The sequence below is a fragment of the Pseudoflavonifractor phocaeensis genome (assembly GCF_021531375.1).
GTDB classification, from domain to species: Bacteria; Bacillota; Clostridia; order Oscillospirales; family Oscillospiraceae; genus Lawsonibacter; species Lawsonibacter phocaeensis_B.
In genome coordinates this window covers 54,541-112,211 of the sequence record NZ_JADYTU010000002.1, presented here as the reverse complement: position 1 = coordinate 112,211, position 57,671 = coordinate 54,541, and the positions used below count along the sequence as shown (strand labels likewise).

Annotated in this window: 54 protein-coding genes (2 of these 54 only partly in view); 21 read left to right on the top strand and 33 right to left on the bottom strand. The window is 54.2% G+C overall.

From position 1 onward, the window contains the following. Positions 1-736, bottom strand: partial view of a leucine--tRNA ligase gene (leuS, locus tag I6E39_RS01905; RefSeq protein WP_235379613.1) — the 5' portion only. It extends 1,694 nt beyond the left edge of the window; only the first 736 of its 2,430 coding nucleotides appear in the window; the start codon lies at positions 734-736; its stop codon lies beyond the left edge, outside the window. A gap of 380 nt (positions 737-1,116) precedes the next feature. Here leuS and I6E39_RS01900 point away from each other — a divergent pair, with 380 nt between their 5' ends. Continuing rightward, positions 1,117-2,595, top strand: a complete 1,479-nt coding sequence (locus tag I6E39_RS01900) for a copper amine oxidase N-terminal domain-containing protein (protein WP_235379612.1) — start codon at positions 1,117-1,119, stop codon at positions 2,593-2,595. Positions 2,596-3,023: 428 nt separating this feature from the next. Here I6E39_RS01900 and I6E39_RS01895 read toward each other — a convergent pair whose 3' ends face one another. Then, positions 3,024-3,719: a hypothetical protein gene (locus tag I6E39_RS01895; RefSeq protein ID WP_235379611.1), complete on the bottom strand. Its 696-nt coding sequence runs from the start codon at positions 3,717-3,719 to the stop codon at positions 3,024-3,026. A 217-nt stretch (positions 3,720-3,936) separates the two neighbouring features. Here I6E39_RS01895 and I6E39_RS01890 point away from each other — a divergent pair, with 217 nt between their 5' ends. From I6E39_RS01890 to I6E39_RS01850, 9 genes are all read left to right on the top strand, one after another. After that, positions 3,937-4,800 carry a class I SAM-dependent methyltransferase gene (locus I6E39_RS01890; RefSeq protein ID WP_235379610.1) on the top strand — a complete coding sequence of 288 codons (864 nt, stop codon included), beginning with the start codon at positions 3,937-3,939 and terminating at the stop codon, positions 4,798-4,800. A 76-nt stretch (positions 4,801-4,876) separates the two neighbouring features. Further along, positions 4,877-5,551, top strand: coding sequence for a class I SAM-dependent methyltransferase (locus I6E39_RS01885; RefSeq protein ID WP_235379609.1), 675 nt, complete (start codon positions 4,877-4,879; stop codon positions 5,549-5,551). 78 nt (positions 5,552-5,629) lie between these two features. Next, complete coding sequence (locus I6E39_RS01880) at positions 5,630-6,478, top strand: energy-coupling factor transporter ATPase (protein ID WP_235379608.1); 849 nt, start codon at positions 5,630-5,632, stop codon at positions 6,476-6,478. A gap of 72 nt (positions 6,479-6,550) precedes the next feature. After that, on the top strand, positions 6,551-7,414 hold the full coding sequence (locus tag I6E39_RS01875) for an energy-coupling factor transporter ATPase (protein ID WP_235379607.1): 864 nt from the start codon (positions 6,551-6,553) through the stop codon (positions 7,412-7,414). Beyond that, positions 7,415-8,224 carry an energy-coupling factor transporter transmembrane component T family protein gene (locus I6E39_RS01870; RefSeq protein ID WP_235379606.1) on the top strand — a complete coding sequence of 270 codons (810 nt, stop codon included), beginning with the start codon at positions 7,415-7,417 and terminating at the stop codon, positions 8,222-8,224. An 8-nt stretch (positions 8,225-8,232) separates the two neighbouring features. Further along, the gene (gene truA, locus I6E39_RS01865; protein WP_235379605.1) at positions 8,233-8,985 is read left to right on the top strand and encodes a tRNA pseudouridine(38-40) synthase TruA; all 753 of its coding nucleotides are present in this window, start codon (positions 8,233-8,235) and stop codon (positions 8,983-8,985) included. Between the two features lie 216 nt (positions 8,986-9,201). After that, positions 9,202-10,371 carry a DUF5711 family protein gene (locus I6E39_RS01860; RefSeq protein ID WP_235379604.1) on the top strand — a complete coding sequence of 390 codons (1,170 nt, stop codon included), beginning with the start codon at positions 9,202-9,204 and terminating at the stop codon, positions 10,369-10,371. A 29-nt stretch (positions 10,372-10,400) separates the two neighbouring features. Further along, the gene (locus I6E39_RS01855) at positions 10,401-11,093 is read left to right on the top strand and encodes a CvpA family protein (protein ID WP_235379603.1); all 693 of its coding nucleotides are present in this window, start codon (positions 10,401-10,403) and stop codon (positions 11,091-11,093) included. An 88-nt stretch (positions 11,094-11,181) separates the two neighbouring features. Beyond that, positions 11,182-13,497, top strand: coding sequence for an ATP-dependent Clp protease ATP-binding subunit (locus I6E39_RS01850; protein ID WP_235379602.1), 2,316 nt, complete (start codon positions 11,182-11,184; stop codon positions 13,495-13,497). A 354-nt stretch (positions 13,498-13,851) separates the two neighbouring features. On the opposite strand, the gene I6E39_RS01845 is transcribed toward I6E39_RS01850, so the two are convergent. From I6E39_RS01845 to I6E39_RS01825, 5 genes are all read right to left on the bottom strand, one after another. Further along, positions 13,852-15,087 (bottom strand): murein hydrolase activator EnvC family protein, encoded by a 1,236-nt coding sequence (locus tag I6E39_RS01845; protein WP_235379601.1) that lies wholly within the window; start codon positions 15,085-15,087, stop codon positions 13,852-13,854. 139 nt (positions 15,088-15,226) lie between these two features. Further along, positions 15,227-16,117 (bottom strand): permease-like cell division protein FtsX, encoded by an 891-nt coding sequence (gene ftsX, locus I6E39_RS01840; RefSeq protein ID WP_235379600.1) that lies wholly within the window; start codon positions 16,115-16,117, stop codon positions 15,227-15,229. After that, on the bottom strand, positions 16,101-16,790 hold the full coding sequence (gene ftsE / locus I6E39_RS01835; RefSeq protein ID WP_235379599.1) for a cell division ATP-binding protein FtsE: 690 nt from the start codon (positions 16,788-16,790) through the stop codon (positions 16,101-16,103). Before ftsE ends, ftsX begins: the two co-directional genes overlap by 17 nt. Positions 16,791-17,114: 324 nt before the next feature. Then, positions 17,115-18,206, bottom strand: a complete 1,092-nt coding sequence (locus I6E39_RS01830) for a PucR family transcriptional regulator (RefSeq protein WP_235379598.1) — start codon at positions 18,204-18,206, stop codon at positions 17,115-17,117. A gap of 106 nt (positions 18,207-18,312) precedes the next feature. Further along, positions 18,313-19,038 (bottom strand): pseudouridine synthase, encoded by a 726-nt coding sequence (locus I6E39_RS01825; RefSeq protein WP_235379597.1) that lies wholly within the window; start codon positions 19,036-19,038, stop codon positions 18,313-18,315. A 127-nt stretch (positions 19,039-19,165) separates the two neighbouring features. Between I6E39_RS01825 and I6E39_RS01820 the strand changes: the two genes are divergently transcribed. Further along, a complete protein-coding gene (locus I6E39_RS01820) occupies positions 19,166-19,642 on the top strand; it encodes a DUF4830 domain-containing protein (protein WP_235379596.1) in 477 nt (158 codons plus the stop codon). 89 nt (positions 19,643-19,731) lie between these two features. Here I6E39_RS01820 and I6E39_RS01815 read toward each other — a convergent pair whose 3' ends face one another. From I6E39_RS01815 to I6E39_RS01765, 11 genes are all read right to left on the bottom strand, one after another. Next, positions 19,732-20,553 (bottom strand): mechanosensitive ion channel family protein, encoded by an 822-nt coding sequence (locus I6E39_RS01815; RefSeq protein WP_235379595.1) that lies wholly within the window; start codon positions 20,551-20,553, stop codon positions 19,732-19,734. A 133-nt stretch (positions 20,554-20,686) separates the two neighbouring features. Next, the gene (locus I6E39_RS01810) at positions 20,687-21,055 is read right to left on the bottom strand and encodes a metal-dependent transcriptional regulator (RefSeq protein WP_235379594.1); all 369 of its coding nucleotides are present in this window, start codon (positions 21,053-21,055) and stop codon (positions 20,687-20,689) included. Between the two features lie 104 nt (positions 21,056-21,159). Continuing rightward, positions 21,160-22,191, bottom strand: coding sequence for a rod shape-determining protein (gene mreB, locus I6E39_RS01805; protein ID WP_164475071.1), 1,032 nt, complete (start codon positions 22,189-22,191; stop codon positions 21,160-21,162). A 126-nt stretch (positions 22,192-22,317) separates the two neighbouring features. Continuing rightward, entirely contained in the window at positions 22,318-22,995 is a 678-nt protein-coding gene (locus I6E39_RS01800; protein WP_235379593.1) for a ComF family protein, read from the bottom strand. A 411-nt stretch (positions 22,996-23,406) separates the two neighbouring features. Then, a complete protein-coding gene (locus I6E39_RS01795) occupies positions 23,407-23,946 on the bottom strand; it encodes a low molecular weight protein-tyrosine-phosphatase (protein ID WP_235379592.1) in 540 nt (179 codons plus the stop codon). Between the two features lie 167 nt (positions 23,947-24,113). Further along, positions 24,114-25,352: a site-specific integrase gene (locus I6E39_RS01790; protein WP_235379591.1), complete on the bottom strand. Its 1,239-nt coding sequence runs from the start codon at positions 25,350-25,352 to the stop codon at positions 24,114-24,116. Positions 25,353-25,448: 96 nt separating this feature from the next. Beyond that, a complete protein-coding gene (locus I6E39_RS01785) occupies positions 25,449-25,673 on the bottom strand; it encodes an excisionase (protein WP_235379590.1) in 225 nt (74 codons plus the stop codon). Beyond that, positions 25,651-25,920 (bottom strand): hypothetical protein, encoded by a 270-nt coding sequence (locus tag I6E39_RS01780; RefSeq protein ID WP_235379589.1) that lies wholly within the window; start codon positions 25,918-25,920, stop codon positions 25,651-25,653. The genes I6E39_RS01785 and I6E39_RS01780 overlap by 23 nt, the downstream gene beginning before the upstream one ends. After that, positions 25,917-27,170 carry a virulence-associated E family protein gene (locus tag I6E39_RS01775; RefSeq protein WP_338127104.1) on the bottom strand — a complete coding sequence of 418 codons (1,254 nt, stop codon included), beginning with the start codon at positions 27,168-27,170 and terminating at the stop codon, positions 25,917-25,919. Before I6E39_RS01775 ends, I6E39_RS01780 begins: the two co-directional genes overlap by 4 nt. Before the next feature lie 19 nt (positions 27,171-27,189). After that, positions 27,190-27,810 (bottom strand): CHC2 zinc finger domain-containing protein, encoded by a 621-nt coding sequence (locus I6E39_RS01770; protein ID WP_235379587.1) that lies wholly within the window; start codon positions 27,808-27,810, stop codon positions 27,190-27,192. A 306-nt stretch (positions 27,811-28,116) separates the two neighbouring features. After that, on the bottom strand, positions 28,117-28,371 hold the full coding sequence (locus I6E39_RS01765; RefSeq protein WP_235379586.1) for a hypothetical protein: 255 nt from the start codon (positions 28,369-28,371) through the stop codon (positions 28,117-28,119). A 567-nt stretch (positions 28,372-28,938) separates the two neighbouring features. Here I6E39_RS01765 and I6E39_RS01760 point away from each other — a divergent pair. The 6 genes from I6E39_RS01760 (at position 28,939) to I6E39_RS01735 (ending at position 37,152) form a co-directional block, all read left to right on the top strand. After that, on the top strand, positions 28,939-29,541 hold the full coding sequence (locus tag I6E39_RS01760) for a type IV toxin-antitoxin system AbiEi family antitoxin domain-containing protein (RefSeq protein ID WP_235379585.1): 603 nt from the start codon (positions 28,939-28,941) through the stop codon (positions 29,539-29,541). After that, on the top strand, positions 29,541-30,458 hold the full coding sequence (locus tag I6E39_RS01755) for a nucleotidyl transferase AbiEii/AbiGii toxin family protein (protein WP_235379666.1): 918 nt from the start codon (positions 29,541-29,543) through the stop codon (positions 30,456-30,458). Before I6E39_RS01760 ends, I6E39_RS01755 begins: the two co-directional genes overlap by 1 nt. A 2-nt stretch (positions 30,459-30,460) precedes the next feature. Next, positions 30,461-31,291 carry a GIY-YIG nuclease family protein gene (locus tag I6E39_RS01750; protein ID WP_235379584.1) on the top strand — a complete coding sequence of 277 codons (831 nt, stop codon included), beginning with the start codon at positions 30,461-30,463 and terminating at the stop codon, positions 31,289-31,291. A gap of 71 nt (positions 31,292-31,362) precedes the next feature. Continuing rightward, positions 31,363-34,119 carry a type I restriction endonuclease subunit R gene (locus I6E39_RS01745; RefSeq protein WP_235379583.1) on the top strand — a complete coding sequence of 919 codons (2,757 nt, stop codon included), beginning with the start codon at positions 31,363-31,365 and terminating at the stop codon, positions 34,117-34,119. Between the two features lie 4 nt (positions 34,120-34,123). Then, positions 34,124-35,548, top strand: coding sequence for a type I restriction-modification system subunit M (locus tag I6E39_RS01740; protein WP_235379582.1), 1,425 nt, complete (start codon positions 34,124-34,126; stop codon positions 35,546-35,548). Then, complete coding sequence (locus tag I6E39_RS01735) at positions 35,545-37,152, top strand: restriction endonuclease subunit S (protein WP_235379581.1); 1,608 nt, start codon at positions 35,545-35,547, stop codon at positions 37,150-37,152. The genes I6E39_RS01740 and I6E39_RS01735 overlap by 4 nt, the downstream gene beginning before the upstream one ends. A gap of 36 nt (positions 37,153-37,188) precedes the next feature. On the opposite strand, the gene I6E39_RS01730 is transcribed toward I6E39_RS01735, so the two are convergent. Then, positions 37,189-37,998 carry a tyrosine-type recombinase/integrase gene (locus tag I6E39_RS01730; RefSeq protein WP_235379580.1) on the bottom strand — a complete coding sequence of 270 codons (810 nt, stop codon included), beginning with the start codon at positions 37,996-37,998 and terminating at the stop codon, positions 37,189-37,191. 62 nt (positions 37,999-38,060) lie between these two features. Between I6E39_RS01730 and I6E39_RS01725 the strand changes: the two genes are divergently transcribed. Continuing rightward, positions 38,061-38,684: a restriction endonuclease subunit S gene (locus tag I6E39_RS01725; protein WP_338127103.1), complete on the top strand. Its 624-nt coding sequence runs from the start codon at positions 38,061-38,063 to the stop codon at positions 38,682-38,684. Here the strand turns inward: I6E39_RS01725 and I6E39_RS01720 are convergent. The 3 genes from I6E39_RS01720 to I6E39_RS01710 all read right to left on the bottom strand — a co-directional run bounded on the left by I6E39_RS01720 (position 38,677) and on the right by I6E39_RS01710 (position 40,796). After that, on the bottom strand, positions 38,677-40,020 hold the full coding sequence (locus tag I6E39_RS01720) for a restriction endonuclease subunit S (protein WP_235379578.1): 1,344 nt from the start codon (positions 40,018-40,020) through the stop codon (positions 38,677-38,679). The two genes, I6E39_RS01725 and I6E39_RS01720, sit on opposite strands and share 8 nt — an antisense overlap. Before the next feature lie 135 nt (positions 40,021-40,155). Next, the gene (locus I6E39_RS01715) at positions 40,156-40,419 is read right to left on the bottom strand and encodes a DUF6809 family protein (RefSeq protein ID WP_235379577.1); all 264 of its coding nucleotides are present in this window, start codon (positions 40,417-40,419) and stop codon (positions 40,156-40,158) included. After that, on the bottom strand, positions 40,416-40,796 hold the full coding sequence (locus I6E39_RS01710) for a TnpV protein (RefSeq protein WP_235379576.1): 381 nt from the start codon (positions 40,794-40,796) through the stop codon (positions 40,416-40,418). The genes I6E39_RS01715 and I6E39_RS01710 overlap by 4 nt, the downstream gene beginning before the upstream one ends. A gap of 464 nt (positions 40,797-41,260) precedes the next feature. Between I6E39_RS01710 and I6E39_RS01705 the strand changes: the two genes are divergently transcribed. Together I6E39_RS01705 and I6E39_RS01700 are read left to right on the top strand one after the other, a co-directional pair. After that, positions 41,261-41,926 (top strand): methyltransferase family protein, encoded by a 666-nt coding sequence (locus tag I6E39_RS01705; protein WP_235379575.1) that lies wholly within the window; start codon positions 41,261-41,263, stop codon positions 41,924-41,926. Positions 41,927-42,153: 227 nt separating this feature from the next. Then, positions 42,154-44,430, top strand: a complete 2,277-nt coding sequence (locus I6E39_RS01700) for an ATP-binding cassette domain-containing protein (protein WP_235379574.1) — start codon at positions 42,154-42,156, stop codon at positions 44,428-44,430. A gap of 147 nt (positions 44,431-44,577) precedes the next feature. Here the strand turns inward: I6E39_RS01700 and I6E39_RS01695 are convergent, their stop codons facing one another. From I6E39_RS01695 to I6E39_RS01650, 10 genes are all read right to left on the bottom strand, one after another. Then, positions 44,578-46,215 carry a recombinase family protein gene (locus I6E39_RS01695; protein ID WP_235379573.1) on the bottom strand — a complete coding sequence of 546 codons (1,638 nt, stop codon included), beginning with the start codon at positions 46,213-46,215 and terminating at the stop codon, positions 44,578-44,580. Positions 46,216-46,292: 77 nt separating this feature from the next. Next, positions 46,293-46,586, bottom strand: coding sequence for a hypothetical protein (locus I6E39_RS01690; protein ID WP_235379572.1), 294 nt, complete (start codon positions 46,584-46,586; stop codon positions 46,293-46,295). A gap of 26 nt (positions 46,587-46,612) precedes the next feature. Continuing rightward, positions 46,613-48,088, bottom strand: a complete 1,476-nt coding sequence (gene mobQ / locus I6E39_RS01685; protein WP_235379663.1) for a MobQ family relaxase — start codon at positions 48,086-48,088, stop codon at positions 46,613-46,615. 2 nt (positions 48,089-48,090) lie between these two features. After that, entirely contained in the window at positions 48,091-48,405 is a 315-nt protein-coding gene (locus tag I6E39_RS01680; RefSeq protein WP_235379571.1) for a DUF3847 domain-containing protein, read from the bottom strand. A gap of 494 nt (positions 48,406-48,899) precedes the next feature. Continuing rightward, positions 48,900-50,165, bottom strand: a complete 1,266-nt coding sequence (locus I6E39_RS01675; protein WP_235379570.1) for a protease inhibitor I42 family protein — start codon at positions 50,163-50,165, stop codon at positions 48,900-48,902. 32 nt (positions 50,166-50,197) lie between these two features. Beyond that, complete coding sequence (locus I6E39_RS01670) at positions 50,198-51,328, bottom strand: hypothetical protein (protein WP_235379569.1); 1,131 nt, start codon at positions 51,326-51,328, stop codon at positions 50,198-50,200. After that, positions 51,325-51,927 carry an RNA polymerase sigma factor gene (locus I6E39_RS01665; protein ID WP_235379568.1) on the bottom strand — a complete coding sequence of 201 codons (603 nt, stop codon included), beginning with the start codon at positions 51,925-51,927 and terminating at the stop codon, positions 51,325-51,327. Before I6E39_RS01665 ends, I6E39_RS01670 begins: the two co-directional genes overlap by 4 nt. A gap of 287 nt (positions 51,928-52,214) precedes the next feature. After that, positions 52,215-52,427 carry a helix-turn-helix domain-containing protein gene (locus I6E39_RS01660; RefSeq protein WP_033120704.1) on the bottom strand — a complete coding sequence of 71 codons (213 nt, stop codon included), beginning with the start codon at positions 52,425-52,427 and terminating at the stop codon, positions 52,215-52,217. Positions 52,428-52,438: 11 nt separating this feature from the next. Then, complete coding sequence (locus I6E39_RS01655) at positions 52,439-53,200, bottom strand: DUF2975 domain-containing protein (protein WP_033120705.1); 762 nt, start codon at positions 53,198-53,200, stop codon at positions 52,439-52,441. A 244-nt stretch (positions 53,201-53,444) separates the two neighbouring features. Continuing rightward, complete coding sequence (locus I6E39_RS01650; protein ID WP_033120706.1) at positions 53,445-53,681, bottom strand: hypothetical protein; 237 nt, start codon at positions 53,679-53,681, stop codon at positions 53,445-53,447. A gap of 583 nt (positions 53,682-54,264) precedes the next feature. Here I6E39_RS01650 and I6E39_RS01645 point away from each other — a divergent pair. Next, positions 54,265-55,110 carry a helix-turn-helix domain-containing protein gene (locus I6E39_RS01645; protein ID WP_235379567.1) on the top strand — a complete coding sequence of 282 codons (846 nt, stop codon included), beginning with the start codon at positions 54,265-54,267 and terminating at the stop codon, positions 55,108-55,110. A gap of 292 nt (positions 55,111-55,402) precedes the next feature. Here I6E39_RS01645 and I6E39_RS01640 read toward each other — a convergent pair whose 3' ends face one another. After that, positions 55,403-57,671 carry the 3' portion of an S-layer homology domain-containing protein gene (locus I6E39_RS01640; protein ID WP_235379566.1) on the bottom strand. Its footprint extends 929 nt past the window's final position, so 2,269 of the gene's 3,198 nt are visible here — the last part of the coding sequence; its start codon lies off the right edge, out of view; the stop codon is at positions 55,403-55,405.

Below are 57,671 nucleotides of genomic sequence, written 5' to 3'. Positions count from 1 at the left end.
TGGTGTACACCACGATGTCCTCGCCGGTGGTGGCCTTGAAGGTGACCTCGGCGCCGGTGGAGCGGCCGATCCAGTTCTTCTGCTGGATCTTGACCCGCTCGATAAAGTCCAGATCGTCCAGATCGTCGATGAGGCGCTGGGCATAGGCGGTGATCTTCAGCATCCACTGGCTCTTCTCCTTGCGGATGACAGGGGCGCCGCAGCGCTCGCACACGCCCTCCACCACTTCCTCGTTGGCCAGGACGCACTTGCAGGAGGTACACCAGTTGACGGGCATGGTGGTCTTATAGGCCAGACCCTTCTTCCACAGCTGGAGGAAGATCCACTGGGTCCACTTGTAGTAACTGGGGTCGGTGGTATTGACTACGCGGTCCCAATCGAAGGAGTAGCCCAGCATCTCCAGCTGCTTGGTGAAGTTGGCGATGTTGTCATGAGTCACCTTGGCAGGGTGGATGTGGTTCTTGATGGCAAAGTTCTCGGTGGGCAGACCGAAGGCGTCGAAGCCGATGGGGAACAGCACGTTATAGCCGTCCATCCGCTTCTTCCGGGCCACCACATCCATGGCGGTATAGGGCCGGGCGTGGCCCACATGCAGGCCGTTTCCGGAGGGATAGGGGAACTCCACCAGACCGTAAAACTTGGGCTTGCTGGTGTCGCCGGTCTTACAGGCAAAGGTCTTCTCTTCCTTCCACTTGGTCTGCCATTTTTTCTCAATGGCGGTGAAATCGTACTTCAAAATTCATCACGCTTTCTGTATTGTTTGGCCGGGAACCGGCTCATATCTGAAATGATTCCGTAATATTATACCGGAAGGGTCTTCTGATTGCAAGGGCTGGGACAGAAAATGAGGCCGTTTTTCAAAAAAGAGCCTCATTTTTCCGTATCTCAAATCAGGTTCCCTGTTTGAAAAGCGCCTTCCTCCTGGGTATATCACCATGCATCTATCAGCCAGACGCCGCCGCGCCTGCACACTCGAACAATTTTTAAAATTTCGATTAAACTTCTTGTGAAATGATTGACCCCTATTTCCGCCCGCCTTATAATGAATTTACCAAATCACTGGTCGATACGCAGTTGGATTTTGAGAATTTTGAAAAATGAAAAGGAGTTGTATGTATGAAAAAGCTGTTTCGCACTCTGCTCTGCGGCGCCGTGCTGGCTCTGTCTCTGAGCGTTTCTGCCTTCGCCGCCGAGGGCGACCTGGTCATCAGCCCGGCCCCCACCGCCGTTCCCGAAAAGCAAGGCGACTTCTATGTGATGGTCAATCACGACTACGTTACCTTCACCGACGCTACCCCCAAGATCAAGAACGACCGCTCCTGCCTGCCCTTTGTGGCTGTCTTTGAGCAGCTGGGCTTTGCTGAGAAGGACATGACCTGGGATGGCGATACCTCCACTGTCACCGCCACCAAGGGCGATCTGACCATCTCCCTCACCATCGGCAAGAACCAGATCATTCTGATCCAGGACGGCCAGACCAAGGTCATTGACACCGATGTAGCCCCCTACATTGAGTCCTCTCTCTCCCGCACCTACATCCCCTTCGGTCTGGTAGCCGACGCACTGGGCTACACCGTGGGATGGGACGCCCAGCAGGGCACCGTCATCATTGACGACGTGGATGCCATCATGGCCGCCAACAAAGAGACCTACACTCTGATGGACAAATACTTGGCTTACAGCAAGAGCTTCAGCGAGAAGAACCAGCAGGTTTCCGGCAGCTACACCGCAAACGTTGGCATGAACACGGCTGTCGAAGGTTCTTCCATGGATATGAGCTTTACCGTGGACGGCGATTATAATATGGTGACCGCCGGCGCCAGCGCTCTCCAGTTTAACACCGACATGGTCATGGATATGAGCATGACTGTGGACGGTCAGGACGTTACCTCCTCCATGACCGGCGTTGCTGGCGCTCCCCAGTTCCCCATGGACATCGACTTTGAGATGCGCGGTGACATGGCCGACGGCGTTTTCTACTTCCAGTCCGCCGCCCTGGCCGATCTGATGGGGCAGCCAGACCTGGCCAATGCCTGGTTCAAGATGGACCTGGCCGCCATGTTCGACCAAATGAGCGATATGCTGGGCATGGATTATACCGCCTTGATGGAGCTGTCCATGGCCTCTCTTGACACCAGCTTTGAGGAGTCCCTGACCTCCATGCTGAAGATCATGCCCCTGACCAGCGCCGAGCTTACTACCTCCGACTATCTGGCCTTGATCAACGCCGTATGCGCCGACAGCGCTTTCGAAAAGTCCGGTTCTTCCTATGTGAATACGCTGGAAATGGACGGCGCCGCCATGATCTTCACCCTGTACACCAACGGCTCCAAGATCACCGGCTATGAGATCGAGATGACTGCTCTTGACCCCTCTTTCGGCTCCATGGAGTTGACTGCCACCATGAAGGGCAGCAAGATGCAGATGGGCATGAGCGTCGAGATGAGCCTGGAGGATGCCAGCGACATGACGATGGTCATGACTATGGACGGCACTTACCAGTCCACCAGCGCCAAGCCTGTCACCGCGCCCCCCGCCGGTGCCGTTGTCATCGACCTGAACCAGATGATGGGTGCGCTGCCCGGTCTGGAGTAAGCCATTACCGAGCATTATACAAGTTTTATAGACAATGCGCCAATGCGCCGCCGCCCGAACTGGGCGGCGGCGCGTTCATTTGAAAGAGTAAACCTTGCTTCTCATAAAATAAATGTTAGTTTATGGATGTATTATGGGGCGTTGAGGACGCCGCCCCCTACGCACGGTTTACAATATGGCTTCGTAGGGGGCGGCCTCTGGACGCCCCGCCCGTAGGGCGGCCCCTTGGGGCCGCCGCCAAAATGGCAGCCGTCGGACGGCGGGGGACGATCCCCCCCGTCGGGGGGAAATGGCCTAAGGCCAAAAGGGGGAGGGATAAGCCCCAGCCCTACTAAGCCCTCACCCTACTTGAAACGATAAACTAAAATTTACAATTCAAAACTTAAAAAAGCCCCCTGTCCTTTTACGGACAAGGGGCTGTATATTGGTCACTCCTTCTCCGGGATAGGCATGGGCGCGGTCACTTTGGCCGGGTCGGTGTCGGCATAAGCCTGGGCCAGGGACTCCAGGGTCACCTCCCGCTCCTCCATCAGCGCGGTGACCTGTTCCAGGCTCTTTTCCGCCTTAGTCAGCTGGTCAGCGGCGTGGGAGACGGTGGACTCCACCTGGGAGCGCAGGGCGTCGTACTCCCTTTCCACCCTCTGGATCCACTGCTCCATCTGCCGGCGCAGCTGGCGGGCCTGCCCCTCTGCCTCCTCCTGGATGGCCTGGGCACGGCGGTGGGCCTCCAGTTCTACCCCGGCGGTCCGCTCCTTGACGGCGGCATAGGCGGCGGCGTCCGGCTCCAAGGCGGCGACCCGGGCCTTCAGCTCACTGATCTCCCACCGTGCTGTCTCCAGCTCTTCCGTCTTCTGACTGCACTCCGTCCGGCAGGAGGACAGGGCGATATTGGCTTGCTCCAGCTGGGCGCGCAAGCCCTCGCTCTCCTGACCCAGCCGGTTCAGCCGCTCCTGCCGCTCCGTCAGTTCTGCATTCTGCCGGTCCGCCGTTTCCCGGGCCGCGTCCAGCTGCTGCCGGAGTTCCTCCTGCTGCTTTGCCGCCTCCTGGGCGGTGGTCTCCAGATACGTCAAAACATCCTGGCGGTTGAAGCCGCCGAACATTGCGCTGCGGAAGGGATGATCCATGGGTATGCACCTCTCTGAAAATGCCTGTGGCATCTGATTTTGTCGGATTTTTTAGTATTTTATCACATGCTTCCGCCAATTACAATCTTTTCCCGCAGGATCTCCGAAAACCCCGGTTTTTCCCAGGAAGTTCCCCCAAATTCATTGACGGAAATGCCCCAAAATGATATACTATCTTAGTTTTAATTTGTATTATGATGGATGAGGTGTGCCTTTTATGTGGCTTTCCGATCAATGGAAGGACTATGAGCTGATTGATTGCGGACGGGGAGAAAAGCTGGAGCGCTGGGGAGACCAGCTGCTGGTCCGGCCCGACCCCCAGGCGATTTGGAATACCCCCCGGACCCACCGGGGCTGGAAGGTGAATTCCGGCCGGTACGCCCGCTCCTCCACCGGGGGCGGACAGTGGCGGAACAAGTCCATGCCCGAGCGCTGGACCGTCTCCTACCGGGATCTGACCTTTAACATCAAGCCTATGAATTTCAAGCACACCGGCCTGTTCCCTGAGCAGGCCTCCAACTGGGACTTCGCCCGGGATCAGATCAAAAACGCGGGCCGCCCCGTCAGCGTGCTGAATCTGTTTGCCTATACCGGCGGGGCCACGGTGGCCTGCGCCGCCGCGGGGGCCTCCGTGTGCCATGTGGACGCGGCAAGAGGCATGGTCCAGTGGGCCCGGGAAAACGCCAAGTCCTCCGGGTTAGAGGACGCCCCCATCCGCTGGATTGTGGATGACTGCGCCAAATTTGTGGAGCGGGAGATCCGCCGGGGCCGGAAGTACGACGCCATTATCATGGACCCCCCCTCCTACGGCCGGGGACCCACCGGCGAGGTGTGGAAGCTGGAGGAGAACCTTTATCCCTTTGTGGAGCTGGTCTCCGGCGTGTTGTCCGACGATCCCCTGTTTATCATTCTCAACTCCTACACCACCGGTCTGGCCCCCAGCGTGGTCACCTATATTTTGGAAACTCTGATCTCCAAACGATTCGGCGGGCACACCGTCAGCGACGAACTGGGCCTACCCGTCACCGAGAGCGGTCTGGCCCTCCCCTGTGGAGCCACAGGCCGCTGGACCCGGACATGATCTTTTATGAAATCAGAGGTCGGGCGTCCTCTTTTCTTCATAATCCATGGGCTACCAATCAGAAAGGATGATAGCAGTGAGCAATTACTACGCGGAAAGCCTCAATTCCCAGAAGCTCTTCCAGGTGTACGACACTGCCCTTCCCCGCATCAAGCAGTACTTCGAGGCCGAGATCGACTTTGTCCGGCAGCACCTCACGGGAACGGAGCGGGTGCTGGAGCTGGGCGCCGGCTACGGACGCATCGTCCGGGAGCTGGCCCCCAACTGCGCCGAGATCGTGGGCATGGACATCTCCGAGGACAGCGTAAAGCTGGGTACGGAATATCTGAAGGACTTCCCCAATGCCAGCATGGTGGCCATGGACGTCCACCAGATGGCCTTTGACCGGCCCTTCGACGTGATCCTGTGCCTGCAGAACGGCCTGTCCGCCATGCGGGCCGACGACCAGGTGATCGCCAAGATCCTGGACGTCCTGGCTCCCGGCGGCACCGCCTACTTCAGCACCTACAGCGCTAGATTCTGGGACCACCGCATCGCCTGGTTCCAGGAGCAGGCCGACAAGGGCCTGCTGGGCGAACTGGACATGGAGCAGACCAAGGACGGCGTCATCATCTGCAAGGACGGCTTCCGGGCCACCACCCAGACGCCCGAGGACTACGATGCCATCGGCCGGAAGTTCGGCTACCCCTACGAAGTGACCGAAGTGGATGGGTCCAGCTTGTATCTGGTCATCCACAAGCCCGCGCGGTAACAACATTGTCTCCCCGCCGGGGTGCGGCGCCCGACTTCTGATTTTTCACTGAATCGAAACAATATGAGGGAAACTGATATGAGCAACGAGATCATCCAGACACAGGACCTCCATTTCTCTTACACCACAGTTGAGGGGACGGCCCCCACCGTCCTCAACGGCGTGGACATTGCCATTGAGGAGGGGGCCTTTGTGGCTATTCTGGGCCACAACGGCAGCGGCAAGTCCACCCTGGCCAAGCATATGAACGCCATTCTGCTGCCCTCCGGCGGCACGGTATATGTGGACGGCATGGACACCGCCGAGGAAGAAAAGCTGCTGAACATCCGCCGCACCGTAGGCATGGTGTTCCAAAACCCCGACAACCAGATCGTGGCCAACGTGGTGGAGGAAGACGTGGCCTTCGCCCCGGAGAATCTGGGCGTTCCCCCTGCGGAGATCCGCCAGCGGGTGGACGACGCGCTGAAGGCCGTGGGCATGTACGAGTTCCGGGAGCACGCCCCTCACCTTCTGTCCGGCGGCCAGAAGCAGCGCATCGCCATCGCCGGCGTCATTGCCATGCAGCCCCGGTGCATCGTCCTGGACGAGCCCACCGCCATGCTGGACCCCATCGGCCGCTTCGACGTACTGCGTACCATCAAGACTCTGAACCGGGAGCGCGGCGTCACCGTGGTCCTTATCACCCACCACATGGACGAGGCCGCCCAGGCCGACCGGCTCATCGTCATGGCCAAGGGCAAGGTGGTGGCCGACGGCGCCCCCAAGGAGGTCTTTTCCCGGGTGGAGGAGCTGAAGGCCGTAGGCCTCACTGTTCCCCACACTACCCAACTGCTGTGGGAGCTGCGCCAGGAAGGCTGCGACGTGCCCCTGGACGCCCTCAGCGACGAGGAGTGCGCCCACGCTCTGTATACCCTGCTGAAGCAATAAGGCACCCCATTCTCCTATTCTTCGGGTATGACCCTCTGCGGCATACACCATTTTGAACAAGGACGGTCTGCAATGGAAGCGATCATTGAAACCAAACAGCTCTCCCACATTTATTCCGCCGGCACCCCCTTCGAGCGGGGGGCCCTGCTGGACGTGGACTTCACCGCCTACAAGGGCGAGTATCTGGGCATCATCGGCCACACCGGCTCAGGCAAGTCCACGTTGATCCAGCACCTCAACGGCCTGCTTAAGCCCACCTCCGGCCAGGTACTGTTCCAAGGACAGGACATCTGGTCCGACCCCAAGCTGACCCGCCTCACCCGGTTCCAGGTGGGGCTGGTGTTCCAGTACCCCGAGTACCAGCTCTTTGAGGAGACCGTATATAAGGACATCGCCTTCGGCCCCCGGAACATGGGGTTGGACGAAAAGGAAATCGACCGCCGGGTCCGGGAAGCCGCCTATTTCGTGGGTCTCCGGGACGACCAGCTGGACAATTCCCCCTTCGAGCTGTCCGGCGGCCAGAAGCGCCGGGTGGCCATCGCCGGCGTCATCGCCATGGAGCCCAAGGTACTGATCCTGGACGAGCCCACCGCCGGTCTGGACCCGGTGGGGGTGGAGTCCATTCTGGGCAACATCCGGGACTATCACCAGGTCCACAACGCCACCATCATCCTGGTCTCCCACTCCATGGAGGAGGTGGCCCGGACGGTGGACCGTCTGGTGGTAGTCAACGACGGCCGCATTCCCTTCCGGGGCACCCCCCGTGAGGTATTCCAGCACGGGGACGAGCTGGAGCGGATGGGGCTGGGCGTCCCCCAGATGACCCGGGTGTTCCACCGCCTGCGGGCCATGGGGGTGGACATCGACCCCTCGGTATACACCATTGACCAGGCCAAGGCGGTCATCCTCTCGAAATTGGGAAAGGGGGCGGTGTAAATGGCGCTGAAAGACATCACCCTGGGCCAGTATTTCCCGGGAAATTCCATGGTCCACCGGCTGGACCCCCGTACCAAGATCATCGCCGTGGTGCTGTATATTGTAGCCCTGTTCCTGGCCAAATATTTCCTCACCTACGCCATCATGTTCGGCGTGCTGGCTCTGGCCATCGCCATCTCCAAGGTTCCGCTGAAGTCCATTCTCCACGGGCTGAAGCCGGTGCTCTTCATCGCCATCTTTACGGCGGTGCTCAACCTGTTCTACACCCCCGGCACCCATGTGCTAGTGAAGCTTTGGATCTTTACCCTCACCCTTGAGGGCGTGTTCCAGGCCTTCTTTATGGTGATCCGCATCATGATGCTCATCGCCGGCACCTTCCTGCTGACCTACACCACCTCCCCCATCCTGCTCACCGACGGACTGGAATCCTTGCTGAACCCCTTGAAAAAGATCAAGGTCCCCGTCCATGAGCTGGCTATGATGATGTCCATCGCCCTGCGGTTCATCCCCACCCTGATTGAGGAGACCGACAAGATCATGTCCGCTCAGCGGGCCCGGGGCGCTGATTTTGAAAGCGGCAATCTGATCCAGCGGGCCAAGGCTCTGATCCCTCTGCTGGTGCCCCTGTTCATCTCCGCCTTCCGCCGGGCCGACGAGCTGGCGGTGGCCATGGAGTGCCGCTGCTACCATGGCGGCGAGGGACGCACCCGCCTGCGGCAGCTGAAGTACCGGGGGATCGACTATCTGACCCTGGTCTTCTTCCTGGTCGTGACTGCGGCGGTGGGAGTTCTGGCTCATTTCGGTCTCTGAGGTGCCCCATGGAACGGAACATTGCCTTAAAATTGATGTATAACGGCTCGGCCTACCACGGCTGGCAGGTGCAGAAAAATGCCGTCTCCGTGGCGGAGACTCTGGAAAAGGCCCTGTCCACCGTGGTATGTCATCCGGTGAAATGTACCGGCGCCGGCCGCACCGACGCCGGGGTCCACGCAGAGACCTACATCGCCAATTTCCGCACCACCTCCACCATCCCCTGCGACCGCATTCCCCTGGCCGTCAATACCCGTCTGCCCAACGACGTGGTGGTGGTCAAGGCCACCCAGGTGCCCATGGAGTTCAACGCCATCGGCTCCTGCCACAAAAAGGAGTACACCTACCGCATCTACAACTCCCGGCTGGGCAACCCCTTCTATGTGGACCGGGCGTGGTTCTATCCCAAACACCTGGATGAGACGGTGATGCAGCGGGCGGCAGACCAGTTCGTGGGCACCCACGATTTCCGGGCCGTCCGCTCCGTGGGCACTGAGACCCGCACCACTGTGCGCACCGTCTATTATTTCGACGTATCCCGTCAGGGAGATCTGATAGAGTGTAAGGTGTGCGCCAACGGCTTTTTGTACAACATGGTCCGGGCCATGGTGGGCACCATCGTCTATGCCGCCGAGGGCAAGCTGGCCCCGGAGGATATCCCCGCCATCCTGGAATCCGGCAACCGGACCCTGGCCGGACCCACAGTTCCCCCCGGAGGACTGTATATGACCCGGCTGTGGTATAACGAGGATGTGCTGTAAATTTTAGTCCTTTTGTTCAATAAATTTTAGTTTATCGTTTTATGTAGGGTGAGGGCTTGGTAGGGCGGGGCGTCCAGAGGACGCCCCCTACAAAGTCATATTGTAAACCGTGCGTAGGGGGCGGCGTCCCCGACGCCCCATAATACATCCATAAACTAAAATTTATTTCACAAAAAATCTTGCGTTTTTTCAAATCCTCCCACAGAGGTATCCCATATGAGCAACGAAACTTCGGCCAAAAAGCCGAAAAAACCGAATATCTTTTTCCGCCTGCTGGCGCTGCTGGTGACGGCGGCCCTGGTCCTTGGTGCGTTGACCCTGGTGGTCTACCGGGACCGGTTCAATCTGGACGCGTTGAAGCGCTGGCTGTCCTACCGGAACCTGGAGACAGGCGAAACCGGCGAAGCCGCCCCCTTTACCCATGCCGGCGGCGACAAGCTGTCGGTGGCCTATCTGGAAAACGGCATTCTCCTGTCCTCCGCCGCCGGAGCCCACTACTACTCCTTTTCCGGGGAGCAGTACGCCGAGGAGGTGCTGGCCATGGAGAATCCCGTCATGTCCGCCTCCGCCAAAACGGGGGTGGTATACGATGCGGGAGGCCAGTCCCTGTTCCTGTTCCGGGGCACTGAGGAAGTCTTTGACCTGACTCTGGAGGGCGAGGCGGATCTGCTATCCGCCCGGGTCAACGACAGCGGCTGGCTGGCGGTCACCGCCCAGCAGAGCGGCTACAAGGGGGCCGTCACCGTCTATGACAGCCACGGGGAAAAGGTCATCCAGGTCAGCCTGTCCTCCACCTTTGTGGTGGACGCCGCACTCTCCCCTGACTGCAAGACCGTGGCTGTGGTCACCATGGACCAGTCCAACGGCTCCTTCCGCAGCCGGGTTCTCCTCTACCCCGTCAATCAGAAGGAGCCAAAGGCCACGCTGGAGCTGGGCAGCTGCGCGGTTTTGGACCTTGACTATGAGAATGGCGCCCTGTGGGTTTTGGGAGAGGACCGCTTGCTGGTAGCCGACCCGGATACCGGCGCTCTCCAGACCTATTCCTTCGGCCGTTCCTATCTGAAGGGCTGCAGCTTCGGGGGAGACGGCTTTGCCCTGCTGCTCCTGGGCCGCTACCGGGCGGGCTCCGCCACCCAGGCTCTGACCATCCTGCCCGACGGCACGGAGGAGGCTGCTTTGGACCTGTCCGGTCAGGTTCTCTCCTTCGACTCCGCAGGTAATTACTGCGCCCTGCTGACGGGAAGCGAGCTCACCATCCGCACCCGGGACCTGACGCCCTATGCGGTCCTGGCCGACACCCAGGGGGCGCGGCACACCGCCCTGTCCCCCAACGGCTCCGCCCTGCTGGCCGACGCCCAGCAGGCCTGGCTCTATATCCCTGATTGACCTACCCCTACGCGATTTGGAGGCACTCTATGACATACACTTACCTGGCATTTGACATCGTCATCGCCGCGCTGCTGCTTCTGGCCCTCTGGCGGGGGTATCGGCGTGGCTTCATTCTGACCCTGTGCGGTTTCCTGGCTATCTTCGTGGCCTTCATCGGAGCTAGCGTGGTATCTAACGTGCTGGCGGAACCGGCGGCCCGCTCCATTCGCCCCATCGTGGAGCACCACATCCAGCGGGTATTGGACGAACAGGCCTCTGAAGCCCTCTCCTCCGCCGGCCAGACGGCGGAACACGTCACCCTCCCTCTCCAGGAAGCTCTGGACATGCTGAAAGACACCAAGCTGTACAGGGGCTTCGCCGACGCCGTTCAGAAATCGGTGAACGACGGCATGGTGGCCGCCACCGCCAACGCCGCCCGGATCATTGCCGACTATATTGCCAGGCAGCTGGCCCAGATGGTCCTGTTTCTGATTTCCTTCCTGCTGATCCTGATCCTGTGGTTCTTCATCAGTCACGCCCTGGATCTGGCCTTCCGCCTGCCTGTCCTGTCCACCCTGAACCGGTGGAGCGGCGCCGTCTTGGGCCTGCTCCGGGGCGGGCTGCTCCTGTTCATCGCCTGCTGGCTGCTGAAAGGGAGTTTTCTCCCCCAAGACGCTATCCAGAACAGCTACCTGCTGAACTTTTTCTGCACTGCCAGTCCCATGACCCTTCTCTCCTAAAAATTCACAGTTCCAATTCATGACCAGTTCATAATTGGGGTGTATCATCTTCCCAAAATGGAATTCTCCCGGAAAGGAGCGTAAGCTTATGCAGCCTACCATGTGCAGCCGCTGCGGAAAGAATGTGGCTGTCATCTTTATTACCAAGCTTGAAAACGGCGTCTCGAAAAACGAGGGGTTGTGTCTGAAATGTGCCAGAGAATTGGGCATCAAGCCCATTGATGATATGATGAAGAAAATGGGCATCACGGACGAGGACCTGGACAACCTGACCAACGAAATGATGTCCGCCTTCGGCGGCGCCGAAGGCATGGAGGGGCTGATGAACCAGCCCGGCGGCGACGGCGACGAAGAGGATGACGGCCGCACCGCCACCTTCCCCTTCCTGAATCAGCTGTTCGGCGGGGGCAACACCCCCGCGCCCCAGCAGCCCTCCTCCGGCGACGGGGCCACGCCGCCCCGGTCGGAGAAAAACGGCTCCTCCAAGCAGCCCAAACGTAAATTTCTGGACAGCTACTGCATCTCCCTGACCCGAAAGGCCAAGGAGGGCAAGCTGGATAAGCTGGTTGGCCGGGACCGCGAGGTGCTGCGGGTCATCCAGATCCTGAACCGCCGCCAGAAAAACAATCCCTGTCTGATTGGCGAGCCCGGCGTGGGCAAGACCGCTATCGCCGAGGGCCTGGCCCAGAAGATCGCCTTGGGCGAGGTGCCCTACAAGCTGCTGGACAAGGAGGTCTATCTGCTGGATCTGACCGCCCTGGTGGCGGGCACCCAGTTCCGCGGCCAGTTTGAGAGCCGGATGAAGGGCCTCATTGAGGAGATCCGGAAGCTGGGCAACATCATCCTGGTCATCGACGAGGTCCACAACATCGTGGGAGCCGGCGACGCCGAGGGCTCCATGAACGCCGCCAACATCCTAAAGCCCGCCCTCAGCCGGGGCGAGCTCCAGGTCATCGGCGCTACCACCCTGAACGAATACCGCAAGCACATTGAAAAGGACACCGCTCTGGAGCGGCGGTTCCAGCCCGTCATCGTGGAGGAGCCCTCCATTGAGGACAGCGTGAAGATCCTGGAGGGCATCGCCCCCTATTACGAGGCCTACCATCAGGTGACCATTTCCCAGGAGATGTGCCGCCAGGCCGTGGTCATGAGCGAGCGATATATCACCGACCGCTACCTCCCGGACAAGGCCATCGACCTCATTGATGAGGCCTGCTCCAACGTGAATCTGAATAACAAGTACCTGGCCCGTCTGGCCGAGGTGAAGAAGGAGCTAGCCGATCTGGCCAAGGAGAAAGAAGTCATGATGGCCGCCGCCACCGACGAGTCCTATCAGCGGCTGGCCTCGATCCGGAGCATGGAGCTGCGGCTGGAGGCGGAACAACAGGGCCTTGAGGAGAAGGAACAACCTGCTCTGACCCAGGAGCATCTGGCCAACGTCATCGAGCTGTGGACCAACATCCCTGCCAGCCGCATCCAGGAGCAGGAGTTCCAGCGGCTGGCCCAGCTGGAGGACCGCCTGAAGAGCCACATCATCGGCCAGGACGAGGCCGTGGCCGCCGTGGCTGCCGCCGTCCGCCGTGGCCGGGTGGGCATCTCTCCCAAGCACAAACCTGTTTCTTTCATTTTTGTGGGCTCCACCGGCGTGGGCAAGACCGAGCTGGTGAAGCAGCTGGCCGCCGACCTGTTCGACACCCCCGAGTCCCTCATCCGCCTAGATATGTCCGAGTTCATGGAAAAGCACGCCGTCTCCCGGATCATCGGCTCTCCCCCGGGCTATGTGGGCTATGACGAGGCAGGCCAGCTGACCGAAAAGATCCGCCGGAAGCCCTACTCCGTGGTCCTCTTCGACGAGATTGAAAAGGCCCACCCCGATGTGCTGAACATTCTGCTCCAGATCCTGGACGACGGCCGGATTACCGACGCCCATGGCCGGACGGTGAACTTTGAGAACACCGTTATTGTCATGACCACCAACGCCGGCAGCAACACCAAGGTTGGCTCCGTGGGCTTTGGCCGCACCGCCAATGAACAGGGAAAGGACCGGGCCCTGAAAGCCCTCAACGATTTCCTCCGCCCCGAGTTCATCAACCGTGTGGATGAACTCGTCTACTTCAACCAGCTTACTGAGGACAACTTCAAGGGTATTGCTGTTCTGATGCTGAAGGAACTGGCCGGGGCGCTGGCCGACAAGGGCATCGCTTTCTCTTGGGACGACTCCCTGCTGGAATATCTGGTGAAAAAGTCCTATTCCGCCGCCTACGGCGCCCGGAACCTGCGCCGGCTCATCCAAAAGGAGCTGGAGGACTCCATTGCCGTCCGGCTCATCGAGGGCTATGCCCACCCCATCTCCCAGCTGAAGGCTATCGCTCAGGAGGATAAGATTCAGCTGCTGGCGATGTAACTGTTTTGATATGGAATCCGGCGGCACTGATGTGCCGCCGGATTTTTTATGTATAAGCATAAATTTTAGTTTATGGATGTATTATGGGGCGTCGGGGACGCCGCCCCCTACGCACGGTTTACAATATGGCATCGTAGGGGGCGGCCTCTGGACGCCCGCCTGTAGGGCGGCCCCTTGGGGCCGCCGCCAAAATGGCAGCCGTCGGACGGCGGGGGACGATTCCCCCCGTCGGGGGGAAATGGCCGAAGGCCAAAAGGGGGAGGGATAAGCCCCCGCCCTACATGAAACGATAAACTAAAATTTATTCCTTCCTAAAAAGGGCGGCCCCATTCTGGGGCCGCCCCTTCCACAAATTCAGAGTTTTAGCCGCTGTTTTTGCCCCTTATAGGTGACGTAAAGGGTCTTGTCCTTAAAATACTTCAGCGGGTCAACCCGGCTCCCGTTCACTCGAACCTCAAAGTGGAGGTGGTTGCCAGTGGAGGAGCCGGTGGTACCCACCTCCCCCAGCTTCTGGCCCTGCTTGACGGTCTGGCCCTCCTTGACGCTCCGCACGCTCATATGGGCGTAAAGAGTGCTGGTGCCGTCGCTGTGGGACACCACCACATAGTTGCCGTAGGAGCCCTTCTTCACCGAAGTGACCACCACGCCACTTTTTGCGGCCAGGATAGGCGTCCCCTTGGGTGCGGGGATGTCGATACCGGTGTGGTTATTGGCCTTTCCGGTGATGGGGTGGATACGGCTTCCGTACAGGGAGGACAGGGTGTTATAGTTGGTCAGGGGCCAGAGGAAGCCCGATTCACTGGGCACATTTTTGATCTGAGCCGCCAGTTCTTTCTCTTTCTTCTTGATCTCCGCGTCCGCGGCGGCGGCGGCGGCCTTCAGGTTGGCCTCGATGGCCTCCAGCTGGTCCTCCTTGGCGCTGATCTCGCCGATCAGCTTGTCCACCTCGGCCTCCTGGGATTTCAGCTCTTGCCGGGCCGTCACCTGGGCCTGTTTGGCGGTCTCCTGCTCGGCCTTGGCCGTCTCCAGTTCCGCTTTCTCCTCCTCGATCTGCTTTTGGAGGGCCAGCAGGTTCTCCATGATGCCGTTGTCGTACTCGATAAACTCCTCGATCATCATGAAGTTGTCCAGCAGATCGGAAAAGTCGCTGGAGTCAAACAGAATGGACCAATAAGAGGTCTGGCCATCCTCCTCCATCACCCGGACTCGCCGGCAGAACAGCTCATACTGCTCCTGACGCTTCTCCTCGTTTTCCGCCAGCTCCGTCTCTTTCTGGCCGATCAACTCGCTGTACTTGGTGATCTGAGCGTTCAGGTTACTGATCTCATTCTGGATGACGTCGATCTGCTCCTCCAGCAGTTCCTTCTTTCCTAATGCGTCATTTTTATCCGCCCGGACGGATTTCAGCTGATTCTGAATGTCCTTCTTCTGCTGGTTCAGCTGATTGGCGTCCGATTTCAGGGCGTCGATCTCCTGCTGGGTAACGGCGCCGGACTCCATCACCACAGTGGGACCCGACAGCGGAATCACCAGCGCCAGAGCCAGCACCAGGGTCAGAACCCGCCGCACCCTATTTTGTCTTTCTTTCATTTGCATACCTCTTGGTCGTCGTCATCGGATCACGATATTGGCTACGATGGGCAGCAGCAGGGCAATGACCATCACCCCAGCCAAAACCGCCATCATAATGCGCTGTCTTTTCTGACGTTTCATGCGCTCGTCCCTCCTTTTATACCTGAAGGAATTTCCGGATGGCCAGCAGGGAGCCGCCCACGCCGATCAGGGCGCCCGTCCCGCAGAAGGTGGCCAGGATGTTCCTCACCATGGAACGGTAACTGATCATGGTCACCAGGGACAAGCCGTTGCCCTGGATGATCAGCTTGCCTACCAGCTGGTACAACCCCCACTGGGCGAAGAACGCCACCAGAGCCCCGGTAAGGCCTAAGATCATGCCCTCTACCACGAAGGGCCACTGGATAAAGGCGTTGGTGGCGCCGCACATCTTCATGATGGCGATCTCCTCCCGCCGGTAGAAGGTGGCAAGCTTGATGGTATTGGCGATGATGAACAAGGAGACCACCGCCAAAATGGCGATGAGGACCAGGGCTACGCCGGTGGCGATGTTGCGGACCAGAACGAAACCCTGGGCGATCTCCACAGCCGCCCGCACGTTAGCCACGCCGGTCACCTGCCGCACCGCCTCCGAAGTCTCTTTCAGCCGCTCAATATCTTCGACATGGATGCGGTAGCGGTCCCGCAGTACCTCTGCGGGGAGAGAATCCAACAGATCGTTGCTCTCACGGCCCTCCAAAAAATCGTCCAGCGCCTCCTGCCGGGTGACGAAGGTCACTTGGGACACATTGGGCACAGCCTCAATTTTGGACTGTAAGGCTCTGGCCTGCTCCTCGGTGTAATCCTCTTCTATGTAAGCCAGGAATTCATTTTCCGCCTCCAGATCCCCCAGCATGTGGTCCAGGTTTACCGCCAGCAGGCTGAACGATCCCATGATCAGCAGACAGGCCACGATCATACACACAGCGGCAAAGGACATAAAGCCATGTGTAAAAATGGAGTGGAATCCCTCGCTGATATAATATCCCGCGTCAAACTTTCTCGCCATTGTAGTACCCACCTGTCTCGTCGCTGATGATCCGTCCGTTCTGGATGGCTACCACCCGCTTGGTAAATTTGTTGACCAGTTCCTCCTCGTGGGTGACCACCAAGACGGTGGTGCCCAGCTCGTTGATGCGCTCCAACAGCATCATAATTTCCAAGGACCGCTGGGGGTCCAGGTTGCCCGTAGGCTCGTCGGCGATGATCATGCTGGGGTTGTTGACCAGCGCCCGGGCAATCGCCACGCGCTGCTGCTCGCCGCCGGAGAGCTGGCCGGGATAGCGGTCCGCCTTCTGGTCCAGACCCACCAGCTGGAGCACATAAGGGATGCGACGGCGCAGCTCCCGGTTGGAGGCTCCGATGGCCCGCATGACGAAGGCCAGGTTCTCGTACACTGTTTTCTTTTCGATGAGCCGAAAGTCCTGGAAGATAATGCCCAGGGTCCGACGCATATAGGGGATCTGCCTGGGGGCAATGTTGTTCAGATTGTAGCCGTTGACCATCAGCCGCCCCTCAGTGGCGGCGATCTCGCCGGTGATCAGCTTGATAACGGTGGATTTGCCTGAGCCGGAAGGGCCCACTAAAAAGACAAATTCCCCGTCGTCGATCCGCATATTGACCCCTTTCAGGGCCTTGGTACCGTTGTCGTACTCTTTATATACATCAATGAGCCGTATCATGTGCTCCTCCGAATTATGTTCTCTTTTAATCAGACGTTTTTTCCCGGGAAATGTTGCGGCGAAAAGCCGGTTTGAATCAAGTTTATCACAGTTCCTGCGTTATGTAAATGACAATTTATCCGGCGCTCCGTTTTCTCTTGTCAATTTTGCAGCACCGTCTCTCCCTTACAATTTGTAATTATTTTGTTTCTTTTGTAACTATTTTGTAATTATTTCCTCCGCAAATTCTCCGCTCCCACAGAGGAGCCAAGTCTGAAATTCTCCGTTTCGCTCAAAAAAACACGCCGCCCATACAATCATGGACGGCGTGTAGCAAACCAAGGTTCAGGATTCGATTCCCCGGGAAATCAGATACTTCTTGACCATCAGAGCCACCTTGAAGGTAATGGCATCGTCAAACTCCCGCAGGTCAAGTCCGGTCAGCTTCTTGATCTTCTCCAGCCGGTACACCAAAGTATTCCGGTGGACAAAGAGCTTACGGGCGGTCTCGGACACATTCAGGTTATTTTCAAAGAACTTGTTGATGGTGAGCAGGGTCTCCTGATCCAGAGCGTCAATGGGGTTCTTCTTAAAGACCTCCTGGAGGAACATCTGGCACAGGATGGTGGGCAGCTGATAGATCAGACGGCCGATACCCAGATTCTCATAGTTGATGACGGTCTTCTCCGTCTCAAACACCTTGCCCACGTCGATGGCCACGCCGGCCTCCTTATAGGCCCGGGCCAGGTCCCGGATATGGTTGACCACGGTGCCGATGCCGATGACCACCTTGATCCCCAGCTCCTGGGTGACGGCAGTGGAGATCTGCTTGGCAATTTTCTGCAGTTCCTTGGCGTCCGCGCCCTCGGGCAGCTGCTTGATCAAAGCCACGTCGGTTTCGTTGATGGAGATGACGAAGTCCGTCTGCTTATCGGGGAACAGGTTCTGGATAACGTCGATGGTGGTCACGTCGGCAGGACCCAGCTGGCGCACCAGGAAGGCGGCCCGGGGAGCCTCAGACACGAAATGGAGCTCCTTGGCCTGGGTATAGATATCTCCCAGAAGGATATTATCGGAAATGATATTCTTAACAAAAGTAGCTTTGTCGTGCTTCTCCTCATAGTAGGTCTTGGCTCCGTTGAAGGCCACCACGGCCATGGCGCACAGGGACGAGGCCATATCGTCCTCACCCTTGACGAAGGCGGCATAGTCAAACTGGGCCCCCCAGCCAGCCAGAGGCTTGAAGGTCTTTCCCTCAAAATAAGCAGTTCCGTTATCCGCGGCGTTGACCGCGGCCACGGCGCCGGACCAGTGCTCTCCAATGCAGGTCAACTCGCTGCAAGCCACCACGATCCCGTCAGAATCAATGACACCCACCATACGGCTGACGCTTTCCTTCATCTGAAGGACGACTCCTTGGAACATCCTGCTTGACACGTCCATCCCTCCTAATACACTTTTAAACGCTGTGTCTATTATAACGGCTTCTCCCCCCCTTTGGCAAGGGGTTTTCGCTAATTTTTTGTGGAAAACGCCCAAACTCTCACTGTGCGCCCACAGCCCTTTTTAAAGCCTCAAGCTCCTCCGGCGCCAGCATTCTCCACTCGCCGGCTTCCAGCTCCCGGTCCAGCTCCAACGGCCCCATGGACAGCCGTTTCAGCGCCAGGACCGGCTTGCCCCGGGCCGCCAGCATCCGCTTGACCTGGTGGTATTTTCCCTCCCGCAGGGTGACCAGACAAGAGGAACCGTCGCCCAACGGCTCCAGACCGGCGGGCAGACAGTGCAGGCCGTCCCCCAGCACCATGCCCGCCCCAAGTGCAGCCGTATCGGAGGCGTCCACTCTGCCCTCCACCCGGGCCAGATACACCTTGTCCACATGCTTTTTGGGGGAGAGAAGCTCATGGGCCAGGGAGCCGTCGTCGGTGAGCAGGAGCAGTCCGGTGGTATCCTTGTCCAGCCGCCCCACCGGGAACAGGCCCCGGCGGCGCAGATGCTGAGGCAGCAGGTCCAGCACCGTCTTCTGGTTTTTGTCCTCAGTGGCGGACAGCAGCCCCGCCGGCTTATTCATCATGACATAGACGAAGGGGGCGCAGTCCACCGTCTCTCCATCCACCTGGATCCGGTCCGTCATGGGGTCATATTTTTCCTCCGGTCTACGGACCGGGACGCCCTCCGCCAGGACCCGGCCCTGGCGGACCAGATCCTTCACCTCTTTCCGGGACCAGAGTCCGGTGGAGGACAGCAGCTTGTCCAGTCGTTCCCGCGCCATATGGGATGCCTCCTTGTGGGGATGGATTCTCCGTTTTCCCGGCAGCCGCCGGAAAACTTCTCTTCATAAATCATTCCGCCGGCGCATACCTTGAAGGGAAAACAGCCGACGGAAGGAGAAATGTGCTGTGTTGATCATAACCGCGAAAGTCCCCCGGCGGAAGCTGGCTCTGGGGGTAGCCCTGGCCTCGCTGGCCTGCTGCTGTGCCCTGGCGCTGAATCTGAACGGCACCGCCGCCCGGGAGACGGCCGCTTCCGCCGCCCCCGACGCCAAGGGGGTCCGCTCCAATGCAGACCGGGTAGAGTACCTGCGCGCTTACGGCTGGGAGGTGGCGGAGGAGCCTGTCGCCACCCAGGAGCTGCTCATCCCCGAGGAGATGGACGAGAGCTACGACGAATATCTGGCACTTCAAAAGGAGCAGGGCTTTGATCTGGAGAAATACGCAGGCAAGCGGGCCAAGCGGTACACCTACGAGATCATCAACTACCCCACCGGGGAGGCCGGCGTTCAGGCCAATTTGCTCATCTACAAAAACACCGTCATCGCAGGCGAGGTCCTCTCGCCACAACTGGACGGCTTTCTCCACGGTCTGACCAAACCCTGAAGGCCCCGGGGGCTGGGCGTCAGGCAGGCGCGCAGAGGGCAAAAGCCTCCCCGCCGCCCAAACGCTCCCGTCTCCAAGGGCCTTCCCCTTTACTTCTCCAGGATGTGGACGTTCAGGTGGTCGTAGGTCATCTCTACCCCGTGGCGGGCAAAGGACTCCCGGACCCCCTCCTGAATGGCGAAATAGACCGGCCAATAGTCGGCGGAGGCGGTCCAGGCCCGGACCGTATACTGGATGCTGCTGGTCTGGTACTCGGTCAGCCAGATCTCTGGAGCCGGATCGGCCATGATCTGGGGAATGCCGTCCAGTACCTCCCGGATAGCCCCTTTCACCGCGGCGGTGGGCGCCTCATAGGAGGCGGTAAAGCTCAGATCCACCCGGCGCTTGCCCAGGGCGGTGTAATTGACCACCTTGGCGGCGGACAGCTGGCTATTGGGAACAAAGATTTCCTTGTTGTCCACGGTGACGAAGGTGGTATAGGACAGATCCACGGCGGAGACGGTGCCGCTGACGCCGTCGGCCTCCACATAGTCCCCCACCTGGAAGGGCTTGGCCACCAGCAGCATAATTCCGCCGGCCAGATTGGAAAGGGTGTTCTGGAGGGCCAGGGAGACGGCCAGACCGGCCACGCTCAACAGGGCGATGATGGAGGTGGTCTCCACACCCAAAGACCCCAGCACCATCAGCACCAGCAGGAACCACAGCAGCACCTTGGCCACGGAACGGATATAGACCCGCAGGGAGGCCAGCGCCTTGGACCGCTCCAGCATCCGGTCCACCATCTTCAGCAGGATACGGACCACAATGATCCCCACCAGCACCAGGACCACGATCCGCAGCACGCCCGCCAGAGTCAGGGCGCTGGGGTCCAGCTTGATCTCGGCGCTTTCTAAAACTTCCTGTACGTTCAATGATATTCCCCGTTTCTTTACAATTTTGTTCAAAAAATATAACGCCACATATTATATCAGGTTCTGTTCCGCGGCGCAAGGGCCGGGGGATGGAACAAAAACAGGAGCGGCCCAGCCGCTCCTGTTTTCGTATTTACCGGCTCTTCTCCGCATGCTCCTTCAAACAGCGGAAGGTCTCCGGGCTGATGTGGTGTTCGATCTTACAGGCGTCCTCCGCCGCTGTCTCCGGGGACACTCCCAGCCGGATCAGCCAGTCGGTGAGCAATTGATGCCGCTCGTAGATCTCCCGCGCCACCAGCTCTCCGGCCTGGGTCAGCTCCAGACGGCCATCCTGCTCCATGGTGATATAGCCGCCGGAGCGCAGAATAGCCACAGCCCGGCTGATGGAGGGCTTGGAAAAGCCCAGGTACTGGGCCACGTCGATGGAACGGACGCTGCCCTTCCGCTCCTTGAGCACCAGGATAGCCTCCAAATAGTCCTCGCCTGATTGGTGCAGGGCCATCGCCTCCGCCCCCTTTCCCAAAATCGCTCCAGACAGAGCAAGCAGAACAGCCGGCCAGCGCCTTCAGGGCCGGCCGGCTGTTGTACACGATGGGCCGCCGCGGCTCAGTAGTTCATCTGCTTGCGGCGGGACAGGTTCATGGTGCCGTCCTGCATCTGGTCCAGGCTGTCCAGGCTCTTGCCGGTGCCAAAGGCCACGCAGGAGATGGCGTCGTCGGCCACATGGGTCTCGATGCCGGTATGGGACTCGATCAGCTTGTCGAAGCCCCAGACCAGAGAGCCGCCGCCGGTCATCACGATGCCGTTTGTGGAGATGTCGGCCACCAGCTCGGGGGGCGTACGCTCCAGAACGGCGTGGATGGCCTCCAGGATTCGGCTGGATACCTCTTCGAAAGCCTCGATCATCTCGCTGGAGGAGACGGAGAACACACGGGGCAGTCCGGTCATCAGGCAGCGGCCCTTGATCTCCATGGTGACCTCCTCGGGCCGGGGGAAGACGCAGCCGATGGTCTTCTTCAGCTCCTCGGCAGTGCGGTCGCCGATGAGGACGTTGTGCTTGCGGCGGATATACTTGACCACCGCCTCGTCGAACTTGTCGCCGGCGGTCTTGATGGAGGCGGACTCCACCACGCCGCCCAGAGAGATGACGGCGATGTCGGCAGTACCGCCGCCGATATCCACCACCATATGGCCGTCGGGCTTGGTGATGTCGATGCCGGCGCCGATGGCGGCAGCCACAGGCTCCTCGATCAGGTAGGCCCGGCGGGCACCCGCCTGAATACCGGCATCCACCACGGCGCGCTCCTCCACCTCGGTGATGCCGGAGGGGACGCAGATCAGCAGACGGGGCTTGAAGAGGGAGAAGGTGGTGACCTTCTTGATAAATTCCTTCAGCATCCGCTCTGTCATATCGTAGTCAGAGATGACGCCGTCTCGGAGGGGACGCATGGCCACGATGTTGCCGGGGGTACGGCCCAGCATGGCCTCGGCCTCAGTGCCCACCTTCAGCAGCTTGCCGGTGTTCTTGTCCATGGCCACCACGGAGGGCTCGCGCAGCACCACGCCCTTGCCCTTGATATATACCAAAACAGAAGCGGTACCCAGGTCGATACCGATATCTTTACTGAACAGACTCATATTGCATGCTCCACCTTATATTTTAATTTTGACGGTTAGTATAACCGCTTTCAAAACGTCTCATTGACTGATTGGCATTATGTAATATTATAGCCGTTCATGTCCCGCTTTTCAACCGTTTTTTCCTTAATTTTTCCCCTCTTCTCCGGTCCCGCGGGCCTGGGCCAGGGTGGCGCACCAGATCCGGTCCGCCCCGCCCATCAGCAGGACCTTGGCGCATTCCCCCAGGGTGGCCCCAGTGGTCACCACGTCGTCCACCAGGAGCAGCCGCCGGCCCGCCACCTCCGCTCCCGGCAGCAGGGCATAGGCCCCTTGGACATTAGCCCGCCGCTTCCGCGGGTCTGTCAGATCCGACTGTGCTTTGGTATGCTTGAGCTTCTTCAAGGTGGGGATCACCGGCAGGCCCATCGCCGCGCCTGCCGCCCGGGCCATCAGTTCCGCCTGGTCAAAGCCCCGCTCCCGCAGGCGGCGGTCGCTCAGCGGAGCCCAGGTCAACGCGTCGGGCCGCTGGGGCAGGTGATCCTGGGCGCACTGAGCCGCCAGCAGACCGAAGGGTCTGCCGCAGGCCCGGACCCGGGCGAACTTGTAGCGCCGGACCGCCTCGGGCACCCGGTCCCGGTAGGCCAGTGCCGAGAAGCAGCCGTCGGCAAAATCCACCTTCCGCTCCGCCTCCCGGCCAAGCAGCCAGGGCAGTCTGGTCTGGCACTCCGGGCACAGCGGCGCTTCCGGGTCCTCCAGGATCGTTTGACAGAAGGGGCACTTGACCGGAAAGAGCAGGCCCAAGGCCCCGGTCAACAGCTTCATTTCAGATCATCCTCGGTAATGGGCCCGTGTTCTTTCTCGAACTCCCGGACACATTTTTGGATCAGATAGAGGATCTGTCCGCTCATGGAACGCCCCTCATAAGCTGCAATATGCTGAAATTTATCGTGCAGACTCTCATCCATGCGGATACTCAAATGCTTGCGGCCGCTCATATGCCTCGCCCCGCTTTCTTTCAGATAGACAAAGCATAACCTCATGCCGCTATTTTCAGTTCAATATTAGTGCATTTTTACGGCTTGAAATTGATTCTGTCTGATGGTCCTATTGCCTATCAGAACAAAAAAGGCCGCCCACAAGCGGCCTTTTCGCTTCAAAGTTTTCTCGGAATCAGAAGTCACCGGTGTTTCCCCCGAGGTTGAACACCCTTCCTAAACTCTAGATGGAGCTATATCATTTCTCTCCCATCCTGGGACACGGCATAGGCTTATTTTCAAAAAACTGCATTTTATCCGTCTGCCCGCAAGGCTGCGTCCCTTCCATATGCTCCCTGAGCTGCGTCAACAGGCCCCGGCAGCCGTCATTGACATCCCGCCAGGTGGCTTCAAAGTCCCGGGTATACCACGGGTCGGCCACCTCGCCGGGGCGGTCAGTGTACTCCATCAGGAGATGCAGCTTGTCCCCACGGCCGCCGCAGATGTGGTACATGCTGCGGAGATTGGCCTGATCCATACCGATCAGGAGGTCGTAATGGCCGTAGTCGCTGTTCTTCAGCTGGCGGGCGGTCTTGCCCGAACAGTCGATCCCATGGGCGGCCAGCAGCCGGCGGACCTGAGGGTAGACCGGGTTGCCGATCTCCTCGGTGCTGGTGGCAGCAGATTCGATTTGGAACAACCCCTCCATCCCCGCCTTCTTCACCATATCTTTCATAACATACTCGGCCATAGGGCTTCTGCAAATGTTGCCGTGGCAAACGAAAAGTATCTTTTTCATCGTTTTTCAACCTCAAATATACCAATTTATACAACTTTATACCTGATTATGCGCGATACTTTTGGATGGTTTGCACATCCCCGATCACCGCAATTTTGCTTCATTTGGTATCGTTTGGTATGGATTTTCCATCGAGTGTCGTAAAAGTGTCGTAAATTCGAAAGAGTTTACGACACCCTTTTTTGGTGCGGCAGACGAACATTCTCCTGTGGCAGAGAACCGATCTCCAGCATCTCATTTTGGGCATCTTCGTAGCCGATATGGGTGTAAGTATTCAGCGTGACTCCGATGTCGCTGTGTCCCATAATGTACTGCAGCGTCTTGGGATTCATGCCGGATTTCGCCATATTGGAGCAGAAGGTGTGTCTGCACACATGGGGCGTGATTTTGGGCATTTGCACCCTGTAAATGCTGTTATACTTGTCGCAAATGTGCTGAAAGTACTTCTCCCAATGCAGTGCCACCATGGGCATCCCATTCTTGTCCAGATAGAGGAAACGGCTTTTTCCGCCGATGAAGGGCTCTTTTTTCTGCTTCTTTCGGTTTGCAATAATGGTCGCAAAGCAGTCCCGCACCTCCGGTGTCATGGGCACCATTCGGGTGCCGCAGCTGGTCTTTGTGGGCTCAATGACATACTTCATATCCCGTGTGCGCTGCAGCTGATGATCGACAATAATTCGGTTGTTTTCGAAGTCAATGTCGTCAACTGTCAGCCCAACGAACTCCGAAATGCGAAGTCCCGTCTTGAAGAGAATGAAGATCCCCTCATAGTATTTGCAGAAATGGGGATCATTTTTGACGAACTCCAGAAAGGCCCGTTCCTGCTGACGGCTGATGGCCTCTCTGGTCACGCTGTCGTTGACCACCACCGTATTCAGCTGAAAATCGAAAGGGTTCCTCAGCAGCAGGTCATTCTCCACCGCCATCTGGAAGGCCGGTCGCACTACGCCGCGAATGGAGTGGATACTGCTGTAGCCCCGTCCGTCCTCCTGCAGCTTGATGAGCCATGCTTTGGCATCATAGGTCTTGATCTTGTCGATTCTCCTCTGCCCGAAGGGCTCCTTCTTGAGGATGTTCACCACAAAGTTGTAGTTGGCCTGCGTGTTGTGACGCACACCTTTTTTCAAACTGAGGTATCGCTGCACAAGTTCCAGCACCGTCAGATCTCCGCCGCCGGGGATAAGATTGCTGTTCAGCTCCTTCTGGATCAGCTGTTCCTTTTCTCTGAGAGAAAGATCGTTCCGCCTGCCTTTTGGCATCGTATCGGATGGCGTCAGCTTCCAACTGTAAACTGTTTTCCGCTTTCCACAAGCATCCTGATACTTGTATTCATATTTACCATCTTTGCGCTGGCTCTCTCCGTTCCAGAGTTTCCGACCTTTGTGGTCTTTTCTTGTTTCGGACATATCGTCTCCTTTCTTGGAATACGGTAACCGTCGAAAAGAGCCGGGCTATGATAAATTAACTATACCATATGCCCGGCGCATTTTCCACCGTGGGTTTTAGACGGCAGTCATATATTCATCCAGATACTGCTCGAAAAGTCTGCGCTTGATCTGGGGCCGAGTGCCGTTCCAGAGAATGTAGTTGGCACCGGGATTTTCTTCAATGAGCTTTCTCATCTTCTTATCACCGATGCGGAAGTATCTGGCGGCTTCCTGCACGCTGAGGGTGTACTTTCTCCAAACGGGGATCTCGCAGCAGTCAAAATTCTGTTCCTGCATCATAGGCAATTACCTCCTTGCTATCTGTCCTTATCACCTGAAGGGCGAACCGGCAACGGAAACCGGAAACTGCCTCCCACAAACCGCGGTTCTGCCCCTTGTTACGTGTCTTCATCGTCTTTGCTTTTCTCATCATTTTTCGTTTCTTTCGTTTCCAGAGAGGGAATAGGATTTGAAAATCGGCCTTTTCTTCGGAAACAACATCGGCAACAGATCGGATGCAGAGCCGGAAACCATGCACCGTTCTCAAAACGGGATCTCCTCCTGCCGGCATTCATCTTCCGTCAACTCATGAAAACCGGTGACGGAGTCTGTACCCGTTTCCGGTATCTTGTTTCCGCGCATCCAGCCCCGCTGCTTTCCGTACTTGCGGTAGCTTCTGGGATTGGGGTAAGGTGTCCAGCCCGTCACGGACTGATTCATGATTTCATTGATCTCCCGGATCTCCCACGCCTTCGGCTCGTCAAAGCGGCCCAAAGCTTCGTGATGGAGCAGTTTGGAACAGACCATGTTTCCATCAAAGTCATCCAGAAACGCCTGTATCACGCCCATCTTGGTGTCCTCCGGCATGAACTGCTTTTGCAGCTGCACCAACTGCGTATCCATGTCCTTTGTCAGCTTCAGCTGCACCTTGCCTTGCCGGTAAATGGTCATGGCTTCCGCCCACAGCTGATCCATATACTGCCGGGATGCTGCTTCATCTTCCAGAATGTGAACCTCTGCCTGTTCGGGATGTACCATCACCGGCAGGAAGCGGCGGTTGCCGCTGCGGTCAAGGGGAAGAAAGTCCAGTGCGTTGGAAGTACCGCCGAACACACATTGCCGCAGCCTGTCCTCCGGCTCCGTAGCGTAGGGAACTTTGTAGGTCTCCTTCTGGCGGCTTAGAAAGGATTTGATATCCTCGATGCTCTTGGCGTTTGCGGTTGCGATCATCTCCGACATTTCGATGATCCAGTGCCCCTGCATTTTGCGAAACACATTCTCATCGTCGATGCGCTTGAGATCATCGGAGAACCACTCATCCCTGCAGGCCAGCAAACGGAAGAAGGAGGACTTGCCCACGCCCTGTCCGCCCACCAGGCAGAGCATCAGCTCAAATTTGCAGCCCGGTCGGAACACCCGGCTGACGGCTCCCATGAGAAATAGCCGCATGACCTCGTGGGTGTATTCGCTGATCTCCGCGCCGAGGAAGTGATGCAGTACATAGGGGATGCGCGGTCTGCCGTCCCATTGCAGACTGTTCAGATAGTCGCGGATCGGGTGGTACTGATTCTGGTGCGCCGCCACCGTCAGTGCCTTGCGGATGCGATTTTCGTTGTTCAGCCCATACCGGTTTTCCAAATACAGCATGAGGTAATTGAAGTCCGTATCGTTCATGGCGGACGCCGTCCGATCCCACCAAAGGGGCTTACAGATGTCGATGCGCCCGGTGAGAATGTTGTAGCCGATGGCTCCATGCAGCACCGGGTCACAGGCAAAGACTGTGTATACATTCTGCATGGTGTTTTTTACCTGCCCTTTATCGTTCACTTCCAAAAGCGTCTTGACTTCCTCCGCTGTCTGACAGGGCTGGAGCTTCAGCGCTAAGCTCTGATAATCGTCTTTCAAGTTTCGTCACTTCCTCTCCGATGTCTTTGATCAGCGCTGTCCGTTCCGCTGCAGTACCGCAGAGCAGCACGTCCAGCAAATATTCGATGTAGTCTTTTTTCTGTAAGGCTTCCACGAACTGTGGAGGCCACTTTTCATCTTCCGGCTTTGGAGCGTATACCCGTTCCCAATCCCGAAGCAACCGTTGGTAATCCAGCAGCACCCGAAAATACTTTTCCTCTTGCTCAAGGGCGTTCTGCGTTTTGATGAGTCGCGATGTTGGCTCTGACTGGTCGCTGGATATTTGAAAATTCATCGCCAGCTTTTCTGCCGCCGCCTTTGCGTCCAGGCCATAGAGCCGGGCGACAAAATCGATCACGTCCCCGTCAGCTCCGCAGCCGAAGCAGTGGAACCGCTTGTCCACTTTCATGCTGGGCGTCCGGTCGTCATGAAAAGGACAGGCGATCTTACCGGCACGATTGACCGGGAAACCGTAATATTCCGCCGCATGCCTTGTGGTGACAGAGCTTTTCACGATTTCAAATAACGTCATTCATAAACTTGCTCCTTTCTTTTTTCAGCGGTATCTGCTTTAGAAAAATCGTCGAGCTTGTCCGCTTGCAAGCAGTCAAAACATACTTGGCAAGCGGTGTATCGGGGTGCCCCGGTCACTTGCCAAGACATACTTGGCAAGCTGGGCATCAAGGTACCCTCATCGCATTTTTGCCTTCGATGATAAAACATACTTGGCAAGCAATGCATCGAGGTCCCCACGATACAAAATCTCCGATTTTCTTGTTGGGAAGCGTCCCAAGCCCTCCCAACAATTTTTCAAATTGGCTGCGCAACGTTCCGTCGCTTATTTCTGATTATCGGTGACATCGATGACCTTAAAAACGTCTCCGTGTCCTGCTTTGAGCAGATAATCAATATGCTTGTTCACCATCTCTTCGCTGCAGTTCAGATAGTCTGCAACTTCGGCGACGGTACAGCCGCGATGATCGAAAACGCAGATGGCGGTTGCGACTGCTATTGTTTCGGCATACAGCCTGTTGTCCCAGAGAACTTTGTTCGGGACGATGACCTGATGACTGTCGTAGTAGATTTTCCTCATGTGAATTTCCTCCTAAATGTTTTTTGAGTGTAGTTCCTTTCACTTTACAACGGACAATTTTTTGCCAAAACGCAGGTGTCGGCGAAGAAAAAGTTGCGAGGTTTTGCGTTGAATTCAGTTGGTTGAAAATATCTTCAATTTACGACGGACATTTTTTTGGCCTTTGGGGGGGACCCAAATAAAAAAGCACCTGTCGAATCGACAAGTGCAAAATAGAAATATTCTTTTGATGCGAGTAAAGGCTTCCGGCGCAGTTCGAATACAGCAACCCAGACTCGAAATGTGTCGGGATGAAATGACACGTGGGTTCGAATCACACGTTGCAGGATCGTTGACGCACATGTGTGCAGCTTCGCTTGGAATTCACCATATTTCCAATAAAAGTGTGATGCAGCTCACACTTTTATTGGAAATTGCGTGTCAAAATTGGAAAGCGTGTTTTACATATTTTCCGCACGCACATTGAACGAGCGGAAAATATCTCATTGACATTTGGGCCTTCTCGCAGTATCCTATATTTAGGAAATTACCTCTCGAATTCGATTTGTGCGGAGAGTTGGTGAATATATGACCCATCAGGAAACGATCAGTAAAATGGCACAAGCCAACGGCGGTGTGTTCAGAACCTCAGACCTTACGGCTCTGGGGTACAACACCTATGCCATTCGTAAACTAATCAATGAAAATGTGATAGAACGCATCAAGCCCAGCTACTACCGGCTGTGCGAAGCAGCAGAGGAACTGTCCGAGGCGGCTCAGATCGCCCAACTGTTCCCGGACGGAGTGCTGTGCATGTACACTGCGCTATTTTATTACAGATACTCCGATCGTACGCCGCTAGAGTGGAACATCGCCGTGGATCGCGATACTTCCAAGTCCCGCTTCAAGCTTGACTATCCCTTTGTGCAGCCTTATTACATGAAAAAGGAACTTCTTTCCTTTGGTGTCACCACAGCGGATTACGGTGACTGCACCATGCAGATTTTTGATCGGGATCGTCTGATCTGCGAATGCATTTTCTGTGAAAACAAAATGGATCGGGAGACCTATAACAAGGCTATCCAGGGCTATGTAGCGGATACCAAAAAGAATGTCCCCAAGCTGCTGGAATATGCAGAAAAGAGACGGATCCTGAAAAAAGTCAAGGATCGGATTGGAGTGTGGCTCTGATGGATATGGGCGCATCGGTCATTGCAAGACTGAAAAACAAAGCAAAAGAAACCGGTAAGCCGTTTCAGCTTCACCTGCAGCTCTTCTGCCAGGAGGAGTTTCTGCGGCGATTGGCAGCTTCCCGTTATGCGGAGAATCTGGTGTTGAAGGGCGGTCTGTTCATCTACACTCTGACCAACTTTGAAAGCAGGGCTACAGTGGACATCGACTTCCTGCTGCGGCAGTTCCACGGAACCGTTGAAGATATCAAGCGGATGGTGGACGAGATCATCGCCGTAGATAGCGGAAATGATTTCATCACCTTCACCTCACGGGGCTTTGAAACCATCTCTCCCCAGCGGAAATATAAAGGCGTCAGCTTCCAGCTGGTGGGGCATATCAAAAATACCCGCACACCCTTTGACGTTGACTTCGGCGTGGGTGATGTGATTGTGCCAACCTCCCATAAGCGCCTAATTCCCGTTCAACTGGATGGCTTCGATGTACCGGAAGTACTGACCTATTCTCTGGAGAGTACCATCGCAGAGAAATATGACGCCCTCATCCAGCGTCTGGAGCTGACCAGCCGCATGAAGGATATTTACGATATTTACTACCTGTCCTCCATGTTTGACTTTGATGGTTGCGCACTCCAGCAGGCTGTGTATGAAACGCTGCAGAATCGCGGAACGGCCTATGAGAAGGACAGCTTCGACCGGGTGGTCGCGCTGGCCGAGAATAAGGACATCCAGATCCGTTGGCGTCAGTACCTGCGCCGGTTGAAGATGGATGACTTGGCACTTGAGGATGTCGTAGCATCCCTCGACCGCTTCCTACGACCTGTATGGGATGCGATTGTCAGGGAAGAAGAATTATTTGATACCTGGTCATCTGCGGTTTCGCAGTGGATAGACCATCACACGACAGGAGGTAATTAGGTATGGCTATCAGCAAGAAGCTTGAAATCATATACCACAATGGGCAACCGGATGGTATTCGTTCAATCCGTCGTCACCTGTCCACCATGACTACTTACGTCATACCTCGTCCACTGCTCTCTGAGGCCAAGAAGTTGACCGGCATCAATCGTCCCGGAATTTACTATCTTATCAGCGAAAATGACGACAACAAGATTGCTCAAATCTATATCGGTCAGACGCGGAATGGTGTCACCCGTCTGGATGATCACAATCGGTCCAAAGACTTTTGGAACAAAGCAATCATGTTTCTGGCAGACAGCAAAACCTTTTCGTTGGATATGATCAGTGGGCTTGAGGCTTATGCCATAAATAAGGCTACTGAATCCAAACGGTACAAGGTGGAAAACACAGTCAATCCTAAATATGAAATTGATGAATACGATTTGCCGCTGATTGAAGAAGTGTATGAAGAAATCAAATTCATCATGGCTACGCAGGGATATAAAATGGATAACTCCAAATTGACGCTGAACGAAGCCAACACGTTGCATACAACCAGAAATGGTGTCCAGGCATTTGGCGTTTACGACGGCGATAAGTTTGAAGTATTAGAAGGCTCAGAAATTGATATGAGCCGCAAATGTCATTCCGATAATATTGAGAAGCAGCGGCAAACCGCCATTCAAAATGGTAATATTGCTGGCATCGGCGGCAAGTATAAGTTGAATGTCTCTGTTTCCTTTACTTCTCCCAGTTCTGCTGCCATGTTCGTTCTTGGCGGCAGCACAAACGGATGGGTTGAGTGGAAAAATAAAGACGGAAAAACCTTGGATGAATTATTCCGCAAATAACACAAAAGCATCTCATTTTACAACCGAACTTCCGATAATTCTTATTATCAGGAAACAGGAGGTCAACACTTATGTTACCCGAAGAAAAGGCGAGAGTAAAAATTGACAAGCAATTATCCGATGCAGGATGGGACATTGTTGCTCGTGATGAGTATGTTCCGTTCAATGCTTCTGCGGTCAAAGAAGCACTGATGCAGGGTAATAAAGAGAGCGACTATCTCCTGTTCGTTGACGACAAGGCGATTGCCGTTGTAGAAGCTAAAGCCGAGGATAATTCGCTCGGTGATGTTGTTGCACGCCAGGCTGAATGGTATTCACAAAACCCTCAAGGATGGGTAGGCTTGTGGTTCCCCAGTCAAATTCCTTTTGTTTATCTTGCAAACGGAAATAAAATATATTTCAAAAATATGCTTGAACCGGATAGTGAGTATCTTGAGCTTTCTGAAATGCACTCTCCAAAGAAAATGCTTCAGTTGCTCGGCAAAAAATCGGAGTATGGTGCCTTGCCTAAAATTGAGAGAAAAGGGCTTCGCGACTGTCAGTATAATGCAGAGGTAAATCTCGAAGCATCATTAAAAGCAGGGAAAAAGAAAGCACTTGCTATTCTTGCAACAGGATCGGGTAAAACATATCTTGCCTGCCTTGCTACATATCGGCTTTTGAATTATACCCCTACAAGGCGTGTTCTTTTCCTTGTTGACCGAAATAACCTCGCTCGCCAAACCGAAACTGAGTTCAGCCTATTTGATCGAACAGAAAAACAAAAGCCGATGAACGAGCTTTATCAAATCAATCGCCTCAAAAAGCCTGAAGACATTCAGGGGGATATTATCATTTCCACCATTCAGAAATTGTTTGCCGTACTCACAGGTCAAACCATTATTGACGATGATGAAGATAAAGAAGATGAACGCATTGGATTAAAAGATGCTGTTAAAAACGAACCCGCTATCATGCTTGATGGTGATTTGAAGCTACCGCCTGATTATTTTCAATTCATCATTGTTGATGAGTGCCACCGTTCTATCTATGGAAAATGGAAAGCGGTTCTTGATTACTTCAAAGATGCTAAAATCCTCGGATTAACTGCTACCCCAATTCCCGAAGCACAGGCTTATTTCAATAATAATGAAATAGCAAAATACACCTATGATGATTCCATTGTTGATGGCGTCAATGTTCCCGCACGTGTTTATAGGATCATTACAGAAGCAACTGTTCACGGTGGAACGATTGCTGTGGGAGAAACCGTAACCGATGTTAATCGTGCCGGCGAAGTAGTTGACACTTATACCGCACAAAATCGTATTGATTATGCGCCCAATCAATTAGATCGTTCTGTTATTAACCCCAATCAGATAGAGGCCGTATTAAAGTCTTATATGGATGCAATTTATACCGACCTTTATCCCGAAAGAGAAGAAAAATGGCAGTACATCCCTAAAACTCTCATTTTCGCAAAAGACGATAACCACGCAACAAAAATAGTAGGGGCAGCCAAAAATGTTTTCGCAGAAAAATTCGCAAATGGTGAGGTACCCGAAAACTTTGTTCAAAAAATCACTTATTCAGCAGGCGACTCCAATGCCCTTATTCGTGATTTGAGAACGGAAAAAGATTTTCGCATTGCAGTCACAGTTACTCTTGTTGCAACAGGCACAGATGTGAAACCGCTTGAAGTTGTTCTGTTTATGAACGACGTCAAATCTGATGTTTTATATACTCAGATGAAAGGCAGAGGCTGCCGAACCTTGGGCGAAGACAAACTTAGGGAAGTGACCCCAAATGCAGACAACAAAAGTTGTTTTTATATTGTTGATGCTGTTGGTGTTACAGAATCCGATAAAACTATACCTCAGCCCGGTAAGGGTAGCGAAGGAGGTAATCCTAAGCCTTTACGCTTAGATCAACTTCTCGAGCACCTGTCCCACGGTGAAGTTTCGGATGATAATCTTGCTTTACTGCGTGATTATTGTGCCACCATTCAAAAGCGCTATGAATTCCATCCGCTTTTTGAAAGACATTTGAATATGTTCATTTCGGATTACGGCTTCTCCCCGAGAGAACTGGCTAACAATATCAATCAAGCGCTTGCTCAAAATACGTTGCCCCCTTATACCGATATTTCGGACGATAATACAGCCCGAAAAAACTTGATTTTCTGCTTGATGGGAAATCTTCAGGCACGAAAGAAGTTGCTTGAACTCCATCGGGGCTATTATGCCGTAACGCCGGAAAAAGAAGACAAGGTTATTTATAAAGGCTTTTCCAAAGAAACCGCAAAAAGCTTTATTATGAACTTCGAGCAGTATTTGAATGACAATGCCGATAAGATTGAAGCTCTCAGAATTATCTATAATTCCGAAGATACCGTTATCACTTATTCAATGCTTACGGAGTTGCAGGATAAACTGATTGCTGAAAACGGACAGTTTACGCCATATTACATTTGGAAAAACTATAAAATCCTCGATGTCGATGGAAATGTTGAAGAGCTTGATAAAAAGCAAAATATCAAGGCTCTGACGCATCTTATTCAGCTTGTGCGTTATGCTTATCACAAAAACGACCAGCTTGTCAGCCTTATTAAAGGTTATTCGCAGAGGTTCAGTCTTTATTGTGGACAGGCTCAGCGTGAACTGACTGAAGAACAAAGAGATATTATGAAGCAAATTGCGGATTATATCGTAGAGGAAGGCTCAATCAGCACCAATGAGCTGAATTCGTTTGATACAGACCTGTGGCGCAGAGCAATGAAAAGTTTTGGCGCACCTGCTCTTGCACTGGAGATCATTACACTTTCAAAATTCATATTAAAGGCGGCGTAAAATCATGGCAGAGATTCAAAAAAGTGAAGCAACGTTAGTTAAAAAGGTATGGGACATCGCAAATGTTCTTGCCGCCGCTGGCGTTGGATTTACCGACTATATCACTCAGCTTACATATATTCTTTTCCTAAAAATGGACGCTGAAAAAGAGGAATTGGGCCTTGGAAGCTCCATACCCGAAGGCTATAAGTGGAAAGATATTGCTGAGTTGAATGGTGATGACCTTATCGATAAATACGAGGATGTTTTGAAGGAGCTTTCAAAAGATGACGGCTTGATCGGAACGATTTTCACGAAGGCTTCAAACAAAATCAACAGCCCTGTCCATCTTGCCAAAGTGTTGCAAATGGTTGGCAACGAGAATTGGTATATGATGGAGGGCGATTTCAAGGGCGCAATCTATGAGTCCATCCTCGAAAAGAACGGCCAGGATAAAAAGAGTGGCGCAGGACAGTATTTCACCCCTCGTTCTCTTATCAAGGCCATGGTCGAAGTTACCGATCCTAAGATCACAGAAACGGTTGCAGATCCTGCCTGTGGTACGGGTGGCTTCCTCCTTGCGGCATATGAACACATGAGGCCTCAGAGCAGGGAAATCGCAAAGCAAAATTTCCTTAAAAGCAACGCTCTGTTCGGTGCAGATAATACCGCCCTTGTTGTTACGCTTGCATCAATGAACTTGTATTTGCACGACATCGGCACTGAAAAGAGTCCGATCATCTGCCAAGACTCCTTGCTGGACACATCTGAAAGAATGTTTGATGTTATCCTTGCAAATCCTCCGTTCGGCACAAGACCGCAGGGAAGCGTTGCTGTTGATAGTGCAAGACCTGAATTTATTAAAACGTCCGATAATCAGGTCAATTTCTTACAGCACATAATGTCAATCGTTAAAACGGGTGGTCGAGTTGCTGTTGTTTTGCCCGACAATGTTCTTACTGACGGAAATGCAACCGCAAAAGTGCGAGAGAAATTATTGGCTGATTTCAACCTCCACACAATCCTCAGATTGCCTACTGGTATTTTCTATGCCGGTGGCGTCAAAACCAATGTCCTTTTCTTTGAAAAGGGTTCAAAGACAAAAGACATTTGGGTTTACGATTACAGAACGGGTGTAAAGCATACTATGGCCACAAAGCCAATGACTCGTGCAGATCTTGACGATTTTGTAAATTGCTACTGTTCCGGTCATTTGGAAGATCGCAAGGAAACTTATTCTGCGGAAAATCCCAATGGCAGATGGAGAAAATACAGTGAAGAGGAAGTATATTCCCGTGACCAATTAAAACTGGATTTCAAGTGGATGGATTTAACCGAAAAGGATGACCGCAGCATCAGTGAGCTTCTTGATGAAATGCAGGATAAGGCAGCAGCAATCAGTAATGCAGTATCTAAACTTCAGGAAATCCTTGGAGGCATTAACTTATGATGGATACAAAGGCATTAAGAGAAAAGGTGCTTGATCTTGCTATCCGTGGTAAGCTGGTTCCCCAAGACCCCAATGATGAACCGGCTTCCATTCTGCTGGAGCGTATTCGCCAGCAGAAACAGCAGATGGTCAAGGACGGCAAGCTCAAAGCCAAGGATATTAAAAACGATACCGTCATCTTTGTCGGTGAGGATAATTTGCATTATGAGAAGTTCGCCGACGGCAGCGTAAAATGTATTGAGGATGAGATACCATTTGAGCTGCCGGAGGGGTGGCAATGGGTACGGCTTGGATGCTTGGCTCAATATAAAAAAGGGCCTTTCGGAAGTAGTATCACTAAAGCAATGTTTGTCCCAGACAATCCAGACGCAGTTAAAGTCTATGAGCAGAAAAACGCAATCAACAAAGATGCGTCACTGGGTAATTACTTCATTTCTGCCGAAAAATATGAAACGCTAAAAGGATTTGAGGTTTTCCCTAACGACATCATCGTTAGCTGTGCTGGTACCATCGGAGAAACTTATGTATTACCAACCAGCATGAGAAAAGGCATCATTAATCAAGCGTTAATGAAAATTTCCTTATACGACTTGGGGATTTTAGATTTTTATTTGATGTACTTTGACTTCCAACTCAAGAGAGCTGCACAAGAGCAAGGATACGGTGTTGCACTTAAAAACATTCCTCCGTTTGATATGCTGAAAAGATACCTGGTTCCGATACCTCCTATTCAAGAGCAGAAACGAATTATCGCAGTTGTAAACAATTTGCTTTTCGAGGTAGATTCTATTGATGCAGATTGTAAAGCTATTTTCGCCCTAATTGCACAGACCAAAGCCAAAATTCTCGATCTCGCTATCCGTGGCCAACTTGTTCCGCAAGACCCTGCCGATGAACCCGCCTCTGTCCTCCTAGAACGCATCAAAGCTGAGAAGGAAAAACTCATCAAGCAGGGCAAAATCAAGCAGGATAAGAAGGAATCCGTCATCTTCCGTGGTGAGGATAACTCTTATTATCTAAATGATGGCCAGATGACGGTAGATATCAGCGATGATCTCCCCTTTGATATTCCGGATTCTTGGTGCTGGGTTCACCTCAAAGACGTATTCATCATTAATCCTCGAAACAAGTTGGATGATGATCTGGATGTATCTTTCATTCCTATGCCGCTGATAGATGACGGATATAACGGCAAGCACACCTCAGAGGTGCGCAGTTGGAAAGAGGTAAAAACCGGGTTTACCCATTTCGCAGAGGGCGATATCGGCGTTGCCAAGATTACCCCTTGCTTTGAAAACCGAAAGTCTACAGTTTTTGAGAATCTGACCAACGGATACGGTGTAGGAACAACCGAACTTCATGTGTTGCGATCGTTTGGAAATAATATCCTCGCACAGTATTTGCTTGCATATGTTAAATCCGATTACTTTGTCGAAAAGGGGAAGCAGACCTTTACAGGAGATGTCGGCCAACAGCGCATCAGCAAGGCATATGTTGAGAACGCCTATTTCCCGCTTCCACCTATCAAAGAACAGGAACGAATTGTTCAACAGATTGGTATCATATTTGAACACCTGAATATGATTACGGACGCATTATCTTGACCAACAGCCGCCCTCGGAAGAAGGCGGCTGTTTCCTTTACCATGTAACAATTTTATCCACCAGCGCCTGTTGTTCGCTGGCAGTTCTGCGGAGATATATTCGAGTGGTCTCGATGCTCTCGTGTCCCATTAGGTCAGCCAACAGAGCAATATCATTGTACTTCTCCAAAAAGTTCTTGGCGTATCGGTGTCGGAAAGAATGTGGATACACAACCTTTTTGTCCAGGCCATATTTATCTGCATAGTTTTTAAGCTGCTGCGAAATGCCACGGGTGGTAATACGTTCGTCATAACGATTCAAAAACAAATAGCCGGAGGAACGGTTTGTTTCCTCCAGCCATTCAATGGTCTCCGTTCTTAATTTTTTCGGTATGTACAGCCTGCGCAGCTTTCCTCCTTTGGTGTACAGGTCGAAGTAGCCCAGTTCAACATGTTCAATTTTGATCTGAATGAGCTCACTGACACGGGCACCGGTTGCGGCCAGATACCAGACCACAAAGTACCATTCCATATTGCCGTCCTTTTTGAGTTGCTTCTTCAAAAAAATGTAGTCGGCATTACTGATGACATTTTCAAGGAAGTTTTTCTGTTGAACCTTTACAGCTTTGAGCTGCAGCTTGTCCTTGCCCAGATAGACCAGATACTTGTTGATAGCCTGAATGCGGAGATTTACTGTCTTGGGCTTGTAAAACTCCATCAGATACCCTTTGTATGCCAATAGGTTTTCTTTGCTGATCGTATCGTAATGGGCGTGGTAGTATTCCACCGTCCACAAATACGATGTGATCGTGTTTTCGGAAAGATTACTCTTTCGTAGATGTTCTTCAAATGTGCCTTGCTGTTTCATAATAAGCGGCCTCCTTATAATATTTTCTGCGGTTTTCCGCACAAATATTATAAAGGAAATCTGTGACTTCCTCTTATTATGAGAAGATTGGGAATGATGTGTGTTGCATTGACGAAGAAATCCCATTTGATATCCCTGACGCATGGGAGTGGGTACGGTTGGAGAACTGCTGCAGCAAGGAGATCCGTCGTGGAAAATCGCCTAAGTATGTCGATGAAAGTGGAACTCTTGTTTTTGCTCAGAAATGCAACACAAAGTATAACGGTATCGACATTGGTTTAGCATTATATTTGGACGAGAGCACGCTGGGTAAATATCCGACAGACGAATTTATGCAGGATGGAGATGTCGTAGTTAACTCTACGGGAACTGGTACATTGGGGCGTGTAGGTTTCTACCGCACATCAGATAACCACATTGGGCTTCCAATAGTTCCTGATTCTCATGTAACAGTCATTCGTGGGGGTAACAGGATTCAAGCCTTTTATTTGTATGTTTTTATGAAAGCAAATCAGAGCAAGATTGAAAAGGAAGGCGAAGGTTCAACTAATCAAAAGGAACTAAAGCCTCTTATGCTTAAAGAAATGCTTGTACCCATTCCACCACTTTCCGAACAGAAACGAATTGAAACTGCTGTTTCCGCAGCATTTTCCCTCATTGCTTCAATAGAAAAGAGCCTCAGCTGAGGCTCTTTTCCACATTCTCAATTAACGCAAATATAACCTGCAGCTTGTCACATATCTTTTTCTGCTCCTCGACCGGCGGTATGGGATATAACCAGCCTTCAATATTATCTTTGCTTATGGACGGAGAATTGTCACCCTTCATATACTGGTTCAGACTGCCTACCACATAACCGGAAATCATCAAATAGAACATAAACTTCGGCAAAAATGCTCCGTTTGAATTACAGATATAAAAGCCGGTAGAAGCTATGCAATGGCTATGTTTTTCTTCAATCAGAGCAATATTTTCAAGGTATGGTCTAACCAAAGAAAACAAAACACTTCCGTTCTTTACCGCTCTGCTGGCTCGGCTCGGGGCATCGGATACAGGTAGGTGTTTTGCCTCCTTAATTTGGTGAAGTCGATTATCAATGGCATCAATATCGATGTAATCGAAAAACTCACCTTTGGGCTTTGTGCTTTCCATGCCTTCAAAACACGAATAGCCCCTGCTCCAAGCCCAATTATTAGGTAATTCAAAGGTGATCTCATCATCGATATTCACAACCTTGCTGCCAATCTTCTCATAATAAGAGTTATCCTCACCACGGAAGATGACGGATTCCTTCTTATCCCGCTTGATTTTTCCCTGTTTGATGAGTTCTTCTTTCTCAGCCCGAATACGTTCCAGAAGAACGGAAGCAGGCTCATCAGCAGGATCCTGCGGGACAAGCTGACCTCTGATAGCGAGGTCAAGGATTTTGGCTTTTGCATTATTTATTGTTTTTAGTAAATCTTCTCTATCAGAGGATATTCCATCAACAACACACAAAGCCGACTGCGCCTGCTCGTAAATCTTTATTTGCTGACTAAGCGGTGCTATAGGAACGAGCAGCTCTCTGAGTGTTGAGAGACCAACAGTTTTTTGTGCAATGCCAGTGGCCTTATTATCACAGATAGATTTAACATATGATGATCCAAGCATGATATAAAGGTAGCGGTTAGAAATAATACACGGTCGAACCATTGCGATATGTCGCTGGAAACAGAAATTATCATCTGTATCTACCAACACCGGAATCCCATAGGAGCCAGTAACAGTAAAAAGCAAATCACCGTTTCGAGGTTTACGTGTCTCAGGTAGTTGATTGAAATATTCAACGCTTACAAAACGTGTGTTTTCAAAAGACAGTACGCCCCCAGATACATTTGAAATCACCAGAAATGGAATACCTGAAGATGTTTGGGGTGGAGGTTGGTGGTCGCCGTCACTAATCGCTTCCGCAACTGCACCAAGTCTCGCCCACGCCCAGCCTTCCGGCAGCTCAAACGGTATCTTATCCTCGATACATTTCACGCTGCCGTCGGCGAACTTCTCATAATGCAAATTATAAAATACTAAGATCGCATTTTCGGGTTTTTGATTTCGTTTGTATCGCTACTCTTATCGTCACTTTTTCTCGGATAAAACAAAAAAGCGCTATATGTTCAGTTATTCATCCATGACTTCCAGCATCATTCTGACCCCCAGCTTGAAGCTGTTCTGGAAGATCAAACAGTCGGTGATGGTTTGTGACTCATGTACACAATCCGTGTACTTCTCAAACAACTCTTTCTGCTCATCCGTCATGGTGGCGCAGAGCTTTTCTTCGTTCCTGCAGATCAGCTCCTGCAGTTTCTGATATTCCTTGCAGGAAGAGGTATCGTACTCTGTCGGCTCGATATTGCCGTACCAAAACTCTTCAAGGATTCTCATGCCGCAACCTCCTCGTAGATCAGTTCGTGGAGGACAATTTCCTCCGCACGGTTACGGATGCTGTTCATGGCTCCAACCCAAGCCATCGGGTCAGATGCTTTCAAATCCTCTGTTACGCCCTCAGATGCCTTCATCTGCTCTGTGATCAGGAGTATACGCTCCTGTGCCTGCTCGTTCAGGTCCGCCAGATATGTCCAGAGTCGACCATTGAGGATCAATCTTTCAAACAGGATCGGGTGCTCCTGTTTCAGATACTCCCGGTGCAGTCTGCCCCATTTCCCGATGGGCCGATGCTCTTCGGGCAGAGCCAGATTGGGCAGAAAATAGTCCCCGACGAGAGTGTATTCCAAGCCGTTTTCAATCATTATTTTTCGCATGCTTTTTGCTCCTTTTACGACAAATTCCATCATAGCCCGGCTTTTGTGTCGTAAAAGTGTCGTAAAATCAGGTGGTCAAAATCGAAAAAAGCTTGATATATCAAGGGTTTCCGGGCTCAGGTTAATACCATGCCGTGGCAAATAAAAAGTATCTTCTTCATGCGGCTTCTCCGTTACTGTAGTAGTTTTACCAGTATAGCACGGAATGGTAAAGTCGTCGAGGACCTCCGGATGTTTTTTGCAGACGCGGCAAAATTCGCATCCGGCGCGGATCGCCCAATGCCGGACATTCGGGCCCGGGCACCAATCGCCGCTCAAAAAAACAGGTCGGTTCTGCCTCTTTCAACGTACCGCACCGTATCACATCTATAAAATTGACACCTTTCCCTGCAAAATCTGCCTATCGGCCAAAGGGAACCTGAACTATAATATGATATATACTGAGAAATGGAGGGCACACGGCCATGAAACTGATGCTGAATGCTTTGACCAAATATCTTGCCGGCGTGGTGCTGGTGGGCCTGCTGTTGTTCCCGGCGGCCGGAACGATCTTTTATCCAAATGGATGGCGATTAATGGTTCATCTTTTTCTCCCCATGGCGGTCTTCGGGATCATTCTTTTCTGCAAAGCGCCGGAACTGCTGAAGAAGCGGCTCAACAGCAGGGAAAAGCAGCCTGAACAGAAACGCGTCGTCGCCCTTTCCGCGTTTTTATTTGTGGCGGCCTTCCTTGCGGCCGGACTGGATTTTCGGTTCGGCTGGACGACGGTGCCTCATTCCCTGGTCGTCGCATCCTCGGGACTGCTGCTGGTCTCCTATGGCCTGTACGCCGAGGTCATGCGGGAAAACGCTTACCTCTCCCGTACGGTGGAGATTCAGGAGGGGCAGAAGGTCATTGACACCGGGCTGTACGGCATCGTCCGCCACCCCATGTACACCGCCGCCATCCTGCTGTACCTGTCGATGCCGCTGGTGCTGGGCTCGTGGATCTCCTTCGCCGTGCTCCTGCCCTACCCGGCAGTCATCGTCCTGCGCATCCGAAACGAAGAGGCGATCCTCAAAGAAGGACTCGCGGGTTACCGGGCGTATCAGCAAAAAGTAAAATACCGGCTGATCCCCTGTCTCTGGTGAGTACTTATTACAAACTGCAGCAATACAGGACTGCACGCAATGCCGGGCACAACGCGCTCAGACTAGGTATACGCCCCGGCAGGTAGTGCGCCCTTTCCCACGGAGGAGCGGCGTGGTATTTTTTGCGGCGCGTCACCGTCTGAGGATACACGGCAAGGAAAGTCGAGAAATCCATTCCCCGCGCCGGTATAATCAGTAAGAGAAAACGGATTCAGGAGGAGAGCTTGATGGCAGGACAGGACAAAATCATCATTCAGGGTCTGAAGCAGAACAACCTGAAAAATGTATCTCTCGAGATCCCCAAAGGAAAGATTGTGGTATTCACCGGTGTCTCCGGCTCAGGCAAATCCAGCATCGTATTCGACACCATCGCCGCCGAGAGCCAGCGGCAGATGAACGAGACCTACACCGCCTTCATGCGGGGGCGGCTGCCCAAGTACGAAAAGCCTAGGGTGGAGCGCATCGACAACCTGTCCGCCTCGGTCATCGTGGACCAGAGCCGCCTGGGAGGCAACGCCCGGTCCACGGTTGGCACCATCAGCGACCTGTACGCCGCCCTGCGGCTGCTCTATTCCCGCATTGGAACGCCCTATGTGGGCACCGCCTCCTACTTCTCCTTCAATGACCCCAACGGCATGTGCCCGGAGTGCTCCGGTATTGGCAAGGTAATGACCATCGACATTGAGGGCCGCATTGATCCCGAAAAGACATGGAACGAGGGGATGGCGGATCTACCCGCCTTCCATGTGGGCAATTGGTACTGGAAACAGTACGCCGAGGCGGGCATTTTCCCCCTAGATAAGAAGTGGAAGGATTTCACCGAGACGGAGCGGAACCGCCTGCTCTACGGCGCGGACACCCCTGACGGTCCCCGGCTCCACAAAAAGGTGGACGGCGTGTCCCACTACCTCCACCGGATGCTCATCAACCGGGACACGTCCAACCTGAAGGAAGCCTCGGTGAAGCGGCTGATGTATCTGGTGGAGGAGCGGCCCTGCCCCGTCTGCAAGGGCAAGCGGCTGAACGCCGCCGCCCTGTCTTGCAAGGTGGCGGGATACAGCATCGACCAGATGTGCGAAATGGAGTTTACCCAGCTGGTCAGCGTTCTGAAAACCATCGACGACCCCCGGGCGCAAACCATCGTGGACGCTCTGGTGGCATCTCTGACCCGGATGATCGACATCGGTCTGCCCTATCTCTCCATGAACCGGGAGTCCGCCTCTCTTTCCGGCGGCGAGGCCCAGCGGCTGAAGCTGGTGCGCTATATGGGCAGTTCCCTCACCGGGATGACTTACATCTTTGATGAACCCAGCACCGGTATGCATCCCAGAGATGTTTTCCGCATGACCAAACTGCTGCGGGACCTCCGGGACAGGGGCAACACCGTCTTGGTGGTGGAGCACGACAAGGACGTGATCTCCATTGCCGACGAGGTGATTGACGTAGGCCCTCTGGCGGGTAAAAACGGCGGACAAATACTGTTCCAGGGCAGCTACCAGGCGCTGCTCCGCTCCGGCACCCTGACGGGGAAAGCCATGGGGGAGAAGATCCCCGTGAAAGCCCACCCCAGAACACCCAGGGAATTTCTTCCCATTCGGAACGCCCGGATTCACAATCTGAAAAACGTGTCGGTGGACATTCCGCTGGGCGTGCTCACGGTGGTCACCGGCGTGGCCGGTTCCGGCAAAAGCTCGCTTATCCGGGACGTGTTTGCCAAGCAATATGAGGACCGGGTGGTACTGGTGGATCAGTCCCCGGTGACGGCCACCGGACGTTCCACGCCCGCCACTTTCCTGGGGTTCTTCGACGAGATCCGCAAGGTCATGGGGGCGGAAAACGGGGTGGACGCCGCTCTGTTCTCCTTTAACAGCAAGGGAGCCTGCCCGGTGTGCAAGGGCAGGGGCGCCATTGTGACGGAACTGGTCTTTATGGACCCGGTGACCACAGTCTGCGAAGCCTGCGACGGCAAGCGGTACAGCGAACAGGCCCTGTCCTTCCGGTATCACGGCAAGAACATTGTGGAGATCCTGGCTATGTCCGCCGAGGACGCCTATGAGTTTTTCCGGGAAAACCGGAAAATCAGCAAGGCTCTTCGGGCCATGATCGAGGTGGGACTGCCTTATCTGTCGCTGGGGCAGCCGCTGTCCACCTTGTCCGGCGGCGAGCGGCAGCGGGTGAAGCTGGCAAAATATCTGGACCAGAAGGGCAACATCTATGTGCTGGACGAGCCCACCACCGGCCTGCACGCCTCGGATGTGAAGAACATTATGGCGCTGCTGGACGGCTTTGTGACGCGCGGCAACACCGTCATCGTCATTGAGCACAACCTGGATGTGATGAAGCAGGCAGACTATCTCATCGACGTCGGCCCGGACGGCGGCACCCAGGGCGGCGAGATCGTCTTTGCCGGAACGCCCCGGGAAATGATAGACCACGGACAGACAATCACCGCGGAGTATCTGCGCAGATCCATGGTGAAAATCGACGATACCCCAGGTGGATAAAGGGCCGCGCGGCCTTCTATCCTTCACGCCCGATCTCTTCTCCGTACAGAAAGGGAAAAAGAATCCGCTTTAGCCGGGTGGTCGTAAAACAGTAAAATGAAAAATGGTGAAAACCTTGAGTTTTCAAGGGGTGCGGCGTGACTTCGGTCACGCCGTTTCCTCTTTCATCAGCTCATTCAGCGGGATAAAGCCCAGCCCGTCGTACTTGATGTGGATGTGCTGCACCCGCTTTCCGCTGGATTTATCCGGTGCGTCCACATAGATGGCAGACACCAGCTCCCGCAGAGCATAGCCGTTCAGCTCGTCAATGCCCACATATTTGTGGGCCGTCTGAATGAACTTCTCAATGTTTTCGTTCTGTCGTTCCTGTACTTCAATTTCCTGCCGCAGGGTGATGCACTCGGCCTCCAACTGCTTCTGCTCCGTTTCATAGGTCAGACTCAGCATATCGAAGCGCTCATCGCTCAGCCGCCCGCTTGCGTTATCCTCGTAAATCCTGATGAACAGCCGTTTCAGTTCAGCGATGCGGTTTTCGTTCCGTTCCAGCCGTTTTCTGCGGATACGGATCTGCTCACTGCTTTCCAGCCGGAGCTGTTCTTCCATTACCGTGCGGAAATGTGCCTCATGCCGCAGGATGTAGCCTGTCACAGCCTGGATGTGTTTCAGGACTATGTGGCTGAGTACGGTTTCCCGGATGTAATGAGTACCGCACTTGTCCTTGTGCTTCCAATGGAGAGAACAGTCGAAGAACGCGCCCTCCGTTCTGTAGTTGTTGGTCGCCCCGTAATACAGCTTCTCGCCGCAGTCGGCGCAGTACACCAGCCCGGAAAAGATACTGCTACGTCCTGTGCGGGTCTTGCGGTGCCGCTGCTGGCGAACCTGCTGTACCTTCTCAAACACGGCTTCCTCGATGATGGCCTCATGTGTATTGGGGAAGATGGCTTGCTTCTCAAGGGGATTATCCCGCTGTTTCTTGTCCCAGATAGAGTTGGTATAGGTCTTGAAGTTCACCGTACAGCCTGTGTACTCCCGCCGTTCCAGAATCGCCACAACGGTACTGCTGTGCCAGCCGTAAGGGTCCTTCGGTTTCTTGTTCGGGGTCTTGATTCCCTGCAAGGCTCTGTATGAACTGGGCGTCAGTACCTTGTCCGCTTTCAGTTGGTTGGCAATCTGCTTGGGGCCCCTGCCCTCCATACACAGGTTGAAGATGCGCTTCACCACATTAGCGGCCACCGGGTCAACCACCCAACGGCGGGGATTCTCCGGGTCTTTCACATAGCCATAGGGCACATTGGTGGTCAGGGGTACGCCACGCTCACCCTTGGCTTTCTGGACGGCCCTGATCTTGCGGCTGGTGTCCCGGGCGTAGAACTCGTTGAACCAGTTCTTGATGCCCGCAAAATCGTTGTCCACCCGGTTAGGATCAATGGTGTCGTAGTTGTCATTGATGGCGATGAAGCGGACGCCGTTCTGCGGGAAGGTGAAGTTGGTGTAAAGCCCGGTCAGCGCCGAGTTACGGCCCAGTCTGGAAAGGTCCTTGGTGATCGCCACGGCCACCCGCCCGGCCTCGATTTCGGCCAGCATGGCCTGAAAGCCGGGACGATCGTAGGTCACACCGCTTACACCGTCATCCACGAAAAAGGTTGGGTTGGGGAAGTGATGCTCCCTGGCATACTGCAAAAGCATGGCCTTCTGATTTTCAATGGACAGGGATTCGCCAGCCCGGTCATCCTCCTGAGACAGTCGACAATAAAGGGCAGTAATTTTATCTGTTGCTCCGTACATTTCTGTATCCTCCTTTGGTGGAGCAACTGTCAGTACAGGATTGGTTGGCTCTATTGTACCAAGATTCTGGGTGTTTGTCATTCTGAATCCTCCAGCTTTTCCGCAAACTTTCTGGATGTGATGCGTTCCAGCTTGCGGACAAAGTTTTCCGTCCCCTCATAGCTGCCTGTGACAACGTAGGTAGTGCCGTGGATGACCTCGGTGACGGTTAGTTCGGGAATCCAGAATGCGGAGAGATTCTTTACATGGATGTGGCCGTCCTCACCCCAAAAGAATCTGCGCTCAGCTCTGTCCGGTGCCTGCGGTTCCGAATTGGAGAAGTAATATCCCTCCGGGTCGAGTTGGTGGTCAAATCGCGATTTCTGTTCCATAAGTACCTCCTGATTTTGTGTAAGAATTAGTGTTCGATTTCCGGCTTTTTCTGCCGTGTGGCAGCGTTCTGGCGCTCCTGCGCATGCTGTACCTCATAGATGCTGTAATGGATGGCCCAGAGCTTTTTTGTGTCGGCATACAGGGGTGTAAGCTCCTGCTGCAAATCCCTGTACTCTGTTTCCAGGCGGGCCTTTTCCGCACGCCATGCAGCAGTGGGCAGCTTGCCGTCCACCACTTGTCCTTTCAGCTTGCGCTCGGCCATATAGAATAGGCGAAGCGCATTGTCATGTTCTGCCTTGTACTTCTGGCAGGATTTCTCAAAGCGGATGGTTTTCAGCTTGTCGACAACGGGTTTTCCGTCCTTGTAGCAGTCCGCCATTCGCAGCAGCTCGTCCAGTTCCTTGATGCGGGCCTGTTTCCCGGAAGCGGACTTTTTCAGCGTGTCGATTTTGCCCTGTATGGTATGCAGGGCTGCGCCCAGATCATCAGCGGTGTAGAGATGCTTGGATTCCAGATAGTTGACTGCCTCAGACAGCTTTTTCAGATTGGCGATCCTGGCCTTGCTGCTGTATGCGCCCTTATTGCGGTTCTCATAGTAGGCGGACAGCAGCTCCACCAGTGTAGGCGGCTGGGGCTTGGACAGCTCAGCTTTTACTTCTTTCAGCCAGTCGATCAGAGCGGCAATTTTCTGTTTCGCCTCCCGGAACATGGCGTCGGTTTTCCTGATCCAGCGGTTGAGATCGCCCTTGTTGGTACGGATACCCTTGGCCTCCATCGCCCGGACAGTCGGCCCCTCGTGCTGGGTGGGTATTTGCTCCACACCCTGACGCTCATAGCTGCGGTGGTCGATGCGGCAATCCAAACCTTTCTCAGCAAATCTGGTATTGCAGAGTTGCGCCCATTGTTCACGCCAAAACTCCAATGTCTCCGGCTTGCCCCAATCGGTGGTGGGGACGGCGTTGAACACATAGTTCCCGGCCTCATCCCGGATACGCTCACCCTGTTCGTCCAGCACATATTCCCGCCGCTGCTTGTTGCCCCATTTTCCGTCCGGCTCGATAGGACGGATGGGACACATGACATGAAAATGCGGGTTCTGGATGCCGCCGTCCTTCTTATCCGGTTGATGAATGGCATAGTCCGCCACCATGCCCCGGCTCACACACTGCTCCAACAAAAAATGCCTTGCAAGCTCAATGTTCTCCTCCATGGAAAACTCGTTCTGCAAGGCAATGTCAAAACTATATGCAAGCTGGGCTCTCTTTCCACGTTCCACTTTCTCCACGGCGTTCCAGAGTGTTTCCCGGTCAGAGAAAGAGGGCGGTGCTTGGGGCGGCAGCAGGATTTCCGAACAGATCACGCCGCCCTTGCAGGTGTAGTCGCTGTCCTCACCGTAATACTCGCTGTGCAGCTTTTCGCCGGAGCGATAGGCGGCAGCGGCCACGGCAGACTGACCAGCGCTGCGCTTGATCTGGGTCACATGAAAATGATACAGTGCGATAGTTAATCACCTCCAAACTCATTCTTGTTGTGTTCGTTGACCGCTTCCATGAGCAAGCCCTTGACCTCCGGGATGGCAAGGGCTTTTTCCGCAAAGGCGTAAAACTCGGTTTCGCTCAACACCTTTGCCAACGGTGCTACACTCTCCACAGCGGCCCCACGGGTGATCAGCCTGTGTGCCCGTTTCCTGCGGTCGCCTTTCTCATAGTAGCTGCGGCGGTTTTCAAGCTGCTGCTGTTTGTGCCGGAGCTGGGCAAGCTGACGCTCATTGTCAGCGATCTCGGCTTTCAGTTCCGGGATGGTTTTCTGTTTGGACATGGTACATGACCTCCTTTTTGATGGGGTGGATAGGATGGATGGGATGAAAAAAGACCGCCTACATTTTCAGTAGACGGTCTGGCTGACGGTATGGGATTTTCTGACTTTGCGTCGGGGACGGTCTGCTGAAAGCATATTGCTCCCGCTGCAAAGTGCGCTGGGATAGCTGCGTAAGCAGCGCAGGGGGTGCAGCCCCTTGTTCGGAACGGAGTGACGCAAAACAGCCCGGACACTTGAATGTCCGGGCTGTTCGCTCCGCAGGACGCACGATACATGGCTTGCCCCTGTATAGAAGTGCGCCATTAGCAATGGAAAAATCGACCGCTACTTATCGTCGTCTGCACCGATGCGGGCTTAATATCCGAAGTGACAAGAAGTGTCCATCTGTCCCACTGTTCGTCTGTATTTGATTCATGGTTATTTTCCTATGCCATTTACGGCGTTAGATTTGCAAAATCTGTTTGTGTTCGATCACAGAAGAATCACTTGACCGCTTATTTCGCAGGATCAACCGTGATATAGACAGTCAGCTTGTTTTGCCCCACATCAATCCAATCCATGGGCTGGGTGCAATCGTAATCGAAATACAGCTGATAGCCCTCCATGGCATCAAATTCCACCTCCGTGGACTTATCCACCTGGAAAGCCTGTTCCTCGGAATTCTCTTTTCCGGGATTGATAACCACGTTCAGATAGCAGGCATCCTCCGGGAACAGAATATTCATAGCCGCCTGCTCCTCCATGAGCCGGGGTTCATCGTAGAGAATATTGCTGCGGGTCACGGAGACTACGCTGTCGTCCTCGGCGCTGTACTCCGTCACTTCCATGCCGGTGATGAGGCCGGTCGCATCGTCGATAAAGTAAATGACCTCGCTGTTGATCCCTGTCAGACCATTCTGCCTGGCGGCGGTCAGGGTGGTGGTTCCATACTCTGTGCTGTCGGTCTTGTCCGCCACGGTCTCATAGTCATACGGCTGACGCGCCAGCCAGCGGTCAGACACCATGGCTTCATACTCAGACGCCGGGCACAGCGTCATCGTTTTCAGGCCGTCTTTTTCGCAGGTATACAGGGCACCGGGAACGTCATCGTTGATGTATCCCGCCTCGCAGTATACGACCTGGTCAGCATCATCGTACTGTTCGTAGTCATACCACAGACGGCCATCGGAACTGACGAATTGACGGACAGTCTTATTCTGCCAGTTGTTTTCTCCGTCCCAGGTCTCGGAAACGCAGGTCACCGCACTGTGTTCCTTCATAATCATGGGGATACTGTTGCTGTTTCGAAGGTCTGTGATTTCCGGATCATCCTGTCCACTGATGGGCATAACGGAAGCGTTGGAGACACCGGCCACTTTTCCATCCTTACAGGTAACATTCAGCACTCGGATTTCCTCCAGCACATCATCCCTGGCATAGGAGAAAGACACAACTGTCTCGCCGTCTCCCAGCGCCCGGAAGCTGGCGACAAAGGTGCCGCCATTGTCCTCCAGCGTGACCAGCTCCAACAGGGTGGTGTCGTTGATGGTAAAGTTCCAAATGAATCCTTCCTTTTCGGCGGGAAGGCGGACGGTCAGAATGCCTGCTTCCTGATCAATTTCATACCAGGTGTCGGATGTTTGTTCTTCCAAGGAGCTTCCGTCAGCTTTTCCTTCACCGGTGTTCTGTCGGCCGCACCCGGCCAGCATCCCTATCACGCAGGCGAGAGACAGGATCAGGGCAAGCACCCTTTTTACGTTGTATTTTTCATTCTGAATCATATCATGTTACCTCGATTCTATATGTCGATCCATCAGGGAATCCAATAGCGGATGATCTGCACCACCTGCTCCTGCCGGACAGTGATGACCGTGTTGTAGCAGTTGAAGGGCGTTTCGCTGGCCTGAATAGCCGATGGGACGTCCTCATACTCATAAACCAGGCCATCAGGTTCATGTTCCAGGTCGGCGTGATCTTCAAAGGTGCAGTCGGTAGATAGGGGCAGGGTGATCGTTCCCAGATCATAGTAGATCGGATGGTCATCCATTGCGTAGGTGCGGTACAGACCGTCATCCTCAATCAGCTCTACGCCACCGCTTTCGATGCCGCCGTTGATGATGACAGTGCCGTTATCCCGCCGGATGCTCTCAACGGTCACCGGCTTCCGACAGACTTGGATCTGGTCGCCTTCTTTCAAACCCTGAATATCTTCCAGTTCATAGCAGTCATAGTCATGGATCTCCGCGGTCAGGGAATACCCATCCCCGGTTTTGACAAGGTCCGCTGCCGTGAAGTCCACAGAGTATCCGCCGTCGGCAAAGGCGTCCTCCACACTTTCCATCGGATACAGCGGCATGACGTACCCAAGCTTCTCCACAATGGTTTGGGCGGCGTCCAGCAGCACCTGGGCATCGCTGCCGCCGGCAACACACCACTGCACCTCGGCCTTCGGAGCATACCAGCCCACCCAGGCCGCATCCTCGGACTTGCGCAGCTGGACGGAAACATCTTCGCCGCTCCAGTCCAGGCTCTCCGTCCAGTCAGCATAAATACCGGAGATGTCCTGGGGCTGCTCTGCCTTTAAGGCACGGCAGTAGTACGTCTGCCCGCCTTGTTCAAAATTGACTTCGGCCATTTGCTTGTCGCTTGCCCCTGTGTCGATCAGGTAGTAGGAGGTGCCGGAGGCACTGTCCGGCAGGGGGATGGAGTACCCCAGCCGCTGAAACTCAGCTGCGCTGGATTCGTACATGGGGTTTGTGATCATGGTGGGCTGGTCAGTGCCTCGGTGGGTCATGGTGACGGCAGTTACAGCCACGGCAAGACAGGCGGCAATCGCCCCGGCTCTGTACAGCCAGGACCGTCTCTTTTTCATAGGCTGCTGAGCTTCCTCCAGCAGGTCATCGTCCACGGCGTTCATCCATTTTTGAAAACGAGTTTGATTCATAGTCTGATCCTTTCCTGTTCCAGTTCCGTGCGCAGCCGTTCCCGTGTGCGGAACAAGGAGGTCTTAACCTTTGCTTCGCTGACACAGCATTCTTCCGCGATCTCCCGGATGCTCTCTCCATACCAGTAGCGGCGCAAAAAGAACACGCGGGCCTCAGCGCTCTGACGGCGCAGGAAGCCGTTCAGCACCCGACGCAGCTCTGATGCATCCAGTTCTGTGTCCGGATCGCCCTGCCCGGTAGCGATCCAAGGTTCCAATTCCTCAAAAGCGTCGGTGAGGGCTGTACTGCGTTGGGCAGCAGTATTGTAGTTATAACGGTCCAATGCCAGATTCCGGGTGATGCGGGCCAGATAGGCCCGCAGAGAGCGGGGGCGTTCCGGCGGGATGGCATTCCAGACACGAAGGTAGGTGTCACTGACACACTCTTCCGTGTCCCTGGGGTCAGTCAGGAGCCGCTGGGCCACACTGCGGCACAGCGCACCATATTTCTTCTGGGTCTGGGTAATGGCTTCCTCACACCGCTGAAAGAACAACTGAATGATCTGCTGGTCTCCCATGGTGGCTGAAAGTTGAGCTTTCTTTGTTTCGATTTGTTCCATAGTGTTTCCCCCGGTACTTGAAGCGGCTTCATCCTATTAGACGGCACCATATCCGTTTTCGTTTCAGAAGTCAAGTGGAATATTTTTGGGCTATTCCAAGTTTAATGTAAGATTATAGATGATCAGAATAAATTTCCTGTAAGGCGGGCACCTTACAGGAAATTTCCGCTTTATCGTTTTTCCGCTTGTTATGTTTCAGTTCTTACAAAGAGATCCTTGAGGATTTGCTCCGGCACCATGGTCATCGTTTGCCCTTTTTATCGGCATATGCTTCATCCACGTTCATTTTATTCTTCAGGGCTGTATTCCAATATGTCACCCGGCTGACATTGCAGCACGTCACATATCGCAGCCAATGTAGAAAACCGGATGGCGCTGATATGCCCGTTCTTCATCTTGGAAAGGTTCACATTTGCAACGCCGACTTTCTCCGACAACTCATTCAGGCTCATTTTCCGGTCCGCCATTACGCGGTCCAGCCTTAAAACAATATGTCCCATTGTCCGCCCCCTTACAGCGTTTCATCCGATTCTTTTTGGAGCTGAACCCCGTATTTGAATACAGTCACCAAACACATTGTTACGGCGAAAGCAATTAAGACGCCCCACTGAATGCTGATCCCGGTGTCTCTTCCGGCAGACAGGAACGCGGTAGACAGCGTTTCACCAATGGTGGCAAACAGCGCAACGGGAAGAAGAGAAAAACCGAATGCTCTCATCTTTGTCACAAGTTCTTCGCAGAACGGAGATTCACACTTTGCAAGCACCGCAAACAGTCTTTTCAGCATAAACAGAGCTGCGGCAGCAGAAGCAGCAAACAAAGTCGCGAAGATAAGGACTGACACCAAATTCGCCGAACGGTACTCAGCAGGCGATGACGTGGCTTCGATCACTTTTGTGTTTTCTTCGGAATGAATTTTGGCGGAAGAAAATGACTGGTTGAAAAATGAGAGTTCCATATTGAAATCCTGATCTTCAGGAGGAATAATCTTATTATTTCCACCGCTCAGCATTGCCTCGGGGCTTACGTCCCCCGCACAAGAAAAACCATCTGCAAGAATGTCCCACAGGGAATCGAAATTCTTTTCGTTGATCCTGAATTCGGCATGATTGGTAACGCGAACTGTTAGCGCATTCTTTGGAAGCGTAGACACAAAAATTGTAGCTACACAGCTCGCTGCAGCCGCTAAGATTGCTATGACCATTAAGACTGTCATTGCAATCTTGCCCACTTTGCCGAACTTGTGGAAGTTTGAAAGAGTTTTAGAATTCATAAGAACGCCTCCTACGCAAAACATAAATTATTTAACGTTTATCGTTATGTTTGCAGTATATACCGATACATATGCTTTGTCAAGAGATTTTTAATGTTTATCGTTAATTATTTTATGCTATCTTGAGACAAAAGCGGGTCATATTAGCTATCGATATACTTTATTCCGCATAGCCACAAGCTGCCTGTCCTCGTTCTGATCTTTGCTTGATACACGGATATAGCCGTAAGCAGGTCCTGCGATATTACCTCACCTCCCGGCGCTTCTGCCAGACTAAATCATAGCCCAGCACATCGGCCAGCTCCACGGCCTCAGTGTACCGCAGGGAGCCGCGCCGCAGCTTGCCGGACAGGTTGGGGACGCTGCTGCTCCAGCCGTGTTCGTCGGCCAGCAGCTCCACCACCTCCGTCATGGTCATGCCCTCCCGGGTAATGTAGGATTTCACTTCGTTGCGGCAGTTTTTTGCTTTGTTTCTGCTCATATTTGTAATCCCTTCTCCTTTTTGGATTCGCTCTGTGGTAGAATGGATGTGCTGGATGGCAACAGCCATTTGCCGCAGAGCGTTGTTTTGTTGTGGACGGCCATCCGCTGGAATTGCCGCCCGTGTATCCCTGTTCACAAGGGACACCTATCGTTTTTGCTGTTCTGCTTGCCTTTTTGTAGTTCGGTGAAAACGCACACGGAACGGCGTGCTGTGTTCGCTGCCCGGTGCATCGCTGATTGATATGGGCAACGGCACAAAAACAGCGGGTTCTTCGCTGTTTTCACATGGTTTGAAAATAGCTGTGGTTTTTTGCCGCTTTTCCCGAACTCGTTCCTGCCCGGAGGATCGCTCCCGGCGTTCCCGTCCCCGTTGGTATGCTCGCGCTTTTGCGGTCATGGCAAATACTTCGCCGGGGGACATATCCCATTCGGACAGTCATTCGATTTTCAAGGTTCAGGTGTTGTTACAGGTACAGTTTAACGAAAAAATACGCTCTTTCCCGTATATCCAAGAGGTTGGAAAAGAGCGCAAAACAGGCTGGATTTCCACGCTTAGAGACAGAAAGAAGGAGGGACATGCCATGCAGGTGAAACTCACCATACAGGAGCGATTGAAGGATTTGCGAGTGGAACGGGGCCTGACGCTGGAACAGCTTGCGGAGCAGACCGGGCTTTCCAAGTCCGCCCTCGGCAAATATGAGGCAGACGATTTCAAGGACATCAGCCCATTCAGCATTGTCACGCTGGCGAAGTTCTACGGCGTGTCCACGGACTATCTGCTGGGTATGACAGAAACGAAAAATCACCCAGACACAGAGCTGGACGCTCTGCATCTGAGTGATGATGCCATAGAAGTATTAAAGGCGGGACAGTTCAATCACCGGCTGCTGTCTGAAATGCTTTGCCACAAAGATTTTCAGCGTATGATGCTGGACGCAGAAATCTATGTGGACAGGATCGCTGATATGCGGATCAACGATATGAACGCCATGCTGGAAGCAGTACGGAAGATGGCCCTGATGAAGCAGGACGGACAGGACGATCTTGCCACCCGGACATTGGAGCTGGCCCAGGTGCGGGAGGATGACTATTTCGGTCATGTGCTTGCCGACGATCTGAAGGCGATCCTCCGTGACATTCGGGAGGAACACAGCAACGATACCACAACGGCAGACACACCCTCTATTGCAGAGGAAGTTCAGAGCCAGTTGCAGGATGCCATGAACTTTGATTGCAGTGACGCTGAGAAACAGGCAAGGATATTCCTTACGACATTCGGCATTGACTACGACGCCATTACCAAGGAGCAATTCATCAATCTCATCGAAGTGTTAAAGTTGTCCAAACACATGAAAAGCCCAACTAACCAGCGTGGCAAGGCACTGCCATACCAGCCGCATGGAAAAGGGAAACGGAAACGCAAATAAACAGAAAACACGCCATACTCAGCCTTTGAAGCTGAATATGGCGTGTTTTTTCGTTGACCAATCCCGTCTGACAGATGCTCATTTCGTGTTATTTGGCTAACACTGTTTTACGAACACCTGCCCTTCTTGCGTGTGTCTTTTTCACACGCAAGAAAGCGGATCTTCAACATATGGCCCGCCGCAGGACGGCTCCGCCTGTGTTCTCCCTTCCATCCCGGCAGATAGGGGCAGTCCCGCTGACGCGGAACTGCCCCATCGTTTTTCTTCCGGATTACGGAAGTATAGTCCTTACTCATCCCAGCATCCGGGCCACAAACTGCCGGAGCATGACGGCCGCCTCGGCCCGGGTGGCGGTGCCGGCCGGGTCCAGCTTCCCGTCGGGCCGTCCGCTCAGGAGCCCGGCGTCCAGCGCCCAAGCCACAGCATCCCCGGCCCAGGGCGCCACCTGTCCGCCGTCTGTAAAGCGGCTCAGAGCGCCCCGCCCCTGGGTATCCATCCCCAGCATCTGGGCGTATTGATACAGCATCAGCGCCAGCTGCTCCCGGGTCACGGGGTCCTGAGGCCCGAATCGGCCGTCTCCATATCCGGCGACGATCCCAGTTCCGCTGGCCCAGGCCACGCCCCAGGCGCACCAGTGGTTCCCGTCCACGTCAGAGAACTGGAGCGCTCCGCTCTGCTCTCCCGGCTGCTCCAGGGCGTACAGCACCGTGGCCACCATTCCCCGGTCCAAAGTCAGGCCGGGTGCGAACTTATCTCCGGCGACGCCGGAGAACAGCCCCCGGCCGGACACAAAGTCCACAGCGGAGGCATACCAGTCATCTTGTGCCACGTCACTAAACCCGCTGGCATAGTCCGTCACCTTGACCACGGCATTCTCTACCAGGAAGAACCGGGCCGTGCCGTTCTCTACCAGGGATTTCCTCACCACCTGCTCGGTACCGTCCGTTCCCACGATGACTACCAGCTGGCCGTCACCCACATCCGGAATGGTCACCAGGACGGGGCCCTCGCTGTCCCCGGGCAGGGTGACGGAGTAGGTGCCGTCCCCGTTCTTTTCCACCTGGACCGAAATGTCGGAGGTATTCCCTCCGTTCCAGGAGGCGGCGCTTTTCTCCTTCGTATAGTCGTCGGTATAGTACCAGACCATTTTTGCGTTGCTGTTAAAGGTATAGGTGGAAGCGGACTCGGTGGGTGCGGTCCCGTCCACCATATACTGCCAGCCGGAATTGGGGCCGTGGTCCCCCTCGGCCAAATAGTCGATCCCGCTGATATAGCCGTTATGCTCCGTGTAGGAGAGGCCGGCATCATCCAGCACACCGGTCAGAACTTCCAGCGCGGTGGAGCCAGAGGAGACACTGACGCTCTTGACTTCACCCAACAGGTTTGTATATTCGCCGGAGTCATAGCGGTAGGTGTACTGTCCTTCCTCACCGCCCTCCGGGGGGACCATCACGGAAACGGTGACCCGGACCTTGGAGGGAGAGGAGCCGCCCTCCGGGGGCTTGGCGGTGGCGCTGATATCGGGAGCGGTCACAGCGGACCTGCTGTCCTTGGCCTGGAGATAGATGTTATAGGGCGCACCGCTCTCCCTGAACCGGGCGTAAGACACCAGGGCCCGGAAGCCCTGCTCGGTGGCCAGAGCGTTTTTGAGTACGTTGCCCTTATAACCAAATCCGGTGTGGTCGGCCAGAGCGAAGGAAAACAGACCGTCCATGGCGCTTCTATCGTTCTTGATGAACCTGCCGTCGGTGTGGGCGTCAATACCCAGGGCAGACAGGGCTACCACGGCCAGGGCCGTAGAATTGGCGTTGCTGGTGCCGTAGTTGGCGAAGGTGCCGTCCTGACCCTGCTGGCCGGACAGCCACGCAACAGCCCCGTCCACCGCGGCCGTTACCTCCCGGTCCCCCTCGTGATAATAGGGGGCCAGGGCGGCCAGAATCGGGGCCATGTCATCCACCTCGGCATAATTGCTCTCCAGGCCGTTCAGATACTCCACCATGGAGGCTTTCATGGCGGCCATCCGCTCCGGATCCTCCTGGGCACATCCGGCGGCCTGATAAGCCAGGGAGAGGTAGGGAATGGTGTAGATGGCGTATGGCCCGCTGATATCCACCGCGTCCAGATCCGCTGTCTCCACAGCGCTGCCAATGGCGGCATCGGCCAGAGCTGCCGCCACTGCGGAAGCGTCCCCATAACCCCCTTCGTCCTTCACATTGCTGCCGTTGTACGCAGCCATCTCCAGCACCACCCAGGGGTCCGCGGAGGTGGCATAACCGGCGGCGATACCAGTCAGAAGGTCGCCGTAGGTCACGACGGACTGCTTGTTCTCGTCCACACCCTCTGCCTTGATGGTGAGGTGGAATTCCTTTTCCGCCGTCTCGTCCCCATAGGCCAGGACAGCGGTCAGGGTGCAGGACACGTCCTCGGCGGCGGGCCGGTCCACATAGGCCGCCCAGGAGCCGTAGTAGTTGGACACGCTCAGCGCGCCGGTGGTGTCGTCGCAGGACCAGGAGACCTCCACCTGCTTTTCGTCCACCGTCAGTTCACTGGGGATGGAGAGG

What these genes read in the sequence shown, in the direction of transcription:
- I6E39_RS01900 (WP_235379612.1), top strand. Translation starts at nt 1,117, where the DNA reads ATGAAAAAGCTGTTTCGCACTCTGCTCTGCGGCGCCGTGCTGGCTCTG.
- I6E39_RS01895 (WP_235379611.1), bottom strand. Translation starts at nt 3,719, where the DNA reads ATGGATCATCCCTTCCGCAGCGCAATGTTCGGCGGCTTCAACCGCCAG.
- I6E39_RS01890 (WP_235379610.1), top strand. Translation starts at nt 3,937, where the DNA reads ATGTGGCTTTCCGATCAATGGAAGGACTATGAGCTGATTGATTGCGGA.
- I6E39_RS01880 (WP_235379608.1), top strand. Translation starts at nt 5,630, where the DNA reads ATGAGCAACGAGATCATCCAGACACAGGACCTCCATTTCTCTTACACC.
- I6E39_RS01875 (WP_235379607.1), top strand. Translation starts at nt 6,551, where the DNA reads ATGGAAGCGATCATTGAAACCAAACAGCTCTCCCACATTTATTCCGCC.
- I6E39_RS01870 (WP_235379606.1), top strand. Translation starts at nt 7,415, where the DNA reads ATGGCGCTGAAAGACATCACCCTGGGCCAGTATTTCCCGGGAAATTCC.
- truA (WP_235379605.1), top strand. Translation starts at nt 8,233, where the DNA reads ATGGAACGGAACATTGCCTTAAAATTGATGTATAACGGCTCGGCCTAC.
- I6E39_RS01860 (WP_235379604.1), top strand. Translation starts at nt 9,202, where the DNA reads ATGAGCAACGAAACTTCGGCCAAAAAGCCGAAAAAACCGAATATCTTT.
- I6E39_RS01855 (WP_235379603.1), top strand. Translation starts at nt 10,401, where the DNA reads ATGACATACACTTACCTGGCATTTGACATCGTCATCGCCGCGCTGCTG.
- I6E39_RS01850 (WP_235379602.1), top strand. Translation starts at nt 11,182, where the DNA reads ATGCAGCCTACCATGTGCAGCCGCTGCGGAAAGAATGTGGCTGTCATC.
- I6E39_RS01845 (WP_235379601.1), bottom strand. Translation starts at nt 15,087, where the DNA reads ATGAAAGAAAGACAAAATAGGGTGCGGCGGGTTCTGACCCTGGTGCTG.
- ftsX (WP_235379600.1), bottom strand. Translation starts at nt 16,117, where the DNA reads ATGGCGAGAAAGTTTGACGCGGGATATTATATCAGCGAGGGATTCCAC.
- ftsE (WP_235379599.1), bottom strand. Translation starts at nt 16,790, where the DNA reads ATGATACGGCTCATTGATGTATATAAAGAGTACGACAACGGTACCAAG.
- I6E39_RS01825 (WP_235379597.1), bottom strand. Translation starts at nt 19,038, where the DNA reads ATGGCGCGGGAACGACTGGACAAGCTGCTGTCCTCCACCGGACTCTGG.
- I6E39_RS01810 (WP_235379594.1), bottom strand. Translation starts at nt 21,055, where the DNA reads ATGGCCCTGCACCAATCAGGCGAGGACTATTTGGAGGCTATCCTGGTG.
- mreB (WP_164475071.1), bottom strand. Translation starts at nt 22,191, where the DNA reads ATGAGTCTGTTCAGTAAAGATATCGGTATCGACCTGGGTACCGCTTCT.
- I6E39_RS01800 (WP_235379593.1), bottom strand. Translation starts at nt 22,995, where the DNA reads ATGAAGCTGTTGACCGGGGCCTTGGGCCTGCTCTTTCCGGTCAAGTGC.
- I6E39_RS01795 (WP_235379592.1), bottom strand. Translation starts at nt 23,946, where the DNA reads ATGAAAAAGATACTTTTCGTTTGCCACGGCAACATTTGCAGAAGCCCT.
- I6E39_RS01790 (WP_235379591.1), bottom strand. Translation starts at nt 25,352, where the DNA reads ATGTCCGAAACAAGAAAAGACCACAAAGGTCGGAAACTCTGGAACGGA.
- I6E39_RS01785 (WP_235379590.1), bottom strand. Translation starts at nt 25,673, where the DNA reads ATGATGCAGGAACAGAATTTTGACTGCTGCGAGATCCCCGTTTGGAGA.
- I6E39_RS01775 (WP_338127104.1), bottom strand. Translation starts at nt 27,170, where the DNA reads ATGCAGAATGTATACACAGTCTTTGCCTGTGACCCGGTGCTGCATGGA.
- I6E39_RS01770 (WP_235379587.1), bottom strand. Translation starts at nt 27,810, where the DNA reads ATGACGTTATTTGAAATCGTGAAAAGCTCTGTCACCACAAGGCATGCG.
- I6E39_RS01765 (WP_235379586.1), bottom strand. Translation starts at nt 28,371, where the DNA reads ATGAGGAAAATCTACTACGACAGTCATCAGGTCATCGTCCCGAACAAA.
- I6E39_RS01760 (WP_235379585.1), top strand. Translation starts at nt 28,939, where the DNA reads ATGACCCATCAGGAAACGATCAGTAAAATGGCACAAGCCAACGGCGGT.
- I6E39_RS01755 (WP_235379666.1), top strand. Translation starts at nt 29,541, where the DNA reads ATGGATATGGGCGCATCGGTCATTGCAAGACTGAAAAACAAAGCAAAA.
- I6E39_RS01750 (WP_235379584.1), top strand. Translation starts at nt 30,461, where the DNA reads ATGGCTATCAGCAAGAAGCTTGAAATCATATACCACAATGGGCAACCG.
- I6E39_RS01745 (WP_235379583.1), top strand. Translation starts at nt 31,363, where the DNA reads ATGTTACCCGAAGAAAAGGCGAGAGTAAAAATTGACAAGCAATTATCC.
- I6E39_RS01740 (WP_235379582.1), top strand. Translation starts at nt 34,124, where the DNA reads ATGGCAGAGATTCAAAAAAGTGAAGCAACGTTAGTTAAAAAGGTATGG.
- I6E39_RS01735 (WP_235379581.1), top strand. Translation starts at nt 35,545, where the DNA reads ATGATGGATACAAAGGCATTAAGAGAAAAGGTGCTTGATCTTGCTATC.
- I6E39_RS01730 (WP_235379580.1), bottom strand. Translation starts at nt 37,998, where the DNA reads ATGAAACAGCAAGGCACATTTGAAGAACATCTACGAAAGAGTAATCTT.
- I6E39_RS01715 (WP_235379577.1), bottom strand. Translation starts at nt 40,419, where the DNA reads ATGAGAATCCTTGAAGAGTTTTGGTACGGCAATATCGAGCCGACAGAG.
- I6E39_RS01710 (WP_235379576.1), bottom strand. Translation starts at nt 40,796, where the DNA reads ATGCGAAAAATAATGATTGAAAACGGCTTGGAATACACTCTCGTCGGG.
- I6E39_RS01705 (WP_235379575.1), top strand. Translation starts at nt 41,261, where the DNA reads ATGAAACTGATGCTGAATGCTTTGACCAAATATCTTGCCGGCGTGGTG.
- I6E39_RS01700 (WP_235379574.1), top strand. Translation starts at nt 42,154, where the DNA reads ATGGCAGGACAGGACAAAATCATCATTCAGGGTCTGAAGCAGAACAAC.
- I6E39_RS01695 (WP_235379573.1), bottom strand. Translation starts at nt 46,215, where the DNA reads ATGTACGGAGCAACAGATAAAATTACTGCCCTTTATTGTCGACTGTCT.
- I6E39_RS01690 (WP_235379572.1), bottom strand. Translation starts at nt 46,586, where the DNA reads ATGGAACAGAAATCGCGATTTGACCACCAACTCGACCCGGAGGGATAT.
- I6E39_RS01680 (WP_235379571.1), bottom strand. Translation starts at nt 48,405, where the DNA reads ATGTCCAAACAGAAAACCATCCCGGAACTGAAAGCCGAGATCGCTGAC.
- I6E39_RS01675 (WP_235379570.1), bottom strand. Translation starts at nt 50,165, where the DNA reads ATGATTCAGAATGAAAAATACAACGTAAAAAGGGTGCTTGCCCTGATC.
- I6E39_RS01670 (WP_235379569.1), bottom strand. Translation starts at nt 51,328, where the DNA reads ATGAATCAAACTCGTTTTCAAAAATGGATGAACGCCGTGGACGATGAC.
- I6E39_RS01665 (WP_235379568.1), bottom strand. Translation starts at nt 51,927, where the DNA reads ATGGAACAAATCGAAACAAAGAAAGCTCAACTTTCAGCCACCATGGGA.
- I6E39_RS01660 (WP_033120704.1), bottom strand. Translation starts at nt 52,427, where the DNA reads ATGGGACATATTGTTTTAAGGCTGGACCGCGTAATGGCGGACCGGAAA.
- I6E39_RS01655 (WP_033120705.1), bottom strand. Translation starts at nt 53,200, where the DNA reads ATGAATTCTAAAACTCTTTCAAACTTCCACAAGTTCGGCAAAGTGGGC.
- I6E39_RS01650 (WP_033120706.1), bottom strand. Translation starts at nt 53,681, where the DNA reads ATGAGCAGAAACAAAGCAAAAAACTGCCGCAACGAAGTGAAATCCTAC.
- I6E39_RS01645 (WP_235379567.1), top strand. Translation starts at nt 54,265, where the DNA reads ATGCAGGTGAAACTCACCATACAGGAGCGATTGAAGGATTTGCGAGTG.